The sequence below is a fragment of the Kaistella sp. genome, from assembly GCF_041824135.1.
Lineage (GTDB): Bacteria > Bacteroidota > Bacteroidia > Flavobacteriales > Weeksellaceae > Kaistella.
The window spans coordinates 1-57,671 of sequence record NZ_JBGZYM010000066.1; the positions used below are offsets into that span (position 1 = coordinate 1).

The following is a 57,671-nucleotide window of genomic DNA, read 5'->3' on the forward strand; positions in this document are numbered from 1 at the left end:
AAAGTTTGGAAGGTTTTCCCAGGAGTTTTCTTTTCTGCTAATGTCTTCAAGAGTATAATTGTAGCCATCATAATTAGCTTCTTCAGCAATAAAAGTAAAGTTTTCAGTGTTTAGCAGTTTGCTTGTTTTATTATCAACAACTGTGCTTTGAGAACTACAAGATGCTAGGATCACAATTAAAAAAAATGAAAATAATGTTTTAGATAGATTTTTCATATTGATTTTATTTTAAATTAGTAATAAGAAGTCTAAGCTACGACTATTAATTGAATTAACGAAATCGATTTTCATTGCCTTATTCACAATACTGTCGCAGTCGTAACATATCGATTGACAATCCTTGCAAACAATCTTTTGAGAAGCACAAGATCCTAACAGTGATAGTTATAATACTATAATAAATACACGGGATAGATTTTTCATATTTATTCTTACTCTGAGTTAATAATAACAATATGAAACTATAACTATTATTTAAATTAATAAAATTACTTTTCTCTTATTGAATTCGCAGTGATGTATCCGTCGTAAGATATCGATTGGCGATCGTTGGATTCGATCCAAACATAGGTTTTTCCATTTTTGAAAACCTCCATATTAATGTTTCGAATATTTTGCTGATCATTGGCAACGATGGTAAAAACGGTACTTCCTTTTTTACCTTCTTTTTTGTCAACTGTAAAATCTTTCGTTGTAAAGCGATACGAGTTTTTACTGGGATCTAGATTTGCGGTGTACATTCTGCCAAAGTAAGGTAATGTCACTTCTAATTCATCTGTTCTGATTTCAATGGTGTAGCCAGAATCTAGATTAAGCATTCTGGAGGAACTGCCGCCTGGAATGGAGTTCATTACATTGACTACATCAAGATTGTTAGGGTTGGCATGCTCTGCAACAAAAGTGAATTGGTTCGTTTCTAACAAGGAGGTAATGTTTGCTGGTGCGATATTATTTTGCGTGCTGCAAGAAAAAGCCAAAGTCATCGTAAGAAAAGAAACAAATGTGCTTAATAGATTTTTCATAATCGCTTTTATTTTGGATTAAAATAACAATATTATAGTATGATTATTTGGATATAAAAACTACTTTTTTGTTATTAAATTCGTAGTGATATAACCGTCATAGGAGATGGATTGTTTGTCATTAGAATCAACCCATACATGAGCTTTCCCATTTTTGAAAACCTCCATATTCATCTTTCTAATGTTTTGTTGATTATTGGCAACGATGTTAAAAACAGTACTTCCTTTTTTTCCGTCTTTCTTATTAATTGTGAAATCTTTAGTTGCGAAATCTTCAGCTGTAATTTGATAGATTTTTTTATCAGGCTCTATATTTTCAGCATACAATTTGCCAAAGTAAGGTAATGTCACTTCCAATTCATCTTTTCTGATTTCAATAGTGTAACCAGAATCCAAATTAAGCATTTTGGAAGAATTGTTGCCAGGGATTGAAGCCATTACTTTAACAATCTCTGGATTAGTGGGATTCGCACGTTCTGCTACGAAAGTAAATTCACCCTTTTGTAAAAGTGACTCAACTGCTGCTAACTTCTCTATGTCCTGGGTTGTGCAAGATGGCAGGACGATAAATCCCAACAGAACAGTCATTATTTTGAAGGTTATTTTCATAATTTTTTAGATTTTTAATTATTCATCAATAATTGTGCTGAATAACTGTGGTATTTTTATAAACTTAATTATTCACAGCGATATTTTGTGCTATAAATCCTTCGTAAGATACAGACTGATCAGTTTTTGTATTGATTTCAACCGATGTTCTTCCGTTTTTGGTGACTTCGATAACAATTTCTGATATCAATTTTTTATCATTCGTTAAAATGGTATAAACCTTATTTCCTTTCTTAGTTGTTGCTTGTTTTAAATCGAAGTTGGTGATAGAGAATTGGTTGGCATCCTCATTTCTTAACGATGTTTTTAATATTCTGCTCAGGTAAGGCAAGTAGATGGTTAATTCATTATCTTTAATATCAATCGTATAACCAGGTGAAAGATTAACCATTTTTCTTGACGGATATTCTCGTAGAAGTGGTGGTGCATTGAGATCTTTTGTAACATAGTCAACATTATAATGTTCTACAAATGCATGGTCAGCATTAAAAGTAAATTCGTTAAATGGTAGTTCAGCCATCTCGTTTCCATCTTTTACTTGAGGAAGAGCGGTGCATGAACCTAAAATAGATATCATAAAAACAGCAGCAAAAAATTGAGATAAGATTTTCATATTTATTTTACATAAATGTTAGTTCAACTAAGATAGAAAAATATTTGAACATTTTGGAATAAAAATTGTTTACCCCTTTGAAATCATTTTTTTACTACTATGAAAAATTTAAATAAATTATTAGGAATCAGTGTGATATCAGCGATGATGATTGCATGTACTACCAACCCAATTACAGGTCGAAAATCGTTGCAGCTAGCGAACGATCAAGAAATTTCGGCAATGGCACTTCAACAGTATCGCCAGACTTTATCCACAGCGAAAGTTATTAAAGGAACGACGCAGGCAAAAAGCGTTCAGAACGTAGGATTAAGAATTAAAAATGCTGCGAATAATTACTACCGTGGAATTGGTCGAGAAGCCGATTTAGCCAATTACCAATGGGAATTTAATTTAATTGATGACAAACAAATTAATGCTTGGTGTATGCCAGGTGGTAAAGTAGCAGTTTATACTGGTATTATGCCAATTACTAAAAATGATACAGGTTTAGCAGTAGTTCTAGGTCACGAGATTTCTCACGCCATTGCAGGTCATGGTAACGAGAGAATTTCACAAGCTATGGTAGCTCAGTACGGAGGTGCGATCTTAGGTGGTGCAATTTCTAACAATCAAATTGCGGCTATTTTTCAGCAAGCTTACCCATTAGGTGCTCAAGTTGCTTTATTAAAATATGGACGTAGCCAAGAATTGGAAGCTGATGAAATGGGACTTTACTTGATGGCGATGGCAGGATATGATCCAAGAGAGTCACAACCGTTTTGGCAAAGAATGGAAGCTGCTTCTACAGGAAACAGACCTCCTGAGTTTTTATCAACTCACCCAAATCCAGATACAAGACGTGCAGATTTAGAACGTAATATGCCAAAAGCTTTAGAATACTATAGAGCAGCAGGTGGTAAAAAGTAAGACTTAATTATAATTATAGTAAACCTTCCCAAAAATTTCTTAAATTTGGGAAGGTTTTTTAATTTAAACAAACATGAAAAATTTAACTTTTATAGGCTTCCTTCTTCTTGGTTTAGCATTTTTGCTCTACTATATGTTACCTGAATTTTCCTTTGTGAAGCTATTTGAACCGATTAGCTTAATGGGTATTCTGGCAGGAATAGGAATAGGATTAATCATTGGAGGCATCGTTGGATACGTTAGCAAAGGAACAGCTTTAAAGCAAGAAGAGAAAAAAAGAGAAATCAAACAACTTCGAAAAGTGAATGAAGATCTGGAAAAGCAAGCTGCAGAATTGGCGAGGCAACAGACCGCTACTTATACAACAACAACGACAGAAAATCAAAATCCTCCGAATTATTAATTCAGAGGATTTTTTTATTTCTTAAAGTTGGTATTCCTTAGAACTCATACCCTAAACCTACCATGAATAAACTTGGTCGGCTATCATAACGAATCGTTTCGTTCGTATTGGTATTGATGAAATCTCTCTGGTCTTCCGTGAAAGCTCCTTCATATTTGGCGCTTACGATCAATTTTTGAAGTTGAACTTGCGCTCCAAACTGGTAACCTACGGTAAAGTCTTTCGTCGCATTTTCTTTGAAGTCGGCAAATTGATTGTCTGTAGATAGATTGTAAGAAGCTACAGGTCCAATAAATACACCTAAGTTATCTCCTAATAATTTATATCCTACCAAAACTGGCACGTCAATTCTATTGCTTTTCGCTTCCAAAGTGACGCCTGAGACAGGAACATCAAATTCAGTTTTAAAGGTAGTGTAATAGATTTCTGGCATCAAGAAGAAAGAGGCCGGTAAGTTTACTTTAGCCGAAAGTCCAACATTAAAACCGACGTTGTTTTTGCCTGCTTCATTGTATGCTCCTACGGCACTTCCTTTAATGTTTTCCCAACTTGGAGAATCTGTTTTGAAAAGTAAGTTTGCTTTCCCTGCGAATTTAATTTGTGCAGAAGTAAGAACACTTGCACCAATTAAAACGATGCTAAAAAATTTATTCATTAGAATGAGGTTTTGTTATAATATTGTCAATTGAGGTTTTGTTGGTCTTCATGAAATACTCCCGTAATTCTTTGAACAACTCTGAGGAGTAAACGAAATCGATCAGGTTTTTATTGCCTGCATTAATCAGGATGTCTTTATTGCCTTCCCATTCTTTTATCCCCATTCTTAAGTACAGAATGTTTTCACCAATCGTCATCACCGAATTCATATCGTGCGTATTAATGATCGTTGTTGTATTATATTCTTTGGTAATTTCTAAAAGCAGATCATCAATAATGTTTGCGGTGTAAGGATCGAGTCCTGAGTTCGGTTCATCACAAAATAAATACTTAGGATTATTTACAATCGCTCGCGCTATAGCAACCCTTTTTTGCATTCCACCCGAAATTTCTGAAGGATATTTACGATTGGCTTTTTCCAAATGTACACGACCGATTACTTCAAAAGCGCGTCTTTTTTTCTCACGGAAAGTCAAATTGGTAAACATATCTAAAGGGAAAGTAATGTTTTCCTCAACCGTCATGGAATCAAAAAGAGCACTTCCCTGAAATACCGTTCCGATTTCGGCGCGAAGTTGCTGTTTCTCGTCTCTCGACATTTTGTTAATGTCTTTTCCATCGAACAAAATTTCTCCTGAAGTAGGCTGGTAAACATTCAATAAGCTTTTTAGAAAAACGGTCTTTCCAGAACCACTTTGCCCAATGACAAGGTTCACTTTACCTGTTTCAAAATTGCTTGAAATTCCTTTTAAGACTTCAACTTCATCAAATCTTTTCTTTAAATCTTTTACTTCAATCATTAGCTTAGGAACATTTGAGTTAATATTAAGTTCATGATAATAATGGCGACAATGGTCCAAACCACCGCCTGGGTACTGGCACGACCAACTTCCAGCGAGCCTCCTTTTACATTATATCCAAAATAAGCAGGAATGGTCGCAATTAAAAAAGCAAATACAGCAGTCTTAAAAAAGGCGTACCAAATAAAATGTTGTGGCATATACATTTGAATTCCGGTGATATAATCGGCTTTGCTCCAGCTTCCGGTGGCGAGTCCTGCTAAATATCCACCCCAGATTCCAAATACGATACTGATTGCAATGAGTAAAGGATTAAAAATTACACTGGCTAATATTTTGGGTAAAATTAAAAAGTTAGGAGAATTAACTCCCATAATGTCTAAAGCATCAATTTGTTCTGTTACACGCATTGTTCCAATACTTGAGGCAATATACGATCCAACTTTCCCGGCTAAAACGACTGAGATAATCGTTGGTGCAAATTCTAAGATCAACACCACTTTTGTAGCGTATCCAATAAAAGAATTTGGTATTGGAAAGGAAGAAGCGCTAAAGTTATTAAACATTTGAATTGCCACAACCGCTCCTACAAAAGTGGAAGTGAAAAGGACCAATCCAAAAGAGTTTACGCCTAAATCATAGATCTCCCGCATAAATAACTTGCCGAATATGGATGCCTTCTGAGGTCTTTTTAGTGTTTTTCCGAGAAGAATAATATAAGCGCCAATTTGGCTTAACAGATTTTTTAGCATGCTGCAAAATTAGTGTTTTTTATTTTTTGATGAACGTTTTTTTAATTGGCATTCTTATCTCCGCCGATAACAAGAAAAACAGTTTTTAAAATAATAACGGAGTCCAGAACTACGGTCCAGTTTTTAACGTAAAACGCGTCGGCCAAAATCCTCTTTCGCATTTCAATGTCCATGTTTCCTTTGTCACCACGCAACCCATTAACCTGAGCTAAACCTGTAACGCCCGGCTTTACCAAACTTCTTACCGAGTAACGTCCTATTTTTAATTTATAGAAATCATCTACCAGAAGCATATGAGGTCGGGGACCAACTACCGACATGTCTCCTTTTAGAACATTTAAAAACTGCGGCATTTCATCTAAACTGGTCTTCCGAAGAAATTTTCCAATTTTTGTAATTCGTTTATCATTTTCTGCTGTTGTTTTACTGGTGCATTCACCATTGACATGCATGGTTCTAAATTTTACACAGCTAAATACTTCATCGTGGAAACCGTATCTTTTCTGTATAAAGAACACAGGACCTTTACTATTTAATTTGATGAGGATTGCTATAATTGGGAAAAGCCAACTGCAGACAAATACCAAAATACAAGCAGAAAATAGCAAATCAAAAGCTCTTTTCAGAATAACGTTTGTTAAATAATCTAATGGGAATTTCGCACGAACTAAAATAGGTTGCGTCTCAATATATCCTAAATCATATTGAAAGAAATTGTTCTTAACAATACTAGGAATTAAGGAAATACGCACTTTGTGAAGCTCAGCTAAGTTGTAAATCTCCGCTTCCTGTTCTTTTGTATAGGTCTTAAGTTCCGTCGAAATGTACATGGTATGAATTCCATTAAACTTCCAGAACGCTACCAATTTTTCAAAATTAGCGAGATATTCTACTGGAAAATCATGAATTTTGAAACCATAGTCTTTTCGTTCTGCAAAAATATTCTTTAGAATTTCTGAAGACGAATCAGCTGACAGAAACATAATATTTCTAAAGTTAAGTCCCTTTGTTCTAATATATTTTAACGCAAAAAACAGAGTGGATTTAATGAGGAAGAGCAAGAAGAATAAGCTGAGCGCAATTAAAAACCGATCTTGTTTTAGAAAATCATTATTGCTCACTTTCGCTAATAAAATCACACCGAAAATAAAAATAAAGATATGGGTGATCAATCGTTCCAAATAAATGGTGTACGTAATATTACGTGCAATAGAGTACAGTTTCGTTCGACTGCTCAATAAAACCCAGTAAAAAATAAGCAATACAATCGAAAGAATATTTTGCTCACTATTTTCTTCAGCGAAAAGATGATCATTGTTTCTCAGAAAAAAATAAACAAACACTGCCGCTATCACAACGATATCGATGAGAATAAAAATGGTCTTAAAATATCGAGAATATCGAATTCTTTGCATACCGGATTTTAACTAGAAGTAAATCTAGTATAATTTATGGAATATTCAAATATTTATGCGTTTGTACCGATGCCTGCCATCTTGGATTTGCCAAAATAAAATCGATAAGTTTAGGATAGATTTCCTCTCGTTTACTCCATTCACTTTGCAGATAAAGAACGCAGTTTTCAGAAACTTTTGCAGCTTGTTCTTCGGCAAACTTCAGGTCATTGTTGTTAAAGACAATCATCTTCAACTCATTGGCTTTGGCGTAAATTGCAGGTTTTGGCAATCCCGTTTTTTTTGGAGAAAGCGTAATCCAGTCCAAAGTCCCACTCATTTCATAAGCGCCAGAAGTTTCGATATGAATTTCACAACCTAACTCTTTTAATCTGTTTGTTAAAATCTCCAGATTCCACATTAGCGGTTCTCCGCCAGTTAAAACGATGGTTTTACAAAAACTCGCTGCAGTTTCTGCAATTTGTTCAGTATTCATCAAAGGATGCAAATTAGGATCCCAGCTTTCTTTCACGTCGCACCAGTGACAGCCGACATTACAGCCACCTAGTCTGATAAAATAGGCCGCTTTTCCGGTATGGGCGCCTTCACCTTGTAAAGTATAAAAATGCTCCATCACTGGGAGCATTTTACCTTGTTGTAATAAAATATTTTCTTCTTCTTTAGTCATTGTATACTGAGGTTTTATAAGCCAATAGTGTGTTTTTCATCAACATGGCCCGGGTCATTGGACCAACTCCGCCTGGTACCGGCGTGATCCAACTTGCTTTTTCTTTGCAACTTTCAAAATCGACATCACCAATCAATTTGTATCCTTTTTCAGACTGATCTTCAACTCGCGTAATTCCAACGTCGATGATGATCGCGCCGTCTTTAATCATATCTGCTTTCAAGAAATTCGGATCTCCTAGTGCGGTAATAATGATATCTGCTTTTCTTGTAAACTCCTCAATATGAGGTGTGTATGAATGCGTAAGAGTTACGGTAGAATTTCCAGGAAAATCTTTTCTCCCCATCAAAATACTCATCGGTTTTCCAACGATTCTACTTCTGCCGATCACTACGCAGTGTTTTCCTTTAGTGTCGATTCCATACCTTTCTAATAAAGTAATTATTCCGAAGGGTGTCGCCGGTAAAAACGTGTCCATTTCCAAAGCCATTTTCCCAAAGTTTTCTGGGTGGAAACCATCAACATCTTTTCGTGGATCAATCGCCATAATGATTTTTTCCTGGTCAATTTGTTTTGGTAAAGGCAATTGAACGATAAAACCGTCAACATCTTTAGACTTATTCAGTTCATCGATTTTCTCCAAAAGTTCTGCTTCAGAAACGGTGCTTGGGAAATCTACCAACGAAGATTTGAAACCAACCTCCTTGCAATCCTTAATTTTATTATTGACGTATGTCATGCTCGCGCCGTTCTTTCCAACCAGAATCGCTACCAAATGAGGTGGACGTCTGTGGTTTTCAACGATTTTATCAACGTCAATGCGAATTTCTTCTTTAATTTCTTTGGAAACTTTCAGTCCGTCTAGAATTTGTGCCATTTCGATTTTACTTTAGATTTATTTTCGATTTACTTTTTCTCTTTATAATAATGGATCAATCCGTTGGTAGAAGAGTCATGTGAAGTTACGGCATCGGTACTTTTTAATTCTGCTAAAACTTTCCCAGCCAATACTTTTCCTAACTCAACACCGAATTGATCAAAACTGAATATGTTCCAAATAATTCCCTGCACGAAGATTTTATGTTCATATAAAGCGATCAACTGCCCTAATGAAAAAGGTGTTAACTCATTGAACAATAAGGAGTTTGTCGGAGTGTTGCCATGGAATACTTTAAAGTTAACCAGTCTGTTTACTTCTTCTTCAGAAAGACCTGCTTTTTCTAATTCTGCTCTGGCTTCTACTTCTGTTTTTCCAAAAGCTAAAGCTTCAGTTTGGGCTAAAAAATTAGCTAGTAGAATTTCCTGATGATCAGAAACCACGTTGCAGGATTTCACATAAGCGATAAAATCTGCTGGAATTAATTCTGTTCCCTGATGGATCAATTGATAGAAAGCATGTTGCCCGTTCGTTCCGGGTTCTCCCCAAATAATTGGTCCGGTTTCATATTCTACAAATTCACCGTTTCTGTCAACGCATTTTCCGTTGCTTTCCATATCGCCTTGTTGAAGGTAGGCTGGGAAGCGATCTAAATATTGGGAGTAAGGTAGAATTGCATACGTTCCCGCATCGAAAAAGTTTCGATACCAGATTCCGGTAAGTGCCATTAGCACGGGAACATTTTCTTTGAAGTCAGCACTTTGAAAATGAACATCAGTTTCATGAGCTCCTTTCAATAATTGTTCAAAATTTTCATATCCTACAAAAAGCACAATGCTTAAACCGATTGCGCTCCAAAGAGAATATCTTCCGCCAACCCAATCCCAGAATTCGAAGATGTTTTCTTCTGCAATTCCGAATTTTTTCACGGCTTCCGTATTGGTAGAAAGTGCCACGAAATGTTTCGCCACATCATCTTGTTTCCCCGACTTTAAAAACCATTCTTTTGCAGATTCTGCGTTCGTCATTGTTTCCTGAGTCGTAAACGTTTTAGATGCAATAATAAACAGCGTAGTTTCAGGATTTAGATCCTTGGTCACTTCTGCAATATGATTTCCGTCTACATTAGAAACGAAATGAACGTTCAGTCTTGTTTTGAAATGTTTCAAAGCAGAACAAACCATAACCGGTCCTAGATCAGAACCGCCGATTCCGATATTGACGATATCTGTAATTTCCTTACCTGAAAAACCTTTGTGTTCGCCAGAAATAATTTTCCCGGAGAACGTTTTCATTTGATTTAAAACCCTCTTAATTCCTGGTTTAATATTTTCACCATCAACTAGAATTACTTTGTCTGAAAAGTCTCTCAAGGCGGTGTGTAGAACTGCTCTATCTTCTGTTTCATTTATTTTCTCTCCTGAAAACATGGCACTGATCGCAGCTTTAACATCACATTCTTCCGCCAAACTTTGTAAAAGATCGAATGTTCTTTGATCGATCAGGTTTTTAGAAAAATCGAAAAGATAATCTTCTCTTTTCACGGAGAATTGATTGAACCTTTCTGGATTATATTGAAAAAGCGTGCGGAGTTCAAAATCATTTTGAGCAAAATGATCCTGTAGATTTTTCCAGGCTTGCGTTTGGGTAGGATTTATTTTTGGTAACATGATAAAAAATTTAAATGATTGATTTTAAAGTATAGAACTTTCAAAATCCTTGCAAATTTACGGAAAAATAAAACCTCCGAAAAAGATTCGGAGGTTGATTTTAAAGTGAGCCTTACTTAAGAATTTTGATCTGAATTTTCCATTTTTAAAGTTTCTTTTCTCCTTCTAATAAAATACAGCACTACTAAAGAGATCAATATAATTGGCCAAATGGTGACCAAGCCGATCACTAATTTTTGAATAAGATAAAAACCTTCTACAAAAGCATTTTTCACGTCATAAAAAAAGTTGAATTTGTATTTGTTATCAATATTTCTGGTGTTGGTAATGGCGATTTCTGCAACTCTAAGTTTAGGTTCTTTCAGATAAATATCTACAGTGCTGAATTTCAGATTGTCAGTCAATTCAAAGCTTGCAACCTTTTGGTAATTCCCTTCCAATTGATTGTCGTCATCCAGGATGACTTTATTTTTATCGATTTTTAGTTGAGAAATATTTGTTCCGGTTTTCGCATTTCTTTTTGCTTCGAGTTCTGCTAATTTAATGTTTGCGGTTACGTCTTCAGCCGTGATAGTTCGGGTATTAAGAAATAGCTTTTTATCATTGATGAAAGTCAGCAGGTCTCCCAATTTTTCCGTAGGAACTCTTACCTGCATGGTGTTTTCTGTTTGAAATTTTCGAACTAAAGTTGCATTTTCATCAGAAGTATTAAAGGTTTCTTCTGCAACAATGTTAGCATTTAATCTGCTTGAAGTTACAAATCCACCCAAATTCTGTAGCTGTTTTTCTATGGAAATAGTTGCTTCATAAACATCTTTCACTTCCATATTGACGTCTGCAGACTTGATGAATTGTTTGTCTTTAACTTTTAGTGTTGCAACCGAAGAAATGCTGTCAGAAATTTCTGCCGTCGCAGTGTAGTCTGTTTCAACCTGATCGTAATTACCAGCAGTTTCTGTTTTATTACAAGAAAAAATGGTGGTTAAAAGTAGAGATCCAAGAACGATTTTTAATGTTGGAGATTTCATAACGGAATTTTTTTATTGATTAATAAAACCAAATGTCCGCCTGAATTCTTTGTAAAGTTTGTAAATGAATTTTATAGTTCTTGTAAAATCAATTTGCAATATAAGTGACTGATAAATAATAAATTAGGTGTTTTATTCTTTTTCTTCCAGAGTGATTTTCTTGGTCAATTTGTATTTCCGACGCGTTTTATTAAGTTTGCTTTCTTCTCCTAGAATTTTCCCCCAAGGCTGTAAACCTTCCACTCTTTCAAAAATGATTTTTAAAATTGCCAAAAAAGGAATACTTAAAAACATACCTGAAATCCCCCATAATTCTTCTCCAATTAAAAGACCAATAAAAGTGAAGAGTGCATTGATCTTCACCTTCGATCCTACAACTAACGGAAGAATAAGATTTCCGTCAATAGCATGAATTACCAAATAACCTATTGCAACCATCAATGTATGATTTCCGCCTGTTGCAAAAGAAATGAGACAAGCAATCAAAGCTGAAAATATAATCCCAACATACGGAATCACATTCATTAGACCAGTGAGAACTCCTAACAGAATTGCATATTTCACGCCCAACGCAGAAAGTAAGATGGTGGTTAAAGTGCTGACAATAATAATTTGAATGAATAATCCAGAAATATATTCCTTGATTATTTTTTGGATCTCCATAATCCCTTCATTCACTCTTTCAAAATGTTGCTCATTAAATATTGAAATAATGAATTGGTATAAAAGTCGGCGGTAATTCAAAATAAAAATGAAAAACAACGCACTGAAAAGAAAAAAGGCCATCGTTGACGAAAACATCGAAACGGTGAAGCCTAAAATAAGTGCCGTTGAAGAAAGTACATTTTCTAAAGCCTGATTAATGTAAGACATCTGTTTGGCAAAATTGAGATGAAAAGTGTTAGAAACCCAGATCTGTAATTGATTAAAAGACGACGAAACCTGAGCTTTTAAAACAGGGAAATCCTTGGCAAAATCACTGAGCTGCGTCGAAAAGAAATAAACCAGTCCCGATAAAACAGCCATCATCAAGAGCAAAGAAGAAAAGGTGGATATCGTTCTCGAAAACCGCAACTTTCTTTCTAACCAATTAGCAAATGGAAGAAATAAAAGAGCCATCAATATTGAAAAAAATAAAGGAGCCAAGACTGTTTTTCCGATTTTAGCCAAATATCCTAGAGCCAAAATGCTGATGAGTATCAAAGCCAGTCGCAATACAAAAGGGAGTTTTATTTTCATCTTGAAGCAAATATTTAATTGTGCAAAGATATTTCTTTTTTAGATTGAGGGACTTTAATATGTCATAAATACAAGTTATGTGGAAGAGTTAATTTTGTCATGTATTCTACAAGATTTATATCATTTTTAAAAAAATGCATGACAGAAAATTAATTGAGAAAGGTATGCTGTATAATCATACTTTTATTAGGAGAAATCATGTAGATTTAGGAATTTAACATTGTGTTAATGTAAAAACGGAAATGAAAGTCGATTTTTGCAGTTCAATAAAACGTTTGTAAATGGAGCAGATTTATATTATCATGCTTATTGCCTTAGGAATATTAGCGATCATTGATCTGGTTGTTGGGGTGAGCAATGATGCAGTGAATTTTTTAAATTCAGCTATAGGTTCGAAAGCTATTTCTTTTAAAATCACCATGATTGTTGCAAGTCTTGGTGTTCTTATTGGCGCCATGTTTTCAAGTGGGATGATGGAGATCGCACGAAGCGGCATCTTTGTTCCGAGCATGTTTAGCTTTAATGATGTCATGATTATTTTTCTTGCCGTTATGATTGCTGACATTCTTTTGTTAGATGTTTTCAATAGCTTGGGATTACCCACTTCAACCACCGTTTCTATTATTTTTGAATTATTGGGTGCGGCAGTTTGTCTGGCAGTTTATAAGATCGTGACCTCCGATGAAAGTTTAGATAATTTGGGTGCGTATATCAATACCCAAAAGGCCTCTATGATTGTCTACAGTATTCTTTTATCTGTATTTTTATCTTTTTCGATCGGTGGTTTTGTTCAATATATTTCCCGATTAATATTCACCTTTCATTTTGAAAAGAAGCTTAAATATTTTGGGTCCATCTTCGGTGGTGTCGCAATCTCAGCAATTACTTTTTTCATTTTAATTAAAGGTTTAAAAGGAGTTTCATTCATATCTAAGGAACAGTTTGAGTGGATCGATCATCATCAATTTCTCATTTTAGGTGGTAATTTTATTTTTTTCACGGTCTTATCTCAAGTATTGATCAGTTTTTTCAAGGTTAATATTTTGCGGGTGATCATCTTGATTGGAACCTTTGCTTTGGCGCTTGCATTTGCAGGAAATGACCTGGTTAATTTTATTGGCGTTCCTATCGCAGCGTTCAATTCTTATGAAATTTTTAGCGGAAGTGGAATTTCTGGTGATGACTTTATGATGGGAGATTTGGCCAATAATGATATTGTTGCTCCTTTCTATTTTTTATTATTTGCGGGCGTGATCATGGTTGTTACCCTTTGGACTTCAAAAAAGGCAAGAAGCGTTATAGAAACTGGCGTCAATTTATCCAGACAAGGTGATGGTGTAGAAAAATTTACCCCGAACACCATTTCTCGAGCCATCGTAAGAGCTGGAGTAAATATTGGAGAAGGCATTAATCATTTTTTACCAAGAAGAATACAAATTAGGATCAATAGAAGATTTCAAAGCGTACCGAAATCTACTAAAAGAACAGACGACGAACCAGCTTTCGACATGGTAAGAGCTTCGGTCAACTTAATGGTGGCAAGTATCTTAATTGCAATTGGTACTTCGATGAAATTACCATTATCTACCACCTATGTTACCTTTATGGTCGCCATGGGAACTTCATTTGCAGACAGAGCCTGGGACAGGGAAAGTGCAGTTTATAGAATTGCGGGCGTTTTCAAAGTAATAGGTGGCTGGTTTTTCACAGCGATTGTTGCATTTTTGTTGGCCTGTACGATTGCTTATATTTTGAAAATTGGAGAAGTATTCGCTTTTGTGGGGCTTTTGCTTTTGCTGGCAATAATACTTTATAGAAGTTCTAGAAAATATAAAAAGAAAGTCGCAGTGGAGGCAGAAATAAAAACATTGCGTAGAGAAGATATCGGCACCGTTAATGAAATGATTACGGAAAGTTCTGCACAGATAGCAAAGGTTTTTAATAAAACCAATTCTCTTTATAGCAGCTTAATCCATAACATCAGTTCCTACGATTTAGCGTTGTTGAAAGCGAATAAAAAAGAGCAGAAAAGTTTAGAAAAGGAAGTAGATGAGTTGAAAAGTAATGTGTTTTATTTGATTAAAAACTTAGATGATAACTCCGTAGAAGCGAGTAAATTTTATATTTTGATCTTAAGCTATTTGCAAGATATGGTGCAGTCTATCGATTTTCTAACCAGCAATAGTTACTCGCATGTTCATAATAACCACAAACCCTTAAAAGAAAATCAGATCAGTGATCTAAAGACCATAGATTCTCAAATGAGTCAGTTATTGTTTCTTTTAGAGGAAAGTTTCAAATCTGATGATTTTCATAAAATCGACTTAATTTTAGAAGAGAAAAAGATGGTTTTGAATACCGTATCAGAACTGATTACAAAGCAAATTATAAGAATTCGAACCACAGAAACGAGCCCAAAAAACAGCAAATTTTATCTTGCATTACTGCTTGAAACCAATGATTTATTAAAGTCTATCATGAATTTGTTAGAATTATTTAAGGAGTTTAATCAAATTAATAAAGGATAAGTTATTTTACTGAGGTCAGAAAATAATCCTCTATACCAACCAAAATAGATTTTTAGTAAAGTGGAAATTGATTAAAAAAAGATTCTGCAGTAATGCAGAATCTTTTTTGTAAGGAATCTATACGATTCAAATGTCAATATTTCACCGATGTAAAATCAAGAAAATTAAGACTCTATCGCCAAATCAATTACTTCGCTCATTCGGCTTACATAATTGATTTTTAAAGTTTTAAGGTAATCTTTTTTAATTTCTTCGACATCTTTTCGGTTGGCTTCGCAGAGGATAATTTCTTTAATTCCAGCTCTGGCGGCAGCGAGAAGTTTCTCTTTAATTCCACCAACTGGTAGAACCTTTCCTCTCAGAGTAATTTCGCCAGTCATTGCTAAATGGGATTTTACTTTCTTATTTTTAAAACTCGACACAATCGAAGTCAGCATCGCGATTCCCGCAGAAGGACCATCTTTAGGGGTTGCTCCTTCCGGAACGTGAACGTGAATATTGTTTTTTTGAAGGTCTTCGGAGGAAATTCCCAATTCGTCATGTTTCGCTTTAATATATTCCAAAGCAATGGTCGCTGATTCCTTCATTACATTTCCAAGATTTCCAGTCATGGTCAAGTTTCCTTTTCCTTCACTCAAAATACTTTCGATAAATAGAATGTCACCACCAACTTGAGTCCAGGCTAGACCGGTAACGACTCCAGGAACTCCGGTGATTTCGGACAGGTTTTTTGGTCTGGGAACACCTAAAATTTCATCTACTTTTTCAACTGTAATTTTTGGATCGTAGGTTTTTTCCATCGCAGTTTGTAAGGCAACCCATCGGGCAACTGACGCGATCTGCTTTTCTAAACCACGAACGCCACTTTCAGAAGTATGCGCATCGATGATGTGTTTGAGCTCAGCATTGCCAAGTTTGAAAGATTTGACATCCAAACCATTTTCTTCCTGTTGCTTTTTAATGAGGTGTCTCTTGGCAATTTCTACTTTTTCTTCTAAAGTATAACCAGCGATTTCGATGATTTCCATTCTGTCGAGAAGCGGTCTCTGAACGGTTGAAAGTGAATTTGCCGTTGCAATAAACATCACTTTCGATAAGTCGTAACCCATTTCCAGGAAGTTATCATAAAAGGAATTATTCTGTTCAGGATCCAAAACTTCTAATAATGCAGAACTTGGATCACCGTGAATTCCGGTTGCGATTTTATCAATTTCATCTAAAACAATTACTGGATTAGAGGTTCCCGCTTTTTTAATGGATTGCAGAATTCTTCCCGCCATCGCACCGATATAGGTCTTTCTATGACCACGGATTTCCGATTCATCATGAAGTCCGCCTAGAGAAAGACGCACATATTTCCTGCCCAAAGCATCAGCCACGGATTTACCAAGCGAAGTTTTACCAACTCCCGGAGGACCGACCAAACAAAGAATCGGAGATTTCATATTGTTTTTCAATTTCAGAACAGCCATGTGTTCTAAAATTCTTTTCTTAATATCTTCTAAGCCGTAATGGGCTTTGTCTAAAACTTTTTCAGCTTTAATAATGTCGAATACATCTTTGGAATATTTGTCCCAAGGCAGATCCGTAAAGAAATCAAGGTAGTTACGCTGAACATTATAATCCGGAGAATTTGGATTTTGTCGCTGAAGACGGTTGATCTCTTTTTTGAAATGTTCGTCCACTTCATCGTTCCATTTGACCTTTTTGGCTTTTTCGAAAAGTTCTTCAACATCAGATTCGGGACCTCCACCTAATTCATCCTGAATGGTTCTAATTTGCTGATTCAGGAAATATTCACGCTGCTGCTTGTCAAGATCTTTCGATGTTTTGTTATGAATCTGACTTCTCAGCTCTAACTTACGAAACTCGTCATGCATCAAAGTGTAGCATTTTTCAGCCCGAATCATCAAATTTTTTTCTTCTAAAAGTTTCTGCTTTTCGTTCGGCATAAAGCTCGCGTTCGAACAAATGAAATTAAGCAGATCTTCATTATCGGAAATGTTTTTAACGGCGAAATTTGCGGCACTTGGAATATTGGGGTCAATGTCAATTATTTTCAACGCCAGATCTTTTATATTCTCCAGCAGCGCTTCGTATTCTTCTTTTTTCTTGGTCGAAGAATCTTTTAATTTGGTGATTTTCGCTTTGAAGTAGGGTTTTGTTCCTGTAAATTCTTTTACTTTAAACCTTTGAAATCCTCTCGTGATAGCGGTTATGTTTCCTTCCGGAAGTTTAATTATTTTAATAATTTTCGCTAAAGTTCCGACCTGGAATAAGTCACCAGTTGTTGGATTTTCAATACTGGAATTGTTCTGTGTAAGGATTCCAATGTATTCATTATTTCGTTGTGCTTCTTCTAAAAGCTTAATAGACATCGCTCTCCCAGCAGTAATCGGGATGATCACTTTTGGAAACATCACCATATTCCGCACTGGAAGGATCGGAAAAATGGTCTGCTCATTACTGTCGTCAGAATCTTCCATATTCGAAAGATTAATTTCTTCAGATAAAATACTGAAATCGTCGTCTAAAATTTCATCAAAGTTGATGTCTTCAAATTCTGTCATAATATAGGGTAATGACAAATTGTCATTTTTTATAGATCATTAAATGGGTTTACCTGTTTTCTCGTTGAAAAGTACGGGTATTAATAGGGTCTGTATAATTTCACAAGCATTATGCCAAGCAAAATTTTAGACAAATTTACCGTAGTAAGCAGGATGGATTTAAATAAGTAGACAATTTTTTTTCTAATCTGTTAAAAATGTGTATTTTCGCAAACTGATAAAATTATACAAAAAAGATGGCAATTTTAGGACAAATAAGAAACAGACCTTGGCTTTTGATGGGGATTATTGCAGTAGCAATGTTGGCTTTCGTAGTGAATCCCGATAGTCTTGAAAAACTATTTGGCGCAGAACCAGGTGTTTACGGTAAAGTAAATGGAGATGAGATTACGAAAGAAGATTTCGATGATCAACTTTTCATGCTTCAACAACAGGCTCAGCAGCAAGGACAACCTACAAAAGGGTTAGAAGAGCAGACTTGGCAAATGTTGGTACAGTCTAAACTCATCAAGCAACAGTTTGAAAAAATGGGGTTGACTTTAACAGAAGACATGTTCTGGAATCAACTGCAGTTTGATCCTATGTTTGCACAGAATAAAGAATTATTCGACGAGAAAGGCAATTTCAAAGTACAGGAATTGAAAGGTCAGGTTGAACAAATGAAAGGAACCAATGTTGAACAATACAACAACTGGTTGAAAACAAGAAAATCTATCGAGTACAGAATGATGGCAAGACAGCTTTTTGCAAACGTAACCACTGGAATTACGGTGAGCAAGAAAGAAGCTGAAGAAATCATGAAAGAAAGAGATCAGCTCGCAGATATTGATTTTGTAAAAATTGATTACGCAGCGTATGAGCAAAAAAATCCAGTTAAAGTAACTACCAATGATTTGGCTGACTATATCAAGAAACATCCAATCATGTTTAAGAGAGATGCAAGCAGAAATTTAGGAATTGTTTATTTCCCAGCGGCTCCAAGTACAGAAGATGATACTGCTTCTCAGGCAGAGATTAATAAATTATTCACTCAAGGAAGTGATATGAGTGGAAAAGAAAGTTTTCAAAATACAACAAACGATTCTATGTTTATTGCTTTGAATTCTGACTTACCATTTAACCCAACGTATTTTTCTCAAGATCAGTTGCCGATGGCAATTAAAGATAAAGTTGCGACAGCAAGTGTGGGAACTACTTTTGGACCTTACAAAGAACAAAACTTTTATGTTGTTTCTAAAGTATTAGATAAAAAACCATCTGACTCTACATTATCACGTCATATCTTAGTTTCTTACAAAGGGAATCAAGCAGGTGGAGATGCGACAAGAACTAAAGATGAAGCTAAGAAATTAGCAGATTCAATTGGCGCTGTTGTAAAAGCTGATCCAAGTAAATTCACAGAATTCTTAAAATATTCATCAGATCCAGGTTCTGCCTCACAAGGTGGGAGCGTAGGTTGGACAACCCCTGCAACACCATTTGTACCAGAATACTTAAGTTTCTTAGCGAATAATGGTAAAGGAGCAACTCAGGTTGTAGAAACTCAATACGGTTACCATATCATCAATATTGAAGATAAGAAATCAGGAGCAATGACTTACAAGGTTGCGAACCTTGTGAAAGCAATTAAAGCATCTGATAAAACAGAAAATGAAGTTTATACAAAAGCGACTAAGTTTATTCAGCAAGTTCAAGGAAAGAGCTTCAACGAATTTGCAAATCTTGCTAAAAAAAGCAACTATAATTTCTCTAATCCAACTGAGGTTGGTAGATTCCAGGGTCAAATTCCTGGTCTAGGAACTGACAAAGATGAAGACGTTATTGCGTGGGCTTTTAATAAGAAAAGAAACAAAGGAGATACGGATATTTTCACTGTAGACGGAACGGGTGACAGAATTGTTGCTTTTGTTAATGGTGTACAGGATGCAGGAGCTGCAGATCCAGAAGCAGTAAGAGGTCAAATAGAACCGATCGTGAAAAATAAATTGATGGCTAAGCAGATTACCGATAAAATTACTGCTGCAAAAGCGACCAGTTTAGATCAGATCGCAAAACTATTCAGTGTGACAAAACAGTCTGCACAAGTGAATATGTTGAATCCACAAGTTAACGGTGCAATGGAGCCGAGAGTTGCTGGAGCTGCATTTGGAGTTGCTAAAAATAAATTGTCTAATCCTGTTGAAGGAATGACTGGAGTTTATGTAGTTCTGAAAAAATCAGAAACAACTAACAAACAACCGGGAGACCTTAAACAAATGACTGAAGCGATCGCAGGACAAAACTCTCAACAGTTTGGTCAGGCGTTATTGAAAAGCTTACAGGACAATGCGAAAATTAAAGATTACAGAATAGAAATTTACAATCAAGTTTCACAACAGTAAATTTTTAAATAAAATAATTGATAAAGCGACTTTTAAAAGTCGCTTTTTTTTGTGCCCTATTCAATACGTTTTACAATCAGTTTATTTAAAATGTATTATATTTGTCCACTAAAAATTTAAGAAAAGTGAAATTCACAAAAGAAATAAAAGCAGGACTAATCGCACTTTTAGCAATTATCGGATTCGTATTTTTATTCCAGTTTATGAAGGGTAAAAGCCTTTTCACAACGGATAATATCTTTTACGCAAAATTTGATAATGTTGAAGGTTTAGCAGCTTCAAATCCAGTTTCAATCAATGGTTTAAGAGTTGGGCAAGTTGATAATATCATGCCCGTAACTGAAAAAGATGGCAAAATACATTTTGTTGTAAAAATTATTGTTGACGATAATTTTCAGTTTTCCAAGCAATCCAAAATAGAGATCTTTGAACCGGGATTAATGTCTGGTAAAGAGATGCGAATCAATTTGGCTTATGGTAATCCTATGGCTAAAGACGGCGATACACTTTCGGGAGAATTCCAGCTTTCGATGTTGAATAATATTTCTTCGCAAGTTGGTCCCGTGAAAGATCAGCTACAGGTTGTTTTGAAAAGAGTAGACTCCTTAACCAACAATGCCAACAAGTTATTTGACGATCAAAACCGTGCAGAGATCGCTGCGCTACTGAATAATCTAAATAGAACTGTTGCGTCATTTGAGGGAACATCCAGGCAAACCAATGCGCTACTGGCAAACAATGATCCACGAGTGCAGAAAGTTCTTGACAATGCTAATCTTGCGACGTTAAGTGCGAAGTCAGCCATTGATAAATATGGTCGTGTTGCAGATGAGGTTGATGTTCAAAAATTAAATAATACCATTGATAAGTTAAGTCTTACTGCCGATAAATTGAACGGTGTTATCTCTGGCATACAAAACGGGGAAGGAAGTCTTGGTAAACTCACCAAAGATGAGCAACTTTACAATAATCTAAATGAAACTGCCAATAATATGAATAAATTGGTAGAAGATTTAAAAGCAAATCCGAAAAAATATCTGAATTTCTCAGTTTTCGGTAAGAATAACAAAGACTAAAACCATTCAATATGCAGTATATTGACAATATTATTTTCTTTATCGCCCTTGTTTTAGGGTTTGGACTCTTCTTTAAAAGTTTGAAGGAAATCTACCGAAACATTCAGCTAGGTAAAGAAAGCGATCGTTCTGATCAAAAGCCGAAACGCTGGGAAACCATGGCGAAAGTTGCACTCGGCCAAAGTAAAATGGGAAAAAGACCAGTTGCTGGATTTTTTCATGTGATTGTTTACGTTGGATTTGTCATTATTAATATTGAACTTCTTGAAATTATCGTTGATGGAATCTTCGGAACCCACCGATTTTTAGCCAGTATTTTCGGTAATGGATTATACGGTGCATTCACTGCGACCTTAGAAATTTTAGCTTTACTCGTTGTGATTGCAGTGGTGGTTTTCTTTATCAGAAGAAATTTCTACGGCATCAAACGTTTTCAAATGAAGGAGCTTTTTGGGTGGCCAAAGAACGATGCGAACTGGATTTTGATTATTGAGTTTGCTTTAATGTTGGCATTCTTTACCATGAATGGTGCAGATTGGGTTTTACAGCAAAGAGATCTTCTTTTAGCTCATGGTAGTTTTCCAGTTTCGGCAAATTTATTAGGGCCGATTTTCCAAAATTTTGGAGATTCAGCTTTAGAAATTACAGAAAGAGGAGCGTGGTGGTTTCACTTTATTGGGATTTTATTCTTCATGAATTATCTTTATTATTCAAAACATCTTCATATTATTCTGGCTTTCCCGAATACGTGGTACGCTAATTTAGAACCAAAAGGAAAATTCAACAATTTAGCTTCTGTTACGGCTGAAATTAAATTGATGATGGATCCGAACGCTGATCCCTACGCAGCACAGCCAGAAGCTGATCCTAATGCTGTTCCAGATAAATTTGGTGCGAGTGATATCTTTGACTTGAGTCAAGTTCAATTACTCAACGCTTATTCCTGTACGGAATGTGGTCGTTGTACTGCGGTTTGTCCAGCAAATATTACCGGTAAAAAATTGTCTCCACGGAAAATCATGATGGATACGCGTGACAGAATGGAGGAAGTTGGAAAGAACATCAATAAAAATGGAAAGTTCGTAGATGACGGTAAAAAGTTATTAGACGATCATATTCTAAGAGAAGAGCTTTGGGCCTGTACTACTTGTAACGCTTGTGTAGAAGCTTGTCCGATTTTGATTGACCCACTTTCGATCATTGTTGAAATGCGTAGATTCTTAGTGATGGAGCAGTCTGCTGCACCACAGGAGTTGAATCAAATGATGACCAATATTGAAAATAATGCCGCGCCTTGGCAGTACAACCAGGCAGATCGCTTGAACTGGGCAAAAGACTAAGGAATAAAATACTAATTTAATAATGGGTCAATATTCAGAATTGGCACATTAATATTTTGATAAATTAAAGAATGGATTTCACGATAAAAACAATGGCAGAATATGCTGCCGAAGGAAAAATGCCCGAAGTACTCTTCTTTGTAGGATGCGCCGGAAGTTTCGACGATAGAGCAAAAAAAATTACCAAGGCACTTTGTAAAATTTTACATAAAGTAGGAGTGGAATTTGCCGTTTTGGGTCAAGAGGAATCTTGTAATGGTGATCCTGCAAAACGCGCTGGAAATGAATTTGTGTTTCAGATGATGGCGCATACCAATATTGAGATCATGAACGGATATGGCGTTAAGAAAATTGTAACTGCTTGTCCACATTGTTTTAATATCATTAAAAATGAATATCCAGGATTAGGTGGAAATTATGAAGTTCTTCATCACACCCAGTTTCTTAAAAAATTAATGGAAGAAGGTCGCCTCAAAATTGAAGGTGGAACTTTTAAAGGTAAAAAAATTATCTTCCATGATCCTTGTTATCTCGGACGCGGAAATGGCGAATATGAAGCTCCAAGACAACTTCTGCAAAAATTAGATGCAGAACTGGTAGAAATGAAACGTTGCAAGTCCAACGGATTATGTTGTGGTGCAGGTGGAGCGCAAATGTTCAAAGAGCCAGAACCAGGAGATAAAGACATCAATATCGAAAGAACGGAAGAAGCTTTGAGTGAGAGTCCGAACATCATCGCAACGGGTTGTCCTTTCTGTAATACCATGATCACCGATGGTGTAAAGCATTTCAACAAAGAAGAAGTTTCCGTAAAAGATATTGCAGAACTGTTAGCTGAAGCTGACGATTTATAAGGAAGTAAGACTGTGGTCGTAAGTATAAGAGGCGTAGTCCTATTTTTCTCGTTTAAATAAAAACTTTAGACCGAATAATTCAGCCTTCAAAAAATTCAAAAAATATGAAAATAGAAGAATCAACCATCGTAGAAACTAATGATTATAAGGTCATTATTTACCCTGCTTCAAGATCTTTTACACCCAAAGAAAGCAAAGTGATCACCGAGAAATTATTTGATTTTTTGGCAACTTGGGCAGCACATGGTAAGCCACTTTCTTCTCATTTTAAAATTGAAAAAAATCAGTTCATCGTGGTTTGTGTTGATGAAGATGTGGAGGCAGCTTCTGGCTGTTCCATTGATGCTTTAGGAGGTGTTATGAAAGAAATTGACCAGGAATACCAGTTAGGTTTATTTGATAGAATGAAAGCTACTTTTGTTGAAAATGGTGAAGTAAAAACTTTAAAACTTCAGGATTTTAGAAGTGGATTGAGAAATGGTGAGATCTCTAAAGATATTGAAGTGTACGATTTCTCGAAAAACACCTACGTTGCATTTCTAAGCGATTTTCTTTTGCCTTTAAGAAGAAGCTGGGCGGGAATCTATATCGACTGAAAAAGTATTTAAAAATATTTAAACCCTTTGAGTTATTACTGAAAGGGTTTTTTGTTGCTCTTATTTAAAACCGTATTTTTGTTTCTTAAGTTGATCCATGCGCTACAAAATTCTTTTTATTTCATCGTGGTTTCCCAATAAGCTGGAGCCAACCAACGGGAATTTTGTTCAGCGGCATGCAGAAGCAGTCTCAAGACTTCATGACGTAGAGATTCTACATGCAATTGGTGATTCAAGTCAAAAGGAAACCTATCTTTTCGATGACAGAATAATTAATGACATTAGAACATTGATTGTCTATTATAGAAACTCTAAAAATCCTATTCTGAATTTTATTCGTCGGATGAAATCTTACCAACAAGGATTTTCAAGATTGCAAAAGCCTGATTTGGTTCATGCAAACGTACTTCATAATTCGATGTTGTTTGCAGTTTATTTAAAGAAGAAGTGCAGAATTCCGTTTGTGATTACGGAACACTGGTCTGGCTTTTTAAAACTGAATAGAAGTCGACTTTCAAAATCTCAACTATTGATTGCCAAAAATATTGCGAATAATGCAGCGTTTGTATTGCCCGTAAGTCATTATCTTTCAAATGATGTAAAGGAATTAGATTGGAAAACGAAATTTAAGGTGATTGGCAATGTGGTTGATACCGATTTGTTTGCAGTGAAATCAAATGTGGAAGAGCCATTTAAGTTTCTGCATATATCAAATTTAATTGCACTAAAAAATCCTGAAAAAATCATTATGGCTGCAGTTAAATTGCGTCAAGACTTTAGCAATTTTGAACTTCATATTGGTGGTGACGGCGATGTTGAAAAATTGAATGAATTAATCAAAACTAATAATGCAGAAAGCTTTATCAAGACTTTTCCTATCTTGACTTTATCTGAAGTTGCTGCAAAAATGAGAAGCAGCAATTGTTTTATTCTCTTTAGTGATTATGAAAATTTCCCTTGTGTATTACTTGAATCGCTCTCGACTGGAACACCCGCGATTGCGACTTCGGTTGGAGGAATTCCTGAAATCATCAATGATACCAACGGACTATTAATTTCTAATTCAGAAGAAGAACTGTATCAAGCGATGAAAAGGTTTCTAGATAATAAAGTGAATTTTGATGACAAGAAAAATCTGCATGAATTTGTTGAAAATAGGTTTTCAATGAAGGTAATTTCAAGAAGGTTCGACGGAGTTTATCGAAAAGTTTTAAGTTGAGAAAAACCTAATTGTTAAAAAAGACGTAATTTTAATCGTTATAACTTAGTGCAAACTATTTTATTAAACACCCTTCGAGAAATAAAAAAAATCTTTGAGGAATTATTTATATTAAGTGAGAGGTTTATATATTTTTATTAGCGATTTTTTAAAGAATAATGGACATCATATTTTTGGATCATTGCTTATTGCTAAAATTTGCGGCTTTGTCGGCTCTCTTTTTATAATCAATAATTTGCCAAAAAGTGAATTCGGAATCATCAGTATTGTTGCATCGGTATTTTTTATTTTTGTTTCTTTTAATGGTTTCGGGAGTAATCAAATTTTGTTACGATATGGGTCACTGGATCAGCATATTTGCGATAAAAAGACTCTAACTAATTATCTTTTAAAAAGAGGATTCGTTCATCAGATTATAATCAGTTTGATTTTCATCTTTATCAGTTTATTCTATGTTAATAAGTACGAACACATTCTTATAATTTTTATGCTTTTTAGCGTCCGATTAATTGGGTTTTATTTTCTAAATCATATTCAAGCAGAACTTAGAGTTTTTGATAATAATAAAGATTTTGCTCTAGTTAGCAATGTTGTTAATATTAGTGGTGTTTTGTTGTTAATTGTTTTATCTTATTTTTTCGGCTTTGTCGGATATCTAGTATCCATTGCTATCTCGCCTTTCTTTTGTTTAATATGGTATAGAAAAAGTGATTTTGCACAGGTATTTGGTTCCATTAATTTTACAAAGAAAGAAATGTGGAGTTTCGGTCTGCATGCAGCAGGAACTGCCCTTCTTTCTGATGCGCTGTTATCGGCAGACGTATTGCTGTTAAGCTTTTTAATGAATGAAACGGCAGTAGCAAATTATAAAGTTGGTCTTTTAATTCCAATTAATATTACTTTTTTAGCTTCTACTTTCATGCAAAGTGACTATCCACTTCTCGCAAAAAATAGCAAGAATAAAGTATTTTTGAAAAATTATATTTCTAATTATTATAAAATTTTCATTCCCATTTGCTTTCTTATTTTCTTTTTCGGTTTTGTGTTTAAAGAAAAAATTTTTAATTTGTTTTTTGATAAAATGTATGCAAAGAACCAAATGCTTTTCTTAATTTTTTTAGCTGGTTTCTCTTTAAATATGTTATTCAGGAATCTTTACGGCAATTTACTATCTGCCGTCGGAATGATGAAAATGAATACGGCGATTTCCATCCTTACATTAATGATGTTGGTTTTATTCTCCTTTGTATTTGTCAAAAAATTTGGGATTGAAGGAATGGCGTTTAGTTTAACATTAAGTATGTTTATTGGCGGATTTTTGCTGTTGTTTTCATTCTATCTTTATTGGAAAGATTTAAAATAAATTATCTTTGCATCAATGAAAAATGTATTTTTTTTAACAATAATCATATTTTTTGCTTTTCTCTCTTGCAGAAGCGACGAGGATTCGGTGCAGAGGATTGATCAGGTGATTAATCTTTATATTGATTCTTTGGGTCAGGATATGCTCAATTCTAAAGTGTCTGGATCTTACACCAATTCCAGAATGAATGATGTGTACGGACTGACAGATAATGCTCCTGTATCATTTACCATTAAAAAAGATGAGGATACGATTAGTTATATCGAATATCTTGCAGGTGCAAAAAGAATAGGAATTGATTCCAGCGGAAATTCTAAAACCTACGAATCGAAAGTTGCCCTATTTTTAACTAAGAAAGTCAATGATTCAAATAGAGTCACCAATGATACCATTACCATTCAGTATTTATCTACACCAGAACTTTTTCAGGTTTCGAAATTATGGTATAATGGCGTGCTTCAGTTTACGAAAGTTGAAGGCCAACCAAACACAGTGAAAATCGTCAAATAATCACTAAATTTGCACTTCATTCTTCTGTTTTAGGAAGAGATTTACAGAAATATACATCAATTAGATATGTTACAAGTTCAGTTTTTGCGCGAGAATAAAGATCGCGTTTTAGAAGGTTTAAATAAGAGAAATTTCAAACAGACCGATTTGATCGAGGAGGCGATTTCTGTAGACGATGGTCGCAAAAAATTACAGTTTGATCTCGATGAGAATTTGGCGGGTATGAATAAGATCTCCAAAGAAATAGGTCTTTTAATGAAAGAAGGCAAAAAGGAAGAAGCTGAAAAAGCAAAATCTAAAACGGCTGAATTCAAAGAAAATTCGCAGGATCTTCAACAAAAATTGAAAGCTGCAGAAGCCAGACTTTTAGAGATTTTGTATTTAATTCCGAATATTCCTTACGAAAAAGTAGTTGCCGGAAATGGTGCGGACGATAACGAAATTATCTATCAATCTCATGATGTAGAAGGTTTAGGAGAAGGTGCGATTCCCCATTGGGAATTAGCCAAAAAATATAATATTATCGATTTTGAATTGGGTGTTAAAATCGCTGGTGCCGGATTTCCTGTTTATTTAGGTAAAGGTGCTAGACTTCAACGAGCGTTGGTTCAATATTTTTTAGATAAGAATGTTGACGCCGGTTATATGGAAGTTAATCCGCCACACGTAGTGAATGAGGCTTCTGGTTACGGAACTGGGCAATTGCCAGACAAAGAAGGTCAAATGTACTATATCAATGAAGATAATTTATACCTTATTCCGACAGCGGAAGTGCCGGTGACCAATTTATACCGTGATGTAATTATCGATGAAAAAGATTTACCAGTTAGAAATACGGCCTTCTCCCAATGTTATAGGAGAGAAGCTGGTAGTTATGGTGCTCACGTTCGAGGTTTGAACAGACTGCATCAGTTTGAAAAAGTAGAAATTGTGCGTATTGAGAAACCGGAGAATTCTTATGCCGCTTTAGAAGGAATGGTCGAGCATGTGAAATCAATTTTGGTTGATTTAGAATTGCCTTTCAGAATTTTAAGATTGTGTGGAGGTGATACTGGTTTTGCAGCTGCAATGACTTATGATTTTGAAGTTTGGAGTGCTGCTCAGGAAAAATGGTTAGAGGTTTCTTCGGTATCGAATTTTGAGACTTTTCAGGCGAATCGTTTGAAATGCAGATACAAAGCAGATGGTAAAACACAACTCGTTCATACTTTGAATGGTTCTGCCATGGCGTTGCCACGAATTATGGCGGCGTTGTTAGAAAATAATCAAAACGCAGATGGAATTAAACTTCCGGCGAAGGTTGCAGAATATGCAAAATTCGATTTAATCAACTAACATTTACAAATCTCTTGTAAAAAGCAAAACCACCGAAATTTCGGTGGTTTTTTATTATTCTGTGGTGATGATTATTTGTTTGTCTTTATCCTTTAAGACATTCTTTTCGTCAAGTACATCATTGCTTCTGAGATTAATTTGAATGGTTCTTTTATCGATCTGTTTGACGTTATCGTGTTTGCCAGCGATTGATTTTATGGGCTTTTGAAATTTAATGGTATTAGAGAAAGTAATAGGAAACATTTTCATCATTCCCATAAGTCCTTCGGCCATTTTTTTTCCGTAGACTTCAATAGAATCACTTTTAGTCGTTGGGTTTTTGATTGCCTTTTGATCTGCAGTTCCTTCAACTTTAGAAAGGAAAGAAGCGGAATTTAATTGATCCGTATTGATGGTTAAAGTCTTACCGTCCCATTTGCCGACATTTTGTAGAGGAATGTTTTTAAGTTCTTTACTTTGATTCAGTAAAGCGCCAATCTCTGTCGGTAATAATTTATCATATTTTAAAGAAAGTCCGTAGATTTCGCCTTTATCTTTATTGATTTTCATAAACATTTTGTGAAGAACTTTCACTGAATCTTTATTTACAGTAATCAATCCGTCTTTTTGAATATCGTACAAACTTTGCCAGTCAGTCGTCAATTTCCCAAATTCTTTTGAATTTTCAAGAACGTCTTTTTTATCGCCCATCATATTCATCATTCCAAGCATACTTTTATCCATTAATATGTTGGATTCCATGCTGGAGGCTGAATCTTTATAATAAGTAGTTTCTGTATTTACGGAGCAAGATTGTACTAAGATGAGTCCAATGCCTGAAACCCAAAGTCCTAATTTCTTAATCATTTTTAAATTTTATTGGTAGAAGAGATTGATATTCAAAATAGAGACCAAAGAATTCTTACTAAAATTTAGGGGAGAAAAGTACTAATGACAGCTTTCGTGGTTGCCTTCAAGATGGTCGGACGAGTTGTTGTGAATCACCTTCATGGCTGCACTCTTGGGAGAAAGATAAGGGATTCCTATTTCCATGCCGCGAAGAATGAAAAGTCCACCTAAAATAATCATCATTACTGGGACAAATTTGAGGATTTTGATACGGAAAGCTGTAGTCATTAAATTTCCTAACAACACGACCATGAACATAAATGGAAGTGTTCCTAAACCGAACAGTCCCATGAATAAAGCACTTTGCCAGATTCCACCTGAAGCTAAGCTTGCAGTTAAAGCCATATAAACCATTCCGCACGGTAGCAGTCCATTCAATAGTCCAGTCGCAAATCTAGATCTGTAATCTGCCTTTTGAAGCAACTTTGATAACTTTAATTTAACCTTTAATAATGATGATGTAAGAAACGGAACTTTCGAAGCGAAATCTTTACCGCCAAACGAAAATACAGCCATTACAATTAAAAGAATACCAACTCCGATTGTTAGATATTGTTGAAAACCTGCCATCTGAAAACCTTGACCAACGATTCCTAAAATCGCTCCTAAAATAGAGTAGGTCACAATTCTTCCAAATTGGTAGGTCAGATTTTGGAGGTAATAATTGGTCGCCTGTTTTTTGGTAAGTCCTAACGATAAAGCAATAGGTCCGCACATTCCTATGCAGTGGAAGCCAGAGGCAAATCCTAATCCTAGGGCTGAGATGATAAGGGCTATTTCCATAAAACGTCGTAATCTACTTGATACGGTATTTCAGCGTGAGACCATTTTATTTTTAGGGTGTAGGGGCCTTTTGATATTACTTCTTTCGGAACAAGAATTTCGTTATTAGCATCTAGCTTGATTTCTTTTTTCACATCGAGGTTAGCATCGTCTGTACGAAAAAGTTCAAATTTCACATTTTTATTTTCGGGTGCAATTGTCGCTGGGAATGTTATTTTCATTCCTGTTGCCAGTTCCGCATATTTTGGAATTTCAGACAGTTTCGCAGCGTTGTTTTTAGCATCTATTACTTCCTGATAAACCAATTCGTCACCATAGTAATCATTCGACACCAGTTCAGATGTTTGCTGGCCATAGGTAAATCCGAAAACCATAAATAATATAAATGCTATAAAAAGACCTAAAGCGAGAACTACGCCGTGGGCCCATGAAAAATTTTTGAACATAATTTTAATTAAAATTGAATTTTAAAAGGTCCCTCAAAACTGGTTTCAAAAGAATCCATCAGTTCTCCTTTGGTATCGTAAACGCCAATTTTTACTTTTTGTTTTGAGAGTTTAATTTCTTTTTCAGGAAAACTTAAATTGACGGTTCCTTTAGTGATCTGGTCTTTTTTCAGGAGAATGCTTTCCTCACCACTAAGCTTGATTTTACCGTGTTCCGGCTCAATCACTTTAATGGTAACCATCTGGTCTTTCGTTGATTTGTTTAAGAAAGTATAGTTGTAAATATTCGTAATATTTCCGTCTCTTACAAAGAAAGTAGAACCTGCCGGTTTGATGAACTTCGCTTCCATAGCTCCTCTGTTTCCTAACAAAAATCCTAGAAATCCTATCATTAAGATTAACACAGCCGTATAGGCTTTCATTCTGTTGGTGAATCTAAACGGTATTTCTTTTTCTATTTCGTCTTCAGTTGCGTATCGGATCAGTCCTTTTGGAAGTCCAACTTTTACCATTACTTCATCACAAGCGTCAATACAAGCGGTACAGTTTACACATTCTAACTGTTGACCGTCTCTGATGTCGATTCCGGTTGGGCAGACGACTACACATTGATTACAATCGATGCAATCTCCTTTTCCTTCTACGGCTCGGTCTTCACCTTTTCTCCATTTTGAACGGTTTTCACCTCTTTTAAAATCGTAGTAAACATTGATAGTTTGTTTATCGATCAAAACGCCCTGTAATCTACCATAAGGACAAACCAAAGTACAAACCTGCTCTCTGAACCAGGCAAAGGTAAAATAGAACGCTGCTGTAAATATGATCATGACCATGAAACTTGAGAAATTTTCAAATGGTCCTTGCTGCATAATGTTGAATACTTCTTTGTAACCCACTATGTACATGTACATCCAGTGAGTGATAATTAAAGAAATAACGAGGAATAGAAAATATTTCAAAGATCGCTTCCAGATTTTCTCTGCATTCCACTCTTGTCTGTCTAGTTTCATTTGTTTGTTACGGTCGCCTTCAATAAGGTAATCTACTTTTCTAAAGATCATTTCAAGGAAAATAGTTTGAGGACAGATCCAGCCACAAAAAATTCTACCAAAAACAACGGTAAACAGAATGATAAAAATGATCGAAGTAATCGCACCTAAGGCAAGAATAAAGAAATCCTGTGGAAAAAACGGTTGACCCAGAATAAAAAATTGGCGGTCAAGAATATTGATGAGTAGAAAGGGATTTCCATTAATTTTAATAAAGGGAATTCCAAAAAATAGAGCGAGTAGAAAAACAGCTACTAAGGTTCGGTAATTGGTGAACTTACCAGATGGTTTTTTTGGGAAAACCCACCTCCTTTTTCCAGACTGTTCCATCGTTCCTACAGAATCTCTAAAAGTCTCTGCTTCGATTACTTGTCCTTGTCCACCTCTGAAATTATTATCTTCTGCCATTTCCTATCTAAATTAAAAAAAACATAATCCGTTACCTTTATTTGATTAAAGATAACGAATTATGTTTCATAGTAAAGTTGTTTTTTTAGTTCTTATTTTTCCCAGGTTGCTGGAGTTCCTTGCGGAGCTGCACCACCATTCGCTACCGTGATCGGAGGCTGTTCCTGATTGATGTGGTAAATATAAGCTGAAACATCTTGGATATCAAATCCTGTAAGTACTCCATTTTTACCAAACGCCTGCATCGCTGGATTGTTTGGACTTCCATTTTCAACCATGTTGAATACATTTTTAAATAATGTTTTTTCCGGTTGATTAATCCAAGCATTATCCGTTAAGTTTGGTCCAATTCCACCAGCACCGCCAGCGTTGTGACATGATACACAGTTTGTTTTAAATACTTCTTCACCCGCTGCAATATTATCCGGAGAGTAAACTGCGTCATCTATTGTTGGCGGAGGCGTGTTTTTAACATATTCTGCGATGCTTGCTGTCTGTGCTTTGTATTCAGCATCGTATTCTACATATTGATGTGCAAAATCTGTCGTAAAATAAGAAATCATATAAACAACACAGTAAACAACACCGAAGTAGAAAAGTCCCAACCACCATTTCGGCAATTGATTATCTAACTCCATAATACCATCGAAACCATGATCGATAAGGATGTCTTTTTCTTCTGTAGCAGATTGCTTTTTGAAGGCACTTGCATATAAAGCTTTAAAGTAAGGTATTTTTTTGTCTTCAAGATATTGTGCTTTCTCAGCATCTGTCAATTTTTTGAATTGATCATTTTCAATTAAATCACCAATTGCATGATGAATCATTGCAAGAATGATGCTTATAACTACCGTACCCCAAAAATAAGGTGAAGATAGAAAAGTCGATTCTTGTACAAACATATAATACACGACCAATAAAATCGTCAGGATGGAAGCAATGCTTACATATACGGGACTTCTTTGTTTCATAATAGTTTAGTTTTTTAAATTAAAGATTTGGATCTTCAATATCATCATCTAAAGGGGCATTTGCTTCGTCGTCATAATGTTTTTTCGGTCTTGAGAAAACATAAAACACAATACCTAAAAAGAAAATTAAAAATAATATCATGGATAATGTTGAGTAGAAACCAACATTTTCGCCGTTTGATAAGATGTCTTTTACACTTTGAGGTATCATTTTCGCTCCTTTTTAAATGAATTAGTTTGTACTTGCAGTTTGAATTTCAGTTGTTTTGATATCCGTTCCAAGTCTTTGTAAATAAGCGATCAAAGCAATAATCTCCTTTTTCTCTAATGGAACAAAATTTTCACCGTCGGCTGCTTTTTTATCTGCATATGCTTTCTTAATATCTGCTGCTTCTGAGAATATATCTTTCACAATTGCTGCTGCTTGGTTATCTGCCCATACGTCTGCAGAGTCAACCTGTGCTTGCGTATAAGGAACATCAAAGGTGTTTTTCATCAACTCAACTTTAGCTACCATTTGGCTTCTGTCTAAATCTCTGGCGATTAACCATGGGTAACGTGGCATAATTGAACCGGCAGAAGTTACTCTTGGATTCAACATGTGTTTGTAATGCCAAGAACTTGGGTTTCTACCACCTTGTCTGTGCAAATCTGGTCCTGTTCTTTTTGATCCCCAAAGGAAAGGTCTGTCGTACACAAATTCTCCTGCTTTTGAGTATTGACCATTTTTACCATTAAATCGAACTACTTCATCACGGAACGGTCGAATCATTTGAGTGTGACAAGAGTTACAGCCTTCGCGAATGTATAGATCTCTACCTTCTAATTCTAATGGTGAATATGGTTTCACTGCTGAAATAGTTGGTACATTTTCTTTAATTAATAACGTAGGTACGATTTCTACAAACCCACCGATTGCTACTGCCACAAAAGATAGAACAGTAAGAAGGGTTGGCATACGCTCGATCCAAAGGTGAAGTCCTTCTCCTTCTTTTCTTTGATTTGAAATTTTCGCTAATGCTGGAGCTTCTGCAGGAACGTTCTTTTGGAAAGATCCGCTTCTAACTGTTGCAACAGCGTTTACACACATCAAGATAGCACCTGAAATATAAAGCAATCCACCTACGAATCTCATTTCGTAATAAGGAATAATTGCTGTTACGGTATCTAACCAGTTTTTGTATAGTAAAGTTCCGTCTGGATTAAATTGTTTCCACATTAGACCTTGAGTAAATCCAGCGATATATAAAGGAACGGCGTAGAAAATAATTCCTAAAGTTCCCAGCCAGAAGTGCCAGTTTGCTAATTTCACAGACCATAGTTTGGTTCTCCACATGATTGGAAGTAGGTAATAGATCATACCGAAAGTCATAAATCCATTCCATCCCAATGCTCCTACGTGAACGTGACCAATAACCCAGTCTGTGTAGTGTCCAATTTTATTTAAAGTTTTTGTTGCTAAGATTGGTCCCTCGAAAGTGGCCATACCATAGCAGGTAATCGCTACCACGAAAAATTTAAGGATCGGGTTTTCTCTAACCTTATCCCAAGCTCCACGAAGCGTTAATAAACCGTTCAACATTCCTCCCCAAGATGGTGCGATCAACATAATTGAGAATCCGGTTGCTAATGCCTGTGCCCAACCTGGAATCGCAGTGTACTGCAAGTGGTGAGGACCAGCCCAGATGTAAACGAAGATCAATGACCAGAAGTGAATAATTGATAATTTGTAGGAGAAAATAGGTCGGTCTGCTGCTTTAGGTAAGAAGTAATACATCAATCCTAAAACCGGCGTTGTCAATACGAATGCTACCGCATTGTGACCATACCACCATTGTACCAAGGCATCTTTAACTCCTGCGTAAGCTGAGTAAGATTTCCATCCTGTAAATGATAAAGGAACTTCTAAGTTATTGAAGATGTGAAGCATTGCGATCGCAACCCATGTTCCAAGGTAAAACCAAATGGCAACATAAAGGTGACGAACTCTTCTTTTAATGATCGTTCCGAACATGTTGATCCCGAAAATCACCCAGATAACCGTAATCAGGATATCAATTGGCCATTCGTGTTCTGCATATTCTTTTGAGGTGTTGATCCCCATTAAGAAAGTAATAACTACCGCTACAATCATTAATTGCCATCCCCAGAAGTGAATCCAAGAAAGTGTATCGCTATACATTCTTGTTTTCAATAGTCTCTGCAATGAGTAATAAGCTCCTGCGAAGAAACCATTACAAACGAATGCAAAAATTACCGCACTGGTATGCAGCATTCTAATACGACCAAAACCAAGAGCACCGTGGCTGTTGATCAGACCTTGTAGATTCCCACTTTGCAAACTAACAATAGTTGCATCGTCCGTTCCAAAAAAATATTCTGGAAGTTCTGGGTAGAATAACATTAAAGCTGCCGTAAGTCCTAATAAAAATCCAACAATACCGAATACTATTGTTGCATAAAGGAAGGCGCGGACAATGTTATTGTCATAACTAAACTTCTGTGTTTCCATATATACTAATCACTTTTTACTTTATCTAAATTGTCCTTCGATTCTACTTCCTTCGAAGCGGGTGAATCTTCTTTTATAATTTCTGACTCCAGCAGTATACGAACTGCGGGGGATTCATCGTCCTCAAACTGACCATTTCTTGCACTTATTATAAAAATGATCAAGAAAATTACAGCTAAAGAGACGCTGCAAAGAATCATTAAATATAATATATCCATAACGTTTGCAAATTTAGTTTTTAACCGGTTCAAATTTACTTAAAAATTATGATATTAGTCATTTAATGTTAAATATCGTTAATTTAAATTATTTCTAAATAACTGACCGCAACCCCTTTATTGATTGATTTTAAAATATTTAGCCGACCTTATCCAAGTCGCAAGCGAGGTGAAAATCACTACACTTATTGAACTTATCGGCATTAAAATAGCGGCTACCAACGGAGATAAGTGCCCTGTAACAGCCACCGAGACCCCAATTACATTATAAAATAAACTGATTGCAAACGTGAATTTCACAATTTTCACCGCGTCTTTTGACAGATCAAAATATTTTTTAAGCTCATTTATTCGATCTCCAGCCATAATGACATCTGACGACGGCGTGAAAGAATGCGTGTCATCTGCGACTGCAATTCCGACATTACTTTGTTTTAAAGCTCCTGCATCATTTAATCCATCACCCAGCATTGCTACTTTTTTCTTATCATCATCCTGCAGAATTTTGATGAAATTCAATTTGTCTTCTGGACTTTGATTAAATTTCATTTTCTCCACATTCGGAACCAAAGATTTTAGTGAACTTTCTTCCGAAGAGTTGTCACCACTTAAGATATTAATGTGATAATCGTTTAATTCTGAAAACATGTCAGACATGTTATTTCTATATTCGTTGGTGAAAATATATTTCCCTAAAAACTCACCGTCTCTGGAAATATAAACTGCCGTTTCTAAGTTTTTTGAAGTCTGTCCGATAAAAGTAGCCGAACCAATTTTATAGACCTTTCCTCTAACAGTACCAACATATCCTTTTCCAGGAGTTTCTACGAAGTGTTCGATTGGGAAATATTCCTCTTCAATTTCTAAGAAGTGGTATAAGCTTTTTGATAAAGGATGGTTAGAATTTTTCAGCAAACTTTTCAGATTCTGTAAATCAAACTCAGGGATCTCATCACCTTCAAAAATAATGTTTGCTTTTTTGTTATGCGTAATCGTTCCGGTTTTATCGAAAACAAGGGTGTCGATTTTTGCTAATTTCTCAATGGTCAACGTGTCTTTTACGTAGAATTTATTTCGGCCCATGATCCGCATAATATGTCCTAGAGTAAAAGGAGCAGAAAGTGCCAAAGCGCACGGACAAGCCACAATCAATATCGCTGCAACCACCTGAAACATCTTTTCGAAATCATGTTGTCCCCAATAAATTCCTGCAATCAAAGTAATTCCCAAAATGACAAAAGTAAAATATTTACTGATTTCATTGGTCATCGTATCCAATCCAGTTTCGTATTTCTTGAAGGCTTCTTTATTCCAAAGCTGCGTTAGGTAACTTTGATTAACGTTTTTAATCACTTCCAGTTCCAGAATAGAACCGACTTGCTTTCCGCCGGCAAATATTTTATCGCCCGGCTTTTTTGGGATTGAAGCACTTTCACCTGTAATAAAACTATTGTCAATATTTCCTTCACCTTGAATTAAGATCGCATCAACCGGAATAATTTCCTGATTACGAACCATGATTCGGTCGCCAATATTTAATTCATTTAAAAGGATGTTTTGCTGTTTTCCCTCGAAATCAACTTTCGTAACGGCAATAGGATAGAATGATTTATAATCCCGGTCGTAAGATAAAGCGTTATATGTTCTTTTCTGAAAGAGTTTTCCCATCAACATGAAAAACAAAAGGCCACATAAAGTATCAAAATATCCCGGGCCGTAATCGGTTAAGACTTCGTAAATACTTCGGCCATAAAGCATCAAAACTCCTAAAACAATAGGAACATCAATGTTGACGATTTTGTTTTTTAAACCAAACCAAGCCGATTTAAAATAATCAGAGGCGGAATAAAAAACAACGGGTGTCGCTAAAAGAAACATGATAAATCGGAACATGTTTTTATAGGTATCCATCCAGTAGTCGGTGGTTCCCATAACCTGTTCTGCGTATTCTGGATAAGAGAAGAACATTCCATTACCGAAAGCAAATCCGGCAATTGCCAGTTTTACAATTAAAGTCTTGTCGTACAGTTCCTCTTTTTTCTCTGCAGTTTCTAAATTGATCACTGGCTTATAGCCTAAATTCATAAGGAATTTAGCGAGTTCACTGAGTTTTAATTCATTGTGATTAAAAGAGATCTGAACGTTTTTGCGAGTAAAATTGACCTGCGAATAATTAATGTTCTTATTTAAAGTCTGTAAGCTTTCAAGCAACCAAATACATGATGAACAGTGGATTACAGGGACTTTAAAAGTAACTAAAGTAGTGTTGCCCTCAGAGAAGTCAGTAACTTTGGTGAAGACTTCGGGTGTATCTAAATAATCAAACTGCGAGGCGTTGTCGTCATTAGGTCTGATCCCAGAACTCTTGTTCAGCTCATAGAAGTTTCCCAAATCATTCATGTTCAGAATTTCATACACCGATTTACATCCATTACAACAAAAGGATTTCTCATCGAAGTTAATGCGCTCTTTGTCTATGGTTTGCCCACAGTGAAAACAGTTTTCTGACAATTTATTAAAAGTTGAACGCACAAAATTATGACAAATATATTTGTGTTAGGGTTTTAAATATCCTATTTTTGCTGATAAATGTCATGCAATTATGTCGTTAGAGAAACAAACCCTAATCGAAGAGAATTTACAGAAACTATTTAATGATGAGTCTTTTAAAGAAATGCTTTCTTCAGAAGATTACGAAAAATATATTTCTGCAAAACAAATTTTAAAATTTAACAAAGGCGGAATTATTTTCGAAGATGGCGAAGTTCCAAACGGAGTCTTTTTCTTGAATAAAGGAACGGCAAAATTATCGAAACAAGGCGTTTACGGAAAAGATCAAATTCTTCGTTTTATTAAAGAAGGAGATTTAATCGGTTACCGTTCTTTGCTTTGTGGTGAAGATTTTCAGGCAAAGGCAGAAGCCATGACTGAAGTGGAAGCGACTTTCTTACCATCCGATTTGTTTTTACAAATGTTAGAAGTGGCTCCAAAGTTCTCTTTCGTAATGTTACAGAAGATCGCCTTCGAATTAGGTGAATCTTCCAATACCGTAACGTTCTTAGCACAAAAGACCGTTCGTGAGAGACTGGCCGAGATCTTACTTTTATTAGAACAGAAATTAGGAACAGATCCTGAAGGATTTATTAAAATTTCTTTAACAAGAGAAGAGATCGCCAACATCATCGGAACGGCAACTGAAAGTGCCATCCGTTTAATTTCTGAATTCAAACAGGATAAATTGATCGAAGTAGAAGGACGAAATATCAAAATCCTTAACCACGAGAAACTAATTAGACTAGGTCACGTGGTGATCTAACGATGTGTCGATTTTGCAGATGAGTTAATTTAAGTTTAAGAACTACTTTTAATCGTAATCGAGTTCTTTTAAAAATTTAAAAATTCCTTCGGCATTAATAAACCATTATTTCATCAACCCATAATCACATCAACCCATCATCCCATTAAATTATGTCTGTACATTCAGAAATAAAAAAAATTACCACCGAGACTTTGCGAAAAATGAAATTCGACAAAGAGAAGATCACTATGCTTACGGCATACGATTTTACAACTGCGAAAATGGTGGACGCCGGTGGAATTGACGCGATCTTAATCGGAGATTCTGCTGCCAACGTTATGGCCGGACATGAAACAACGCTTCCAATTACTTTGGATCAAATGATTTATCACACGCAATGTGTGGTTCGCGGTGTAGATCGTGCTTTGATCGTTGCCGACTTGCCTTTTGGTTCTTATCAAAGTAATTCTGAAAAAGCTTTGGAATCTGCCGTTAGAATGATGAAAGAAGGTGGAGCGCACTCCATAAAAATTGAAGGTGGAAAAGAAATCGAAAAATCAATCACCAAAATTATCAATGCCGGAATTCCAGTAATGGGACATTTGGGTTTAACGCCACAATCGATCTACCAGTTCGGAACTTATAAAGTGAGAGCAAAAGAAGATTCGGAAGCTGAAAAATTAATGAGCGATGCCAAGTTGCTCGAAGAATTAGGATGCTTTGCTTTGGTTTTAGAAAAAATTCCAGCTGATTTGGCAAAAAGAGTTTCTGAAAGCATTTCTATTCCTACTATCGGAATTGGAGCTGGTGCAGGTTGCGACGGACAAGTTCTTGTTTACCACGATATGGTCGGAATGAACCAAGGATTTTCTCCGAAATTTTTAAGAAGATATTTAGATTTATATACTGAGATCACTGGAGCTGTTTCCAGTTTTGTAAAAGATGTAAAAACCGGGGATTTCCCTAATGAAAACGAAAGTTATTAATGAAAGCAAATACAACAACAATTCAGGGGATTCTATCGATCGGTGCATTAGTCTGCATTCTGATTGGGTTTTTTAATCTTCTGTCACCAGAGATCAACGAATTTCTGTATCAACGATTATTCTATATTTTAATTGGAGCAAGTTTCTTTGTACAGGCACCCACTTTGACTAATAAGAATTTTATTTACCCAATGTATGCTGCTGCGGCACTTTGTATAATTGGTGCATTTATGCGTCCAGATTCACAATTAGAAGTAATTAAAACAATCGGTCTTTTCGCCGGAGTTTTATTATCAATTTTTAGCAGACCAAGGATGACAAAACAACAGTAAGTTGATATTATTTAAAAAATAAAAAGGGACTAAAGCAATTGCGTTAGTCCTTTTTATTTGGGTAGAAAATACAATCATTTATACTCGTATCAAGAGCCAGTTTGGGAGCGCTTTTATAAGCATAGCAACGATCAGCCATCTTCTGGAGACATAAGCAAATTCTTTTTTATTTTTGATGTTTTTGTAAATCTGCTTTCCTGCTTTTTCTGTTGTTGCCGCCCAAAACATTTTTTTTCCTTCAGTCATCGGTGTTCGTACATAACCAGGTCTAATGTCTGTTACGTGAATTGATTTTCCGGCCAATCTTGCCTTGCGTGCTTTTTGACATAATCCTTCTAAATAGGTGATTTGATAAGATTTTGCCGCATGATATGCAGGCGCAACGCAACTTCCAAAAAGGCCGGAGACCGAAGTGATCGCGATAAAATGACCATAACCCTGGTTTTCAAAGAACCGATAACTGTAATCAGCAATTTCTGTAAATGCCAGAACATTTAATTGGTTGGCTTTGTTTTCGGCATCAAAGCCGCGGTTTCTATTTAAGTTCCAGATACCGGCACTTAGGATTAGCAAATCCAATCCGCCTACTATTTCTATAAATTCTTTTATCTTTTTTGATGGTTCATTTTCTAAACAATTTAAATATTTTACTTCTAAATTGTTTTGTTCAGAGTTTTGTAAATCCTGAATGATCGTATTTTCAATACCCGTTACCCCTACTTTGTAGCCATTAGCAAGTAGGATTTTGGCCAGTTCAAAACCGATCCCAGAAGTTCCACCTATGATAATTGCCTTTTTCAATCGTATAATTTTAAACTAAATTACAATTTATCAAAAGAAACAGAAGGATAGAAATAAAAAAATGCAAAATATTTCTACTTTGCATCTTTTAAATAATTTTGATATTGAATATTGATTGTCTTTAAGTTACCTAATAATTTCCCGTCTTAAGGATGTCTTCAAAATATTGGGTAAGCATTATACGTTCAGCTTTGGATAAATTTGCCTCTGGATGTTGAGCCACGTAACCCGGCATCGGCATCGTATATATTTTTAAAGAATTCACGGTCATGTCGAGCATGTTCTTTTTTAGATCGCGGTTGAAAGTTCCCCATTCAGAAAGATTAAGATATCTTTTTCCTTTATTGACATGGTTTTTAAGCGACCACGAAATGGGTGCAACATAAGCGTATTTCGGATAAACAGTCTCATTGGAATGGCAGTCATAACAAGCGTTTCTTAAAAGTTTCTCCACTTTTTTAGGAGTATTGTAAACCTTGACAAAATCAACTTTTGAGTCTACTGGCTTGTTGGTTCTGTTAACTGGAATAAACTGGATCAATGCAAAAGCAATTAGAAACCAGTATAAAATATTTAGAAAAGTTTTCATTTCGGGTTGGCTATATTTGAAGGGTTTTCAATTGGAATTTCTTTCGGCTCTTCCGTATTTTCGGTCGGAAGTTTCCAGGTTTCACGAATTTCCCAAAGTGGTCGTACCTCTATTTTTTTGTCAAAAATGAATACGGGCTCCGCAAAGATATTATCTGCAAAATCTGCAAAATCCCAAATGCCATTTTCATTTTCATCGACTAGAATTCTCAGATCATATTGACCAGGTTTCAGCGATTTAAAATTAATTTGTTTTTCGACTCCATATTTAGAATAGGCGATGTTGCCACTTTCCGTTAACAATTGAATCCAGAATTTTTGTTTGGGTTCATTTTCCAAAGTCACCATCAAATCTCCGTAGTTTTCAATCTTATCAGATTCAAAATCAAATCGATATGATTTAATGATGGTTTCATAAAACGAAGAAACCGTTTCTTTAGGAATCGTTAAAGAATATTTTTTACCTTCTTTAAAACTCGATTTAATATAAATTTCAAAAGGATTCTTTTCGGAAATTTTTGCCGTGAATTCCTGTTTGATACTGTCAGAAACCAATGACCATTTTTCTGCTTCTATTTTATCAACGAAGTAATTGGAAGTGACCACGAAATCCTGTTGCGGTGCTAAAGAATTGCCACGATTGTTGGCAATCGTCATTTCGTTCTTCGCATTGTATCGATAGAACAAAGAAACACTATCCTGTTTAACACCATTATCATAACTGAATTTCAGATTTTCATTGTTGGTGATTCCAATATTTTGAGCAGGAGCATTAAACCAAATCATCGCAGAATCTGATTTCGGCGAATGCGTGACTTTGTAATCTTTCAGGTTTTCATTGAGTGAAAGGATTTTTACATCATCTGGATTTCCTTCAAAGGTCATTAAAACACCTCCAGGAACTTCCTTCATTTCTAAATACTTCACCGGTTTTTTTGACGGATAAAGATTAATGTTTAATCCTGAAATGCTTTTATCTAAAGAGATCTCATCTTTTAAAAAACCTACTTTTTCTTTTCCGATATCGTAAACTGAATTGGAGTTGCTGTCTTCAAAAGCCAGAACCCGATAATTTCCGGGTGCTAAATAATTCAATTCAAAATAACCGTCAGGATCTGCTTTCGTTATGTAGTAAGGCTTCTGGCGATAATCCATGGAATCTTTTTGCTGATATAAGCCAACGACCAAACTTCCTTCTTCTGCCTTTTTCCCTTTTTCATTAATAAGACTCTTTAACTCTCCACTAATAAAAAGACTATCAATTTTTTCACCCGTAGAAAAAGCGAAATTGTAATAACCAAGAGTATTTCCTTCATTGTTATCTACGATCGCATTTCCGAAATTAAAATTATAGGTGGTATTTGCTTGCAAAGTATCTGTCCATTTGATCAACAGAAATTTATTACCCATTCCCGAGGGAAGAATCTTGGTGATCTGTTTTAAAGGCGGCGAAATAATCAGCTGTTTGTTGATGTCTTTCAAGGTAATATATTCATCAAAATCAATTCGAAGTTCTCTGATATCCCGGGAAACATTAACTCTAGGACTGTCGATATTGCTACCTGTAATTTGTGGTGGAATGCTGTCTTTCGCACCACCAACGGGTGAGCCAACGCGAGCACAGGAAGCCAGTAGAAAACTGATGAGTATCAGAAAGAAGAATCTTTTCATGAAAAGGATTTGTGCAAAATTAAGGAATTTATTCGCTGTAACTGTCATTCGCCTGATTCTGTTTCAGCGTGTCCGTTTGGTTTATCGTTTTTTGAAATTTCTCAGTTTCGTAAGGAAAATTTTCAAATAAACCCGACAGTGCCAAAGCGGTATATACTCGTGTAGAGTATTTATTTCCTATCGCTATAATCGTGACTTGTGATTTGAGTAAATGCGCAAAAACGGAGTTAGTCCCGTGCCACCAGCCGTTATGGTAAGTGAGTTTTTCATTTTCATCAAAAACTTTCATTCGGAAACCTAAGCCATAATTGTTAATTCCCGGTCGCTCATTACTATAAGGTTCGAATATTTTTTGTTTTAATTCTGGCTTCAGAAAATCCTTGGAATAAAGCGCTTTCGAAAAGTTCAATAAATCTCTCGGCGTGGTATAAACATTTTTATCACCATAAATCAAATCCAGTCGGTCGTACGGATAAACTCGCGGTCCTCTTTGATAAAAAGATTTCGCCGCCGTAAGCGTGTCTTTTTCCTGAAACACATAGGAATGCTTCATTTTTAAAGGTCGAAAAACCATTTGTTTCATCGCCTCCGGAAATGATTTTTCGGTAACTTTTTCAATCAGTAAAGCCAATAAAGCGTAGTTGGTGTTGCAATACATAAATCCTGTATCGGTCGCACGCGCAAGTTCTGGTTGATAGCGAATGAGCATATTTAAAATATCCTGATTGGTCAAATATTTTTTTGATAATTCTGGTGGCGCAGGTTTTATTTTTTCAATGACATATTCGTACTTCGGTAAACCACTTCTCTGACTTAAAAGCGTGAAGATGGTCACTTTTGGATAAGGAAACTTTGGAAAGTATTTGGTCAGCGGATCTTCTAAATTAATTTTGCCTGCTTCAACTAATTTTAATGTTGCCATGGCGGTCAGCGATTTCGAGATCGAAGCAACATGCAGCGCTATCGTATCATTGATGGGCTCCTGATCTTTTCCCTGCGCAAAACCGCGATAACTTTCATACAAAATTTCATCACCTTTTGCGACGATAAATCCACCCCATAAATCGCCTTTTTCCCAGACGTTTTTATAATAGCGGTCGATCATCGAAATAATAGAATCTTTATTTTCTAACTTTCCGTCTCTGCGATTGAAAACCTTATCTAAATCGACGTTTCCGTAATTGGGTAAAGTTGTTTTGATGATCTCTTCTTCAGAACTTTCTTTTTTACAAGAAAATAAAATAAATGTACTTACAAGAAGGAAAAATAGGAATTTGGAAAATTTCATTAAGAAGTTTTTGGCTTAAAAAATCTCCGCAATATAAGGGAATTTCACTACAAGAAGTAGGACTCTAGTCATAAAGAAATGTTAAGTTGAGGAAACTGAACCAAAATTTTATCCACAATAACCTGCGCTAATTTTTCTTTGCTTTGAATCGTCCAACCGGCAATATGTGGGGTCACAATTACTTTTTCAGACTGAAGTAGAAATTCTAAATCTTCGTTGTCAGTATCAAGCTTTTCGAAAGATGCTTTTTCATATTCTAAAACATCTAGAGCTGCACCTTTTACTTTACCGGATTTTAACGCTTCCACTAAAAATTTGGTATCGACATTCTTTCCGCGGGCGGTATTCACAAAATAGAAATTCTTTTCCATTTCCGAAATGAATTTTTCATCAACCAGATAATGGGTTTCTTTGGTAATTGGGAGATGAAGACTCAAAATATCGGCTTCTTTTTTTAAAGTTTCTAAAGAGACCTGCATTCCGAATTCATCACCAATATGAGGTAGTAAATCATGGAAAATTACTTTACATCCAAACCCTGAAAGTCTTTTTGCAACCGCTTTTCCCATATTTCCATAACCTATAACTCCGAAGGTTTTTCCCAGCAGTTCGTCGCCACGGTTTTCTTCTCTTTTCCAGATTCCATTTTTTACTTCCTGAGATGAAATAAACAAACGGTTCATTAGAATTAGAAGCATTCCTAAAACATGTTCCGCAACAGAATCACGGTTTCCTTCAGGCGAACTGATTAAAACAATCCCGGATTTTTCAGCAAAGTCAACATCGATATTCTCCATTCCAGCGCCAACTCTCGCAATAAATTGGAGATTTATCGCATGTTCTAGAAATCGTCGATCAATAGGAATTCTGCTGCGAATAATAATTCCGTCGTACTGCTCAATTTTTTTTAAAACTTCTTCGTAAGTTGATGTAAAATCTTCCTCAAACGAAAATCCTTTCGCAGACAATTGTTCTGTAATTAATGGATGATTTTTATCGAGCAGCAGGATTTTCATTTTCTTTTTTTTTAACACAAATGACACTGATTTTTAACACAAATGACACTATTATAATTGACCATTGATGACACGTTTTACTCCAAATTTGAAGTGTGCAGTATTGAAATTGATCAGCATTCCTAATTTACAATGACTTAAACGAAGGTAGGTGAGGATTTGAGCCAAATGAATTTCATTTAATGCTTCAACAACTTTAATTTCAATAACAAATTTTTTTTCGACTAAAAGATCTAATCGATAACCAACGTCTAATTTTACTTTTTTATAAATTACCGGCATTGGTTTTTGTTTTTCTATGAATAAACCACTTTCAGAAAGTTCATAAAACAAACATTCTTCATACGCACTTTCCAACAATCCTGGACCAAGTGCTTTATGAACAGTATATCCAGCTTCATAAACTACTCTTGCAATCTCATTCTCAGAAATATTATTATCCATTTGTTTAAAATTTATAACACTAATGTCACTAATTTTTTTCACAAATGACACAATGATAATATTACTTCAACAGAATAATTTTTTTCCACAAAGAAATGTTAGTGTCATTTGTGCGTATTTATTTGTGCAATTAGTGTTTCACTTAACTACCAAACAGTTTTTTCAATTCCACAGAATCTGCAGCCTTCATTCTTCCAGACAGAATAAGTGAAAGTTCTTTTCTTCTAAGTGCAGCTTCAAATCTTTGTTGTTCTTCTTCTGTCTCGGGTACCATTTGTGGAATAGGGATTGGTCGGTTAAATTCATCAACCGCCACAAAAGTGTAAATTCCGGAATTGGTGTGAATTTTTTTCTGATTGATGGGATCATCTAACCAAACATCAACGTAAATTTCCATTGAAGTTGAAAAAGCGCGGGAAACTTTTGATTCCAAAACTACAATTCCACCTTCTGGAATTGGATAATCAAAGGATACATGATTTACAGAGGCGGTTACCACGCGTCTTTCGCAATGTCTCGCCGCAGAAATAGAGGCACATCGATCCATTTTTGCTAAAAGTTCGCCACCGAAAAGATTTCTTAAAGAATTCGTTTCATTAGGCAAAACGATATTGGTCATTATGGTTAGCGATTTTGACGCTTTTTTGGTTTTTTCCATTTGTTTTTTGAATAATTTTTTGAACTCCATTTTTTTGCTGGAGTTTTTATGGGAGCGATCGCTTTTTGTAAAGAGTCATTTTTAATAGAATCTATTGCGAGTTGAACTTGCTTGAGCGAATCTATTTTTACACTATCGATTTTAATAGGCGTTACTTCTTTTTTTGGCGTTTCGTCTTTGAAGGATTTTTTACCGAAAATCATTTCCGGCTGCGTAACTCCGAAATAAGTTAAGCCTAAAATTCCGATGAGTAAAGGAGCCATCCAGAAAAGAGATTTAGTAAATCTATAGGATTGACCACTTTTGCTGGGACTGTTTTTTAGTTGTGAAATATTGATTTCTTCTAAGCCGTAAAAGTCAGGTGAAAGATTTTCGGTCCTGTTTCCAGAAAAAACCATCTTGCTGTCTTCCAGGAAAAAGGTCCCCAGATGTTCGATGGTGATTTTCTTGTCTTTAAGAAGTGTAGCGTTCCAGTAGTTGATTTGTTTCTTGATCTCAATCTCTGCGTCAATCAATGGAATTTTTTTCCCATCAGAAAGATATTGGATAAAGTCATTTCCGTTTCCTGATACATCAGTTTTAAAAGCTACTTGTGCGCCAGGTGGCAAAATGTTTTTTCCCTCTTTATCGAGCACAGCGTTAATGGTGTGCAAGTAAAAAGTGCCAAAACCTGAAAGGGAAACGAGGTTATGTTTTTTTAGAAATTCGAGAAGAAATAGGGAAAAATTCATACTGGGGCAAATTTATGATTTTTGATTGATTTAATCAAAATAAATAAGACTGCTCAAAAAGCAGTCTTACTAAATATCATGTTGGAGAATTATTTTGCAAACTTCACGACTTCACGGCTTTGTCCGTTGGTGATTTTCACAAGATAAAGTCCATTTTTAGTCAGATTTAAATCAATGGCATTTCCGTTAGAAACCGCTTTGAAAGATCGGACCAGTTTACCGCTCATTTCATAAACTTCGAGGTTTAAATTGCCTTTTTGTGCAGTGATTAATTTTCCATTGATTACAGTAGATTTACCTAAAAGTACATTGTTGCCAACTGCCAAAGTAGTCACTATAACGGTGGGGCCTTCTGCAAAAGTATCTGCTGACTGTTTGGTGGCGCCATCCTGTAGATCTTTGAAAACCATTCCTACTTTATTTACGGTTGTTCCGACAGGAATTTGCGCATTGGTTTGAGTAAAAGTTTTGGAGTTTAAATTAATTGTTCCTACATAAGCCATCACCGCATTATCCCAGTTCATGCTCACTGTTGAATTGCTCCACGCATCTTCGAAAGCTGATCCTGTACTGTTATCACCAGCATTTACAAAAGTGTGAATGTAAAAAGTAGGCACTTCAAATCCTGGATCGTAAAAACTGTAATCATTGGCAGCACCATACGTTACTTTGAAGATTCCATCACTGGTTACTTCTGTTTGTACTTGTGCAGTGGTCGTAATTGCTACGAATGCAGCCAATAATAAAGAATAGAATTTTTTCATAATGTTATATTTTATTAAAACAAAACTACTCCAAAAAATAATTCGGGAGCAGTTTTTTTGAAAAAAAACATCAATTATATAATGAATGTGTTTCTCGTATTTATTTAAATTTCAAACTCATACCGAACATAAAGTTGGTGCCTGCCTGTGAAAAATAGAAAGGGTTTTGATCATAAACAAAACCATTATTCACATATTTTTTATTGAGCATGTTATTGATGAGTAATTTGAAATCGACTTCGGTTCTTTTCAGATTTAAAGTATATCTCGCATTAATGTCAGTCAGGAAATAATCATTTAATTTTAAATCTTCATTATTGGTGTTGTCCAGATATTGACTCCCAACATATTGATTTTGAAGTCCTAAACTAAAATTAGTTGTAGGTGAGTAATTCAATAAGATGTTTCCAATGATATTGGGTGAAAAGGAAATCGGGGTGCTTCCTAAACTTTCAAATCCACTCTCGGTTTCATTTTTAAAGTCGTTATTTTCATTCTTACTTAAAGTGAAATTCCCCGAAACGTTCCACTGGTCGGAAATTTTTGCCAAAGCTCCCACTTCAATTCCCATTCGATAACTCTTTCCCGAATTAACTCTGATGAATTCGCCAATATCGTTGATCTGACCATTTAAAATCAATTGATTGACATAATTCATGTAATATAAATTGGTGGTAAAAGAAATTGCTCCAAATGTTTTTTCTAAACCTGCTTCGAAATCGTGAAGTTTCTCAGGCTGAATTTCTGGATTTGCAAAGATATCATCTCGGTTAGGTTCGCGATGAGCATGAGCGTACGAAAGGAAAAGTTTTCCTGAATTTATTCTATAGCTAATTCCCATTTTAGGATTAAAGAATATCCAGTTTTTATTCAGTTCCATACCTTCATCATCACCTTGATGAATAATTTCGGTATCATAATTAATGTTTCTTACTTGAGCATCTCCGTAAAATTCAAATTGGTTTACTTTAATGATCGCTTTTGCAAAGGCTGAAAATTCTGTTTTTGTACCGTTATTTCTATAATATTCGTGTTCGAAAATTTCTGGAAAATTAACGGCAGAAACATTTCCGAAATGTCTTCCGAAATATTTATTTCCGACAACTCCGAAATTCAAATCGAGATTTTCGAAATTTCCATAAATGGTAGAAACGGCCCCATAGAAATCATTGTCCAGCCATTTCTTTCGAATGAAATCGGTTCTTTTAATGGTTTGATTATCAATGATTAAATTCGGTAAATTGTATTTCGTAAACTTTGCGTCTTGCTTGTAGTTTTCGTAATAACCTTTTCCTTTCGTGTAGTGAAAAGTGGTTTCTAAATTCCAATGATTATTTAAGTTTTGTTTCCAAAGTAGTTGATAATGATTTTGTCTGTAATTATCGGTTTCATTATCATAAAATCCAATGATGTTTTCCCAGTTCGCATCGTAAATTGCTCCAGAATTATTGAATTTCGGATTTTCTTCCCAAGTTTTTCTGTCAATTGCGTTCCAGGCCTGATAGGTTTTTTCCTTTCCGCCAAAAGCCATCAATCTAATCTTAGTTTTATTTTCCTCAAAAAGTGCGGAGAAATTGTAAGAATTTAAATCTGAAAAAGCACGGTCAATATAACCATCAGAATGAATTTTTGTATAACGTCCCATTAGTGATAACCGGTCTTTCCAGAATTTGCCGCTTCCTACTTCCGCCGAATATTTATAAGTATTAAAGGATCCGTAGGAATTATCAGAATTTACATAAAATTGTTCTTCGGGACTTTTGGTAAGGACGTTAACACTGGCTCCAAAAGCAGAAACGCCATTTGAAGAAGTTCCGATGCCACGCTGAATGACGATTTGTGAGGCTGAACTCGTTAGATCACCAACATTTACAAAAAAAGTTCCCTGCGATTCCGAATCATTGTAAGGAACGCCGTTCAACATCACATTGATGGCTGTCCCGCCCACGCCACGAATTCTAAATCCTGTGTAACCAACGCCATTTCCAGCATCCGAAGTGGAGATCACCGACATTTGATTTTTTAACAAAATCGGTAAATCCTGACCTAGATTCTTATGACCTAGATCTTTTTCAACATTGATGATTTCTTTGGTTACGGGAAGTCGTTTTAGAAAGTTGATGCTTTCAATTTCCTTCGTTTTGAGGGAATCCTGCACGGTGTTTTGTGCAACGTAGAATGGACTTGCGATGAGTCCAAAAAAAATAAATCCTTTCATTCTTTTAATTTTTAAGATTAATTGAATAAAAGGGGTGATTTTGATTAGTAATGAGCAATTAATAATAAGTGACAATCATTGCTAATTACTTACTTTTCATTGCTTATTTTAATTTCCCTAAACAGCATTACCTGTTCCAGGTTCATTGGGTATAATCTCAGCTTTTCACAGCACCCCTTTAATTTCTGATGGCAAAACTACAAAATATTTTCAGAATAAGACTTGTTGTCAGTATCGATAAAAAAGTAATTTTCTCCGTCTTTAGTGACTTCAAACAAGCGGCCCAGTTTCCAACTGAAATTTCGTTTAATATCTGCGTACTCAAAAGGAATCACTATTTTTCCAGTTGTATCAATAATTCCAAATCGATCGTTTTTAACTGCGATGATCATTGGGTTTTTTAAATCGTCTCCTTCTAAAATGTAGAGATAATCGAATTGCGGATAGATCGAAAACTGTCGATAATCTGACGCGTCCTGGAATTTTGAATCTTCTATAATTCCATAATATTCGTTCATGATATAAGCATGAAACAATTGCGCTTTAAATTCAGATGGACATTTTGCTAAGTCTTCATCTTTAAATCGATACATGCGTTTCCCAGCCTGATCAATTCTAAAATCCTCTCCATTCAGACGAACTGAAGCGTAATTTTTTGAGCCAAATTTTCTAACATCAGTATTAGCAGAATTCAGGAGATTGCAATCTTGGGTAAAAAAGCCGACATTGCTATAAACAGGTGCAATAATCACTTTTCCCTTCTGATTTACGAAGCCAGCTTTCCCCTCTTTTTTAAAAGGAATAAGTGCCGGAATAGAATCGTTGATTTTAACCAGATCTAAATTAATTTTAGGCGTATTCGGTTTTTTAACAATGTTTTTTTTAACAGCGGTTTTTTTAGTAACCGTTTTTGTCTGCGCAAACAACATCGTAGAAAAACTTAATAAAAGTAAAGTCAAAATATTTTTTAGCATATCTTTAAATAGCTTGCAAAAATAGGAATTTATAAATTTCGAAAAATAAAGAAAAGGATTACTATAAATAGCAATATTAAAAGAGCTTTTTGTCCAAATAGTAATTGTCTTGTTCTAGGGAAACGTTCTTTTAAATTGGTTTGATAAAGTAGCAATCCCGCCAAAGCATAAGGAAGTGAAACCACGAGCAAAGCGTTATAGGCAAAGGCACTTTTTAAATTGAGATGTAATAATTCGTGTGTTGCTCGTTGGGCGCCACAGCCAGGACAACTTAATCCAGTCACACTTTTAAAAATGCATTTTGGAAACAATTGATAATGAGCTGGATGATAGAAATAATAAATCAATCCAACTAAAAGTAGAATCGTAAAATAGATGCCGTAATGAAGATTTTTTTTAACCACTACAATTTTTTAATTCAATGATAAACGATAAAGAATTATTCTTTTTATCGACGGTTCAAATAATTTTTAAAAGTAAGGAAATAGAAATAAAACATCATATTTATATTTATTCTAAATGACTTTAAGCAAGTTAAACTTAAAATAATTCGTATTTTTGACTTTCTAATAAAAGATAATAAAAAACCAATAGATATGACTTTTGACATTGATATGATTAAGGAGGTATATGCGCGTTATCCAGAACGGATCGAAGCGGCTCGTAAGGCTGTGGGAAAACCGCTTACCCTTGCAGAGAAAATTCTTTATACCCACCTTTGGGAAGGTAGCGCCACAACTGCTCATGAACGTGGAAATTCTTATGTAGATTTTGCACCGGATAGAGTAGCAATGCAGGATGCGACCGCACAGATGGCATTATTGCAATTTATGCAGGCCGGAAAATCAAAAGTTGCTGTTCCTTCTACCGCGCATGCTGATCACTTAATTCAAGCAAGAGTAGGTGCAGAAGCGGATTTACAGGATGGTATTAATAAAAACTCAGAGGTATTTAATTTCTTGAGTTCTGTTTGCGATAAATACGGTATCGGTTTCTGGAAACCAGGAGCTGGGATTATTCACCAGGTTGTTTTAGAAAACTACGCATTCCCAGGTGGAATGATGATCGGAACTGATTCTCACACTGTAAATGCAGGTGGATTAGGAATGGTTGCAATTGGTGTCGGTGGCGCAGATGCTGTTGACGTAATGGCCGGAATGGCTTGGGAGCTTAAAATGCCAAAACTGATCGGTATTAAATTAACCGGAAAGTTAAGCGGCTGGGCTTCTGCTAAAGATATTATTTTGAAAGTTGCTGGTATTCTTACTGTTAAAGGTGGAACTGGCTGTATCGTAGAATATTTCGGTGAAGGTGCGAACTCACTTTCTGCCACAGGAAAAGGAACCATTTGTAATATGGGTGCTGAAGTTGGAGCAACAACTTCTACCTTCGGTTATGATGATTCTATGAGAAGATATTTAGCTGCAACCGGAAGACAGGATGTCGTAGATGCTGCTGATCAAATTGCAGATCATTTAACTGGTGATGCAGAAGTATATGCTAATCCAGAATTGTATTTCGATCAGGTTGTTGAGATCGATTTAAATACATTGACTCCACATTTAAACGGACCTTTTACACCAGATTTGGCGACGCCTGTTGCTGAATTCCATGATAAAGCGGTAGCGAACGGTTGGCCAATTGAAGTAGAATGGGCGCTGATCGGTTCTTGTACCAACTCGTCTTATGAAGATTTATCAAGAGCTGCTTCTATCGTTGAAGATGCTTTCGCAAAAGGGGTAAAACCAAAAGCGATCTTAGGAATTAATCCAGGTTCTGAGCAAGTGAAATTCACGGCTGAAAGAGATGGCTTCCTGGATTCATTTAGAAAATTCGAAAACGCGAGAATCTTTACCAATGCTTGTGGACCTTGTATCGGTCAGTGGGATAGAGAAGGTTCTGATAAAGGCGAGAAAAACTCAATCATCCATTCCTTCAACAGAAACTTTGCAAAAAGAGCTGATGGAAATCCAAATACGCATGCGTTCGTAGCTTCACCAGAAATGGTTGCTGCCGTAGCAATTGCAGGAAGATTAGATTTTAATCCAATCACCGATACGTTGACCAACGAAGCAGGTGAACAAATTAGATTAGATGAGCCAAAAGGTTTTGAATTGCCGGAAAAAGGATTCGCAGTTGATGACAATGGTTATCAAGCACCGTCTCATGATGGTTCTTCTGTTCAAATCGCCGTAAGCCCAACTTCTGACAGACTTCAATTGTTAACTCCTTTCCAACCTTGGGATGGACAAAATATTAACGGTGCTAAAGTTTTAATTAAAGCATTCGGAAAATGTACGACCGACCATATTTCTATGGCTGGACCGTGGTTGAAATACCGTGGACATTTAGATAATATTTCTAACAATATGTTGATCGGTGCCATCAACGCTTACAATATGGAAACCAACACCGTAAAAAATACGCTTACCGGCGAATATGGTGAAGTTCCTGCTGTAGCGAGAGCTTATAAAGCGGCTGGTGTTCCAACAATTGTAGTGGGTGACGAAAACTATGGTGAAGGTTCTTCAAGAGAGCACGCAGCTATGGAGCCTAGACATCTTGGTGTTTACGCAGTTTTGGTAAAATCTTTCGCTCGTATCCACGAAACGAATTTAAAGAAACAAGGAATGCTCGGTTTAACGTTTGCTGACAAAGCAGACTATGATAAATTCCAGGAAGACGATACTGTGAACTTCTTAGATTTAGATCAGTTTCAGCCAGGGAAACCGTTGACTTTAGAATTGGTTCATGCTGATGGAACTAAAGATGTTATCGTAACAAATCACACTTACAATGCTCAACAGATCGATTGGTATAAAGCAGGTTCTGCTTTGAACTTGATCGCAGCTGAAGCAGCAAGAAATGCATAATTGTATTTTTAATTATATTGGAAACCGCTCAAGAAATTGGGCGGTTTTTTATTTTCCATTTTTAAAAGATCCTTTTTGTAACTTTTTGGATATAAAGTTGTCTAATGGAGTAGAAATTCATCTATGATCAAAAACTTATCCTCTGCAGTTATTGCATTATTATTTTCTCAACTTTATTTTTCACAGGAAAAGACCAATCCTGAACCCAAAGAAAAAGAAATTGAAGGCGTTGTTATTACTAAAACTAAAAAAGCCGTCGAGCAAAAAGCCGATCGGACCATTTTTGATTTTTCCGAACAGGAATACTTAAACACGGGCTCTGCCATGGAAGGAATTAAAAAGCTTCCGGGATTAATTGCAACCGACGTGGCCGGAATGATGTATCAGGGAAAAATTCTTGATGTTTATTTGAATGGTCGTCCTCTCAATATTTCCACCAATGATCTAACATCTTTCCTGGAGGGAATGCCGGCAAATTCTATTGAGAAAATTGAGGTCATTACGCAACCGGGTGCCGAGTTTCCTGCTTCTTCTGGTGGAGCGATTATGAATATCATCACCAATAAAAATGCAAATAAGTATTTAACTGCAACGTATTCCGGAAATTATGCTTTTACGAATGAAGATCAATTCCGCAGTCGTACCAATAATTCTTTAAGTCTGAATGCGCGAAATAAATATTTCGGCTGGCAGTTAAGAGTTGGGCAAAGTTATCGCGAAAGTGAAATGAACAGCAATCAGGATAATCTGGTTCTTTCGAATACCGATAGAATTTCGCGCGGGGCTTTTGCAAAAGCCGGAGTTACTTTTGATCTGGGCAATGATAAATTATTACTGAATTACGACGTTTATAATAATAATAATGACAACGTTACTTTGAGCAATGGTTCATTTAGGTTACCGAGTGATCTTATCAATAATTTCACGGCGCTGGATGCGGCGAAAACCAATTCTCTGCGACAGGAAGCGGTAATTACTTATCAAAAAAGATTTGATGAAAAAAATAAGAAATTAGATTTTCAGGCAGGTTATACCCGTTCTGATAATGATTTTTACCAGGACAATATTTTTAATCAATCTACGGTTAACGGTTTGCAGAATCAAGGACGTTTACTCGATAACAATTCGGTGATGCAGGTTTCTAATTTTAAAGTCGATTTTTCGCAACCTATCAAAATTTTAGATGAAGGAAAAGTAAGTTTTGGAGGATTGTATGAAAATCAGATTTTTGATACCGAAAGTAAGGGAATTACAAATTTAGATTATCAAAGAAATACCGCGTCCACTTATTTAGAATTTCAGGCAAAGCTGAAAAAGTTTGATTTTGTCTTGGGGACGAGAGCGGAAAATTACGATATCTCTGGTACGACGAGGTTGACAGATTCGGCGGGAATTTTACAACAGCAAGCATTGATTCCATTTAACAAATTCAAACTGTTTCCGAATGCAAGTATTCAATATAATCTGATGAATCAGGTTTATTTAGCCTTGAATTATAACAAGAAAATCACTTTACCAAGCATCTCTGCGCTGAATCCAAACAATAATACATTTACAGGTCCGAATTCTACCATTACCGGAAATCCGTATTTACAGCCGACGATTTTCGATAATTTTGAAATTAAACTTTCAGCTTTTGATTATGCTTTTATTGGGTATAATGTTTCCTCAATCGATAATCAGGTTGCGCAGTTGCTTTCCAGAGAAGGTGACGTTATTAAAAATGAACAAGTGAATATTCCCAATATGCGAATTCATAATTTTAATATTGGGATGCCGATTCCATTTATGATTTTCACTACGCCTTTAAGTGAAATTATGAAAGTGAATTTCAATCCTGATAAAATTAATTTTCTCTATGTTTATGGAGGTTATGTAAAGCATGAGATCAAAGAGATCGACCCGAAAGGAATGTTTATTTTAAATTTGATGGCGCAGATCATGCTGCCGGCTGAAATTAAAATGACCGCTAATTACAACGTACTTTCGAAAAAAGCAGGTTTCTATTATTTCGAATCCGAAAGACCATTTAACGAAAGATTTGATCTCACTTTTTCCAAGAAATTCTTAAATGAAAAATTAACGCTTTCGATTTACGGGAATGATCTATTGAATACGCAGGTTACCCAGTTGAAATCAAAACCGTTGGTGGGGAATAGCGTTTTTCTTTATAATAAAACAGATACCAGAAACTTTGGTTTTTCCATCAATTATAAAATTCCGACCAAAAATAAACTGGCTAAAGAAGACGAGAATATCTTGAAGCAAAATAGTCCAAATGAAAATAGTGGAGGTGTTGTGCCACCAACTCAACCGTAACGACTAATCTTCACAAGCTTTCCAAACCGCATCATTCTGAGGAACTGGTGCGGTTATTTTTATATTTTCTTTCGTGACTGGATGAATAAACTCTAACTGTCTCGCGTGAAGATGAATTCCACCGTCAGGATTAGAACGAGCTGAACCATATTTTAAATCTCCTTTTATCGGAACTCCAATTTTAGCTAGCTGCGCCCGGATTTGGTGATGACGCCCGGTTTCCAGATCAACTTCCAGTAACTGAAAATTATCTAAAATTTTAATGATCTCGTAATTAAGAATGGCTTCCTTGGCGCCTTCTGTCGCTTTTGGAAAAACCGTTGCTTTATTGTTTTTTTCGTTTTTCTGAAGATAATTGATCAGTCGCTGCTTCTTTGGGATTTCAGTTTTAGGAACAACTGCCCAGTAGGTTTTTTTAATTTCCCGGTTTTTAACCATCTGCGTTAAACGGGAAAGAGCCTTTGATGTTTTCGCATAAATGACCAAACCAGAAGTAGGTCGATCAATTCGGTGAACCAAACCTAAGAATACATTTCCGGGTTTTTGATCTCTTACTTTAATGAAGTTTTTAATTAAATCCAGTAATGATAAATCTCCGGTTTTATCGCCTTGAACAAGTTGTCCAGCTTTTTTATTGATGACTAAGAGATGATTGTCTTCGAAAACGATTTGTTCTTGCATGATAGAAATTTACGAACTGCAAATTTAAGCTAAAAAAACATCGGAGCATTAAAGAAAATCTGTCCTTTAATTAAGACTTGATATAAGTTTCGAAAAATAATTTCTGCGAATCAAAAGCGATTTCTTCTAAGTTGATCTGATCTTTTTTAATCCAAATCGTTTCCGAAATTTCAGAAAGTTCTAACTGAAATTCTACCTTTTCAGAAACTTCATATTCATAAAACAGATCGATCGTATTGTAAAGAATGTTTTTGTACTCGTACGTGTTGGGTAAACTCGCGAGATATCTTAATTGAGAACGGTCAACTTTAATCTTCATTT

General features: G+C 35.6%; 54 protein-coding genes and 1 riboswitch (1 of these 55 running past the window's edge). Of the genes, 17 read left to right on the plus strand and 37 right to left on the minus strand.

All coding sequences use genetic code 11. From position 1 onward, the window contains the following. The 4 genes from ACEYOS_RS07015 to ACEYOS_RS07030 all read right to left on the minus strand — a co-directional run. Positions 1–216, minus strand: a 216-nt coding sequence (locus tag ACEYOS_RS07015) for a hypothetical protein (protein ID WP_373784627.1), incomplete at its 3' end; no start/stop codon positions are given. 272 nt (positions 217–488) lie between these two features. After that, positions 489–1,022: a DUF4251 domain-containing protein gene (locus ACEYOS_RS07020; protein WP_373709329.1), complete on the minus strand. Its 534-nt coding sequence runs from the start codon at positions 1,020–1,022 to the stop codon at positions 489–491. Positions 1,023–1,082: 60 nt separating this feature from the next. After that, on the minus strand, positions 1,083–1,631 hold the full coding sequence (locus tag ACEYOS_RS07025) for a DUF4251 domain-containing protein (RefSeq protein WP_373709330.1): 549 nt from the start codon (positions 1,629–1,631) through the stop codon (positions 1,083–1,085). Between the two features lie 64 nt (positions 1,632–1,695). Next, the gene (locus ACEYOS_RS07030; protein WP_373709331.1) at positions 1,696–2,244 is read right to left on the minus strand and encodes a DUF4251 domain-containing protein; all 549 of its coding nucleotides are present in this window, start codon (positions 2,242–2,244) and stop codon (positions 1,696–1,698) included. Positions 2,245–2,343: 99 nt separating this feature from the next. On the opposite strand from ACEYOS_RS07030, the gene ACEYOS_RS07035 reads away from it, so the two are divergent. Both ACEYOS_RS07035 and ACEYOS_RS07040 read left to right on the plus strand, forming a co-directional pair. After that, the gene (locus tag ACEYOS_RS07035; protein ID WP_373709332.1) at positions 2,344–3,153 is read left to right on the plus strand and encodes a M48 family metallopeptidase; all 810 of its coding nucleotides are present in this window, start codon (positions 2,344–2,346) and stop codon (positions 3,151–3,153) included. Between the two features lie 73 nt (positions 3,154–3,226). Continuing rightward, on the plus strand, positions 3,227–3,556 hold the full coding sequence (locus ACEYOS_RS07040) for a hypothetical protein (RefSeq protein ID WP_373709333.1): 330 nt from the start codon (positions 3,227–3,229) through the stop codon (positions 3,554–3,556). 37 nt (positions 3,557–3,593) lie between these two features. Here the strand turns inward: ACEYOS_RS07040 and ACEYOS_RS07045 are convergent, their stop codons facing one another. From ACEYOS_RS07045 to ACEYOS_RS07085, 9 genes are all read right to left on the minus strand, one after another. Beyond that, entirely contained in the window at positions 3,594–4,211 is a 618-nt protein-coding gene (locus tag ACEYOS_RS07045; protein WP_373709334.1) for an outer membrane beta-barrel protein, read from the minus strand. Continuing rightward, positions 4,204–5,013 (minus strand): ABC transporter ATP-binding protein, encoded by an 810-nt coding sequence (locus ACEYOS_RS07050; RefSeq protein WP_373709335.1) that lies wholly within the window; start codon positions 5,011–5,013, stop codon positions 4,204–4,206. The genes ACEYOS_RS07045 and ACEYOS_RS07050 overlap by 8 nt, the downstream gene beginning before the upstream one ends. Continuing rightward, entirely contained in the window at positions 5,013–5,765 is a 753-nt protein-coding gene (locus ACEYOS_RS07055) for an MlaE family ABC transporter permease (RefSeq protein WP_373709336.1), read from the minus strand. Before ACEYOS_RS07055 ends, ACEYOS_RS07050 begins: the two co-directional genes overlap by 1 nt. A gap of 41 nt (positions 5,766–5,806) precedes the next feature. Then, positions 5,807–7,180: an exopolysaccharide biosynthesis polyprenyl glycosylphosphotransferase gene (locus ACEYOS_RS07060; protein WP_373709337.1), complete on the minus strand. Its 1,374-nt coding sequence runs from the start codon at positions 7,178–7,180 to the stop codon at positions 5,807–5,809. Between the two features lie 34 nt (positions 7,181–7,214). After that, positions 7,215–7,847, minus strand: a complete 633-nt coding sequence (locus tag ACEYOS_RS07065; RefSeq protein ID WP_373709338.1) for a 7-carboxy-7-deazaguanine synthase QueE — start codon at positions 7,845–7,847, stop codon at positions 7,215–7,217. Continuing rightward, positions 7,840–8,724 carry a bifunctional 5,10-methylenetetrahydrofolate dehydrogenase/5,10-methenyltetrahydrofolate cyclohydrolase gene (locus ACEYOS_RS07070; RefSeq protein ID WP_373709339.1) on the minus strand — a complete coding sequence of 295 codons (885 nt, stop codon included), beginning with the start codon at positions 8,722–8,724 and terminating at the stop codon, positions 7,840–7,842. The genes ACEYOS_RS07065 and ACEYOS_RS07070 overlap by 8 nt, the downstream gene beginning before the upstream one ends. 29 nt (positions 8,725–8,753) lie before the next feature. Next, positions 8,754–10,394, minus strand: coding sequence for a glucose-6-phosphate isomerase (gene pgi, locus ACEYOS_RS07075; RefSeq protein WP_373709340.1), 1,641 nt, complete (start codon positions 10,392–10,394; stop codon positions 8,754–8,756). A gap of 116 nt (positions 10,395–10,510) precedes the next feature. Beyond that, a complete protein-coding gene (locus tag ACEYOS_RS07080; RefSeq protein WP_373709341.1) occupies positions 10,511–11,422 on the minus strand; it encodes a DUF4349 domain-containing protein in 912 nt (303 codons plus the stop codon). A gap of 132 nt (positions 11,423–11,554) precedes the next feature. Then, on the minus strand, positions 11,555–12,661 hold the full coding sequence (locus ACEYOS_RS07085; RefSeq protein WP_373709342.1) for an AI-2E family transporter: 1,107 nt from the start codon (positions 12,659–12,661) through the stop codon (positions 11,555–11,557). A gap of 281 nt (positions 12,662–12,942) precedes the next feature. On the opposite strand from ACEYOS_RS07085, the gene ACEYOS_RS07090 reads away from it, so the two are divergent. Further along, complete coding sequence (locus tag ACEYOS_RS07090; RefSeq protein WP_373709343.1) at positions 12,943–15,189, plus strand: inorganic phosphate transporter; 2,247 nt, start codon at positions 12,943–12,945, stop codon at positions 15,187–15,189. Positions 15,190–15,353: 164 nt separating this feature from the next. Here the strand turns inward: ACEYOS_RS07090 and lon are convergent, their stop codons facing one another. After that, positions 15,354–17,759, minus strand: a complete 2,406-nt coding sequence (gene lon / locus ACEYOS_RS07095; RefSeq protein ID WP_373709360.1) for an endopeptidase La — start codon at positions 17,757–17,759, stop codon at positions 15,354–15,356. 236 nt (positions 17,760–17,995) lie between these two features. On the opposite strand from lon, the gene ACEYOS_RS07100 reads away from it, so the two are divergent. From ACEYOS_RS07100 to serS, 9 genes are all read left to right on the plus strand, one after another. Then, on the plus strand, positions 17,996–20,140 hold the full coding sequence (locus ACEYOS_RS07100; protein ID WP_373709344.1) for a peptidylprolyl isomerase: 2,145 nt from the start codon (positions 17,996–17,998) through the stop codon (positions 20,138–20,140). A 125-nt stretch (positions 20,141–20,265) separates the two neighbouring features. Continuing rightward, positions 20,266–21,216, plus strand: a complete 951-nt coding sequence (locus ACEYOS_RS07105) for an MlaD family protein (RefSeq protein WP_373709345.1) — start codon at positions 20,266–20,268, stop codon at positions 21,214–21,216. Between the two features lie 11 nt (positions 21,217–21,227). Beyond that, entirely contained in the window at positions 21,228–22,556 is a 1,329-nt protein-coding gene (locus tag ACEYOS_RS07110) for a 4Fe-4S dicluster domain-containing protein (RefSeq protein ID WP_373709346.1), read from the plus strand. A gap of 71 nt (positions 22,557–22,627) precedes the next feature. Beyond that, positions 22,628–23,410: a (Fe-S)-binding protein gene (locus ACEYOS_RS07115; RefSeq protein WP_373709347.1), complete on the plus strand. Its 783-nt coding sequence runs from the start codon at positions 22,628–22,630 to the stop codon at positions 23,408–23,410. A gap of 104 nt (positions 23,411–23,514) precedes the next feature. Beyond that, positions 23,515–24,006, plus strand: coding sequence for a hypothetical protein (locus tag ACEYOS_RS07120; protein ID WP_373709348.1), 492 nt, complete (start codon positions 23,515–23,517; stop codon positions 24,004–24,006). A 97-nt stretch (positions 24,007–24,103) separates the two neighbouring features. Continuing rightward, on the plus strand, positions 24,104–25,225 hold the full coding sequence (locus ACEYOS_RS07125) for a glycosyltransferase family 4 protein (protein WP_373709349.1): 1,122 nt from the start codon (positions 24,104–24,106) through the stop codon (positions 25,223–25,225). A gap of 115 nt (positions 25,226–25,340) precedes the next feature. After that, complete coding sequence (locus tag ACEYOS_RS07130; protein ID WP_373709350.1) at positions 25,341–26,588, plus strand: oligosaccharide flippase family protein; 1,248 nt, start codon at positions 25,341–25,343, stop codon at positions 26,586–26,588. Between the two features lie 15 nt (positions 26,589–26,603). After that, positions 26,604–27,098 carry a hypothetical protein gene (locus ACEYOS_RS07135; protein WP_373709351.1) on the plus strand — a complete coding sequence of 165 codons (495 nt, stop codon included), beginning with the start codon at positions 26,604–26,606 and terminating at the stop codon, positions 27,096–27,098. Positions 27,099–27,164: 66 nt separating this feature from the next. After that, on the plus strand, positions 27,165–28,433 hold the full coding sequence (serS, locus tag ACEYOS_RS07140; RefSeq protein WP_373709352.1) for a serine--tRNA ligase: 1,269 nt from the start codon (positions 27,165–27,167) through the stop codon (positions 28,431–28,433). Positions 28,434–28,487: 54 nt separating this feature from the next. Here the strand turns inward: serS and ACEYOS_RS07145 are convergent, their stop codons facing one another. From ACEYOS_RS07145 to ACEYOS_RS07185, 9 genes are all read right to left on the minus strand, one after another. After that, positions 28,488–29,279 carry a hypothetical protein gene (locus tag ACEYOS_RS07145; RefSeq protein ID WP_373709353.1) on the minus strand — a complete coding sequence of 264 codons (792 nt, stop codon included), beginning with the start codon at positions 29,277–29,279 and terminating at the stop codon, positions 28,488–28,490. 81 nt (positions 29,280–29,360) lie between these two features. After that, on the minus strand, positions 29,361–30,104 hold the full coding sequence (locus ACEYOS_RS07150; RefSeq protein ID WP_373709354.1) for a sulfite exporter TauE/SafE family protein: 744 nt from the start codon (positions 30,102–30,104) through the stop codon (positions 29,361–29,363). Continuing rightward, complete coding sequence (locus ACEYOS_RS07155; protein ID WP_373709355.1) at positions 30,095–30,550, minus strand: FixH family protein; 456 nt, start codon at positions 30,548–30,550, stop codon at positions 30,095–30,097. Before ACEYOS_RS07155 ends, ACEYOS_RS07150 begins: the two co-directional genes overlap by 10 nt. Before the next feature lie 8 nt (positions 30,551–30,558). Then, positions 30,559–32,007 carry a cytochrome c oxidase accessory protein CcoG gene (gene ccoG / locus ACEYOS_RS07160; protein ID WP_373709356.1) on the minus strand — a complete coding sequence of 483 codons (1,449 nt, stop codon included), beginning with the start codon at positions 32,005–32,007 and terminating at the stop codon, positions 30,559–30,561. A 92-nt stretch (positions 32,008–32,099) separates the two neighbouring features. After that, positions 32,100–32,978 carry a cbb3-type cytochrome c oxidase N-terminal domain-containing protein gene (locus ACEYOS_RS07165; protein ID WP_373709357.1) on the minus strand — a complete coding sequence of 293 codons (879 nt, stop codon included), beginning with the start codon at positions 32,976–32,978 and terminating at the stop codon, positions 32,100–32,102. Between the two features lie 19 nt (positions 32,979–32,997). Beyond that, complete coding sequence (locus ACEYOS_RS07170) at positions 32,998–33,189, minus strand: cbb3-type cytochrome oxidase subunit 3 (RefSeq protein ID WP_373709358.1); 192 nt, start codon at positions 33,187–33,189, stop codon at positions 32,998–33,000. 21 nt (positions 33,190–33,210) lie between these two features. Then, positions 33,211–35,490 carry a cytochrome-c oxidase, cbb3-type subunit I gene (ccoN, locus tag ACEYOS_RS07175; protein WP_373739172.1) on the minus strand — a complete coding sequence of 760 codons (2,280 nt, stop codon included), beginning with the start codon at positions 35,488–35,490 and terminating at the stop codon, positions 33,211–33,213. 5 nt (positions 35,491–35,495) lie between these two features. Further along, on the minus strand, positions 35,496–35,708 hold the full coding sequence (gene ccoS / locus ACEYOS_RS07180; protein WP_373708719.1) for a cbb3-type cytochrome oxidase assembly protein CcoS: 213 nt from the start codon (positions 35,706–35,708) through the stop codon (positions 35,496–35,498). A 117-nt stretch (positions 35,709–35,825) separates the two neighbouring features. After that, positions 35,826–38,219 (minus strand): heavy metal translocating P-type ATPase, encoded by a 2,394-nt coding sequence (locus ACEYOS_RS07185; protein WP_373708720.1) that lies wholly within the window; start codon positions 38,217–38,219, stop codon positions 35,826–35,828. 91 nt (positions 38,220–38,310) lie between these two features. Between ACEYOS_RS07185 and ACEYOS_RS07190 the strand changes: the two genes are divergently transcribed. The 3 genes from ACEYOS_RS07190 to ACEYOS_RS07200 all read left to right on the plus strand — a co-directional run bounded on the left by ACEYOS_RS07190 (position 38,311) and on the right by ACEYOS_RS07200 (position 40,324). Next, the gene (locus ACEYOS_RS07190; RefSeq protein WP_373708771.1) at positions 38,311–39,024 is read left to right on the plus strand and encodes a Crp/Fnr family transcriptional regulator; all 714 of its coding nucleotides are present in this window, start codon (positions 38,311–38,313) and stop codon (positions 39,022–39,024) included. A 152-nt stretch (positions 39,025–39,176) separates the two neighbouring features. Beyond that, positions 39,177–39,992 carry a 3-methyl-2-oxobutanoate hydroxymethyltransferase gene (panB, locus tag ACEYOS_RS07195; protein ID WP_373708772.1) on the plus strand — a complete coding sequence of 272 codons (816 nt, stop codon included), beginning with the start codon at positions 39,177–39,179 and terminating at the stop codon, positions 39,990–39,992. Then, on the plus strand, positions 39,992–40,324 hold the full coding sequence (locus tag ACEYOS_RS07200; protein WP_373708773.1) for a hypothetical protein: 333 nt from the start codon (positions 39,992–39,994) through the stop codon (positions 40,322–40,324). Before panB ends, ACEYOS_RS07200 begins: the two co-directional genes overlap by 1 nt. 78 nt (positions 40,325–40,402) lie before the next feature. Here ACEYOS_RS07200 and ACEYOS_RS07205 read toward each other — a convergent pair whose 3' ends face one another. The 12 genes from ACEYOS_RS07205 to ACEYOS_RS07260 all read right to left on the minus strand — a co-directional run bounded on the left by ACEYOS_RS07205 (position 40,403) and on the right by ACEYOS_RS07260 (position 51,881). Then, entirely contained in the window at positions 40,403–41,125 is a 723-nt protein-coding gene (locus ACEYOS_RS07205; RefSeq protein ID WP_373708774.1) for an SDR family NAD(P)-dependent oxidoreductase, read from the minus strand. Between the two features lie 130 nt (positions 41,126–41,255). Further along, the gene (locus ACEYOS_RS07210; RefSeq protein ID WP_373708775.1) at positions 41,256–41,714 is read right to left on the minus strand and encodes a heme-binding domain-containing protein; all 459 of its coding nucleotides are present in this window, start codon (positions 41,712–41,714) and stop codon (positions 41,256–41,258) included. Then, the gene (locus ACEYOS_RS07215; protein ID WP_373739171.1) at positions 41,711–43,384 is read right to left on the minus strand and encodes an Ig-like domain-containing domain; all 1,674 of its coding nucleotides are present in this window, start codon (positions 43,382–43,384) and stop codon (positions 41,711–41,713) included. Before ACEYOS_RS07215 ends, ACEYOS_RS07210 begins: the two co-directional genes overlap by 4 nt. Before the next feature lie 28 nt (positions 43,385–43,412). After that, the gene (locus ACEYOS_RS07220) at positions 43,413–44,672 is read right to left on the minus strand and encodes a serine hydrolase domain-containing protein (protein ID WP_373708777.1); all 1,260 of its coding nucleotides are present in this window, start codon (positions 44,670–44,672) and stop codon (positions 43,413–43,415) included. 68 nt (positions 44,673–44,740) lie between these two features. Beyond that, a complete protein-coding gene (locus tag ACEYOS_RS07225) occupies positions 44,741–45,688 on the minus strand; it encodes a 2-hydroxyacid dehydrogenase (protein WP_373708778.1) in 948 nt (315 codons plus the stop codon). Positions 45,689–45,739: 51 nt separating this feature from the next. Then, positions 45,740–46,132 (minus strand): GxxExxY protein, encoded by a 393-nt coding sequence (locus ACEYOS_RS07230; RefSeq protein WP_373708779.1) that lies wholly within the window; start codon positions 46,130–46,132, stop codon positions 45,740–45,742. A 142-nt stretch (positions 46,133–46,274) separates the two neighbouring features. Beyond that, the gene (locus ACEYOS_RS07235) at positions 46,275–46,790 is read right to left on the minus strand and encodes an acyl-CoA thioesterase (protein WP_373708780.1); all 516 of its coding nucleotides are present in this window, start codon (positions 46,788–46,790) and stop codon (positions 46,275–46,277) included. Further along, entirely contained in the window at positions 46,757–47,521 is a 765-nt protein-coding gene (locus tag ACEYOS_RS07240) for a hypothetical protein (protein ID WP_373708781.1), read from the minus strand. The genes ACEYOS_RS07235 and ACEYOS_RS07240 overlap by 34 nt, the downstream gene beginning before the upstream one ends. Positions 47,522–47,610: 89 nt before the next feature. Beyond that, complete coding sequence (locus ACEYOS_RS07245; RefSeq protein WP_373708782.1) at positions 47,611–48,285, minus strand: T9SS type A sorting domain-containing protein; 675 nt, start codon at positions 48,283–48,285, stop codon at positions 47,611–47,613. A 100-nt stretch (positions 48,286–48,385) separates the two neighbouring features. Continuing rightward, positions 48,386–50,503, minus strand: a complete 2,118-nt coding sequence (locus tag ACEYOS_RS07250) for a TonB-dependent receptor (protein WP_373708783.1) — start codon at positions 50,501–50,503, stop codon at positions 48,386–48,388. A 95-nt stretch (positions 50,504–50,598) separates the two neighbouring features. Next, a riboswitch (TPP riboswitch) is annotated at positions 50,599–50,691 on the minus strand. Positions 50,692–50,700: 9 nt separating this feature from the next. Then, a complete protein-coding gene (locus ACEYOS_RS07255; RefSeq protein WP_373708784.1) occupies positions 50,701–51,477 on the minus strand; it encodes a WG repeat-containing protein in 777 nt (258 codons plus the stop codon). Between the two features lie 29 nt (positions 51,478–51,506). Further along, on the minus strand, positions 51,507–51,881 hold the full coding sequence (locus tag ACEYOS_RS07260) for a DUF2752 domain-containing protein (protein ID WP_373708785.1): 375 nt from the start codon (positions 51,879–51,881) through the stop codon (positions 51,507–51,509). 192 nt (positions 51,882–52,073) lie between these two features. Here ACEYOS_RS07260 and ACEYOS_RS07265 point away from each other — a divergent pair, with 192 nt between their 5' ends. Together ACEYOS_RS07265 and ACEYOS_RS07270 are read left to right on the plus strand one after the other, a co-directional pair. After that, complete coding sequence (locus ACEYOS_RS07265) at positions 52,074–54,350, plus strand: aconitate hydratase (RefSeq protein WP_373708786.1); 2,277 nt, start codon at positions 52,074–52,076, stop codon at positions 54,348–54,350. A gap of 123 nt (positions 54,351–54,473) precedes the next feature. Next, the gene (locus tag ACEYOS_RS07270) at positions 54,474–56,669 is read left to right on the plus strand and encodes an outer membrane beta-barrel protein (protein ID WP_373708787.1); all 2,196 of its coding nucleotides are present in this window, start codon (positions 54,474–54,476) and stop codon (positions 56,667–56,669) included. A gap of 3 nt (positions 56,670–56,672) precedes the next feature. Here ACEYOS_RS07270 and ACEYOS_RS07275 read toward each other — a convergent pair whose 3' ends face one another. Continuing rightward, positions 56,673–57,353 carry an RluA family pseudouridine synthase gene (locus ACEYOS_RS07275; protein ID WP_373708865.1) on the minus strand — a complete coding sequence of 227 codons (681 nt, stop codon included), beginning with the start codon at positions 57,351–57,353 and terminating at the stop codon, positions 56,673–56,675. 67 nt (positions 57,354–57,420) lie between these two features. Then, on the minus strand, positions 57,421–57,671 hold the 3' end of the coding sequence (locus tag ACEYOS_RS07280) for an NUDIX domain-containing protein (protein ID WP_373708788.1). 262 nt of this gene lie beyond the right edge of the window; the window shows 251 of its 513 coding nt (coding positions 263–513); its start codon lies off the right edge, out of view; it ends in the stop codon at positions 57,421–57,423.

What these genes read in the sequence shown, in the direction of transcription:
- ACEYOS_RS07020 (WP_373709329.1), bottom strand. Translation starts at nt 1,022, where the DNA reads ATGAAAAATCTATTAAGCACATTTGTTTCTTTTCTTACGATGACTTTG.
- ACEYOS_RS07025 (WP_373709330.1), bottom strand. Translation starts at nt 1,631, where the DNA reads ATGAAAATAACCTTCAAAATAATGACTGTTCTGTTGGGATTTATCGTC.
- ACEYOS_RS07030 (WP_373709331.1), bottom strand. Translation starts at nt 2,244, where the DNA reads ATGAAAATCTTATCTCAATTTTTTGCTGCTGTTTTTATGATATCTATT.
- ACEYOS_RS07035 (WP_373709332.1), top strand. Translation starts at nt 2,344, where the DNA reads ATGAAAAATTTAAATAAATTATTAGGAATCAGTGTGATATCAGCGATG.
- ACEYOS_RS07040 (WP_373709333.1), top strand. Translation starts at nt 3,227, where the DNA reads ATGAAAAATTTAACTTTTATAGGCTTCCTTCTTCTTGGTTTAGCATTT.
- ACEYOS_RS07045 (WP_373709334.1), bottom strand. Translation starts at nt 4,211, where the DNA reads ATGAATAAATTTTTTAGCATCGTTTTAATTGGTGCAAGTGTTCTTACT.
- ACEYOS_RS07050 (WP_373709335.1), bottom strand. Translation starts at nt 5,013, where the DNA reads ATGATTGAAGTAAAAGATTTAAAGAAAAGATTTGATGAAGTTGAAGTC.
- ACEYOS_RS07055 (WP_373709336.1), bottom strand. Translation starts at nt 5,765, where the DNA reads ATGCTAAAAAATCTGTTAAGCCAAATTGGCGCTTATATTATTCTTCTC.
- ACEYOS_RS07060 (WP_373709337.1), bottom strand. Translation starts at nt 7,180, where the DNA reads ATGCAAAGAATTCGATATTCTCGATATTTTAAGACCATTTTTATTCTC.
- ACEYOS_RS07065 (WP_373709338.1), bottom strand. Translation starts at nt 7,847, where the DNA reads ATGACTAAAGAAGAAGAAAATATTTTATTACAACAAGGTAAAATGCTC.
- ACEYOS_RS07070 (WP_373709339.1), bottom strand. Translation starts at nt 8,724, where the DNA reads ATGGCACAAATTCTAGACGGACTGAAAGTTTCCAAAGAAATTAAAGAA.
- pgi (WP_373709340.1), bottom strand. Translation starts at nt 10,394, where the DNA reads ATGTTACCAAAAATAAATCCTACCCAAACGCAAGCCTGGAAAAATCTA.
- ACEYOS_RS07080 (WP_373709341.1), bottom strand. Translation starts at nt 11,422, where the DNA reads ATGAAATCTCCAACATTAAAAATCGTTCTTGGATCTCTACTTTTAACC.
- ACEYOS_RS07085 (WP_373709342.1), bottom strand. Translation starts at nt 12,661, where the DNA reads ATGAAAATAAAACTCCCTTTTGTATTGCGACTGGCTTTGATACTCATC.
- ACEYOS_RS07090 (WP_373709343.1), top strand. Translation starts at nt 12,943, where the DNA reads ATGGAGCAGATTTATATTATCATGCTTATTGCCTTAGGAATATTAGCG.
- lon (WP_373709360.1), bottom strand. Translation starts at nt 17,759, where the DNA reads ATGACAGAATTTGAAGACATCAACTTTGATGAAATTTTAGACGACGAT.
- ACEYOS_RS07100 (WP_373709344.1), top strand. Translation starts at nt 17,996, where the DNA reads ATGGCAATTTTAGGACAAATAAGAAACAGACCTTGGCTTTTGATGGGG.
- ACEYOS_RS07110 (WP_373709346.1), top strand. Translation starts at nt 21,228, where the DNA reads ATGCAGTATATTGACAATATTATTTTCTTTATCGCCCTTGTTTTAGGG.
- ACEYOS_RS07115 (WP_373709347.1), top strand. Translation starts at nt 22,628, where the DNA reads ATGGATTTCACGATAAAAACAATGGCAGAATATGCTGCCGAAGGAAAA.
- ACEYOS_RS07120 (WP_373709348.1), top strand. Translation starts at nt 23,515, where the DNA reads ATGAAAATAGAAGAATCAACCATCGTAGAAACTAATGATTATAAGGTC.
- ACEYOS_RS07125 (WP_373709349.1), top strand. Translation starts at nt 24,104, where the DNA reads ATGCGCTACAAAATTCTTTTTATTTCATCGTGGTTTCCCAATAAGCTG.
- ACEYOS_RS07135 (WP_373709351.1), top strand. Translation starts at nt 26,604, where the DNA reads ATGAAAAATGTATTTTTTTTAACAATAATCATATTTTTTGCTTTTCTC.
- serS (WP_373709352.1), top strand. Translation starts at nt 27,165, where the DNA reads ATGTTACAAGTTCAGTTTTTGCGCGAGAATAAAGATCGCGTTTTAGAA.
- ACEYOS_RS07145 (WP_373709353.1), bottom strand. Translation starts at nt 29,279, where the DNA reads ATGATTAAGAAATTAGGACTTTGGGTTTCAGGCATTGGACTCATCTTA.
- ACEYOS_RS07150 (WP_373709354.1), bottom strand. Translation starts at nt 30,104, where the DNA reads ATGGAAATAGCCCTTATCATCTCAGCCCTAGGATTAGGATTTGCCTCT.
- ACEYOS_RS07155 (WP_373709355.1), bottom strand. Translation starts at nt 30,550, where the DNA reads ATGTTCAAAAATTTTTCATGGGCCCACGGCGTAGTTCTCGCTTTAGGT.
- ccoG (WP_373709356.1), bottom strand. Translation starts at nt 32,007, where the DNA reads ATGGCAGAAGATAATAATTTCAGAGGTGGACAAGGACAAGTAATCGAA.
- ACEYOS_RS07165 (WP_373709357.1), bottom strand. Translation starts at nt 32,978, where the DNA reads ATGAAACAAAGAAGTCCCGTATATGTAAGCATTGCTTCCATCCTGACG.
- ACEYOS_RS07170 (WP_373709358.1), bottom strand. Translation starts at nt 33,189, where the DNA reads ATGATACCTCAAAGTGTAAAAGACATCTTATCAAACGGCGAAAATGTT.
- ccoN (WP_373739172.1), bottom strand. Translation starts at nt 35,490, where the DNA reads ATGGAAACACAGAAGTTTAGTTATGACAATAACATTGTCCGCGCCTTC.
- ccoS (WP_373708719.1), bottom strand. Translation starts at nt 35,708, where the DNA reads ATGGATATATTATATTTAATGATTCTTTGCAGCGTCTCTTTAGCTGTA.
- ACEYOS_RS07190 (WP_373708771.1), top strand. Translation starts at nt 38,311, where the DNA reads ATGTCGTTAGAGAAACAAACCCTAATCGAAGAGAATTTACAGAAACTA.
- panB (WP_373708772.1), top strand. Translation starts at nt 39,177, where the DNA reads ATGTCTGTACATTCAGAAATAAAAAAAATTACCACCGAGACTTTGCGA.
- ACEYOS_RS07200 (WP_373708773.1), top strand. Translation starts at nt 39,992, where the DNA reads ATGAAAGCAAATACAACAACAATTCAGGGGATTCTATCGATCGGTGCA.
- ACEYOS_RS07210 (WP_373708775.1), bottom strand. Translation starts at nt 41,714, where the DNA reads ATGAAAACTTTTCTAAATATTTTATACTGGTTTCTAATTGCTTTTGCA.
- ACEYOS_RS07215 (WP_373739171.1), bottom strand. Translation starts at nt 43,384, where the DNA reads ATGAAAAGATTCTTCTTTCTGATACTCATCAGTTTTCTACTGGCTTCC.
- ACEYOS_RS07220 (WP_373708777.1), bottom strand. Translation starts at nt 44,672, where the DNA reads ATGAAATTTTCCAAATTCCTATTTTTCCTTCTTGTAAGTACATTTATT.
- ACEYOS_RS07225 (WP_373708778.1), bottom strand. Translation starts at nt 45,688, where the DNA reads ATGAAAATCCTGCTGCTCGATAAAAATCATCCATTAATTACAGAACAA.
- ACEYOS_RS07230 (WP_373708779.1), bottom strand. Translation starts at nt 46,132, where the DNA reads ATGGATAATAATATTTCTGAGAATGAGATTGCAAGAGTAGTTTATGAA.
- ACEYOS_RS07235 (WP_373708780.1), bottom strand. Translation starts at nt 46,790, where the DNA reads ATGGAAAAAACCAAAAAAGCGTCAAAATCGCTAACCATAATGACCAAT.
- ACEYOS_RS07240 (WP_373708781.1), bottom strand. Translation starts at nt 47,521, where the DNA reads ATGAATTTTTCCCTATTTCTTCTCGAATTTCTAAAAAAACATAACCTC.
- ACEYOS_RS07245 (WP_373708782.1), bottom strand. Translation starts at nt 48,285, where the DNA reads ATGAAAAAATTCTATTCTTTATTATTGGCTGCATTCGTAGCAATTACG.
- ACEYOS_RS07250 (WP_373708783.1), bottom strand. Translation starts at nt 50,503, where the DNA reads ATGAAAGGATTTATTTTTTTTGGACTCATCGCAAGTCCATTCTACGTT.
- ACEYOS_RS07255 (WP_373708784.1), bottom strand. Translation starts at nt 51,477, where the DNA reads ATGCTAAAAAATATTTTGACTTTACTTTTATTAAGTTTTTCTACGATG.
- ACEYOS_RS07265 (WP_373708786.1), top strand. Translation starts at nt 52,074, where the DNA reads ATGACTTTTGACATTGATATGATTAAGGAGGTATATGCGCGTTATCCA.
- ACEYOS_RS07270 (WP_373708787.1), top strand. Translation starts at nt 54,474, where the DNA reads ATGATCAAAAACTTATCCTCTGCAGTTATTGCATTATTATTTTCTCAA.